Genomic DNA, 56,001 nt, shown 5'->3' on the forward strand with positions numbered 1-56,001 from the left:
CCGGCTATCTGGGCGAGCTTGGCGTAGGATTCCGCCCCCTCCCGCAAACGCCCCCAGGAATGTCGTGAGCGCAACAGGTACATGGTCGCATCCGCATATTCCCGACCTGCCAGGACGCGAACTGTTCCAAGGCACCCAGGTCCATTCCGCGCACTACGCCCGGCCGAGGGACTTTGCCGGGCAGACCGTGCTGGTGGTCGGCGGCGGCAACAGCGGCGCGCAGATCATGGCGGAAGTGGCACCTGTTGCCCGCGCGCTGTGGGTCACCACCCACGACCCGCTGTTCCTGCCAGACGATGTGGATGGCCGGGTGCTGTTCGAGCGCGCGGTTGCACGGATGAAGGCAGGGCCAGGCGAGACGCCTGTCGGCGGCATCGGCGACATCGTGATGGTCCCGCCGGTCAAGGAAGCCCGCGCACGCGGTGATCTGACGACCGTGCGGCCATTCGAACGGATGACCGCGACCGGCGTCGTTTGGCCGGATGGCGCGGAGATGAAGGTCGATGCCGTCGTTTGGTGCACAGGCTTCAGGCCCGCGCTTGAACATCTGCGTTCGATGAACATTGTCGAGGAAGACGGGCGCGTGCTTGTCGAAGCTCACAGATCGGTCAAGGAGCCACGTTTGTGGCTGGCAGGATATGGCGATTGGACCGGGCCAGGATCAGCGACACTTATGGGCGCTGCGCGCACTGCGCGCGATCTGGCTTCGCCACTCGTTGAGGCGCAAGCTTTCGAGTCGCCTGGCTGACCATCCGAGATGGTCGAAACTCTGGCCACTTATTCAGCCCAGTTGGTGAACCGATGTGAGCTGGGGAAAATTGTTGGCCGCCTACCGAGCTACCTAGAGAGCTACCTAGCGACGAGATGGCCAGCCGCGACTAAACCAAATAAACCAGGATATAGTTGATTTCACTGGGGAATTTGGTGGACGCACTAGGGCTCGAACCTAGGACCCGCTGATTAAGAGAAATTGGATTCGGCGTCTCATCGCGGAATTTCGCGAAATCGCGCGTCACCATGTTCCCAAATATTCCCTTATGTTTCATTGCATTAGATGGAATATTGCGCCATCCTTACGAGCATAGTGACAACGGGCGCCATATAAATTTGTTGCCCAGTTTGTTGCCCAGTTGGAGGTCGTATGGCTACAAGAAAATTCTCAGATCCATGGCTGCGAGGCCTGAAGGCCGCTGCCCCCGGAACGCGTGACGAGTGGCTCGATGCCGGGGAATCCGGCTTGACGGTGCGGGTCAGCCCGAAGCGTCGTATCTCTTTCTGGCTCATTGCTCGCTACCCAGAGGGGGACGGAACATTCGGTAATCCGAGCCGCCGCGCGTTGGGCGATTTCCGACCGGCGGATGCGAAGGATCGAATCTACATCGTTAAGAAGGGAGTGACCGCACTCACTCTGGATGAGGCCCGCCAGAAGGCGCGTGAATGGAAGGCGATGATCGCCGAAGGCATAGATCCCGGCAAGCCCGCACAGGAGCCGGAGCCGGAAACTGAACCAGACACGATCGCGTCAGTGTTCGCCGAATACTACAAGCGCCACGTTATGAAAGAGGGGCAGAAAGACGGTCGCGGCAAGCCACTCGCGCCGCTGCGGTCCGCCAGCGAAATCCAACGGATATTCGACCACTACATCTTCGACGATCTCGACGGCAATGAGCGGTGGCGCAATCGCCTGATCGGATCCATTTCGCGGCGCGATGTGACCGAGCTTCTCGACACGATCCAAGATGCGAGCGGGGCGACCCAATCAGACGCAGTGCTCGCCCAGCTAAGCGCGATGTTCAACTGGCATGCCGCGCGAGGAGATGATTTCGTGTCTCCGATCGTGCGAGGGATGAAGCGGACGAAGTCCTCCGAGCGGAAGCGCAAACGTGTTCTCAGCGACGAGGAAATCCGGATATTCTGGCAAGCTTGCGAAGCTCAAGGCACCTTCGGTGCGTTTTGCCAATCATTGCTTTTGACGCTTCAGCGGCGCGAGAAGCTCAGATTGATGCACCGGGATTTCGTCACTTCAGATGGCTTGTGGACGATTCCGACCGAAGATCGTGAAAAAGGCAACGCCGAATATATTCGCTTGTCTCCCTTGGCCATGGATATCGTCAAAAAGCAGCCCACGAGCCAGAGCGCTCCCTATATTTTCCAAGGACGCCTCAAAGGTCCGATCAACGGCTTTACGAAGGATAAGGCGGCTCTTGATGCGAAGATGGAGCAGATCGCTGGCTATCCGATCCCGCACTGGGTCTTGCACGATCTCCGGCGCACAGGGAAAACGCTGATGATTCGAGCCGGCGTTTCGCCGCACATTTCCGAGCGGGTCATGGGGCATGTGATTCCGGGCGTGGAAGGCGTCTATGATCAACATGATTATCTCGCCGAGAAAACGGCGGCACTAAGAAAGTTAGCAGCGCTGGTGGCTCGGATACTCAAGCCCAAAGGCAATGTTGTTCCGATAAAGCAGCGTGATCGCGTCAGTGCCCATGCCGGAGAAAACTTGAAGGCTGTTTCTGGTTGAACCGATGTTTTCTCGCGTAGCTTTCGGATCGAACTTTCGGGCAACGTAATCAGCAATATCGGTGTGCCTCAGGCATTGGCTTCAATACAAACGATCTGTCCGATTTACCGCCACGATCGGCAGGCCCTTTCCCCTCCAAAAGGCAGATTGCCTAAATGTAACAATCCCATATGATTTCGTCATCTTATTTCCGTGTTGCGGACGGAGGGGCAACCAACCGAGCGGAGAGACCGCAAGCTTTATGCGGCGACCCGCGTTAGGGGACGGAGTGCGTTGGCCCATGAATCATCATAGTCGCATTGAACCCATGCTGGATGAGACCGGAGAACCGGCGGTCTTTGCGCCACTGTGCAGGTCGATCATCGCAGCAAGAGCTTTGATGGCGGAGATGTTCGGGCCGCTTTGCGCAGATCCTGGAAGCGAAATGCTGCTGGACCTGTATTGGCGCGACAGCCAGGGATTGAAAACATCGCTGACGAGCCTTTGGCTCGCGTCCAAGGCGTCGGAGATGACTGCGCGCGGTTGCCTTGCCGTTATGGAGACGCAGGCGCTCGTCGAACGAGTGCCTGATCCTGCCGACAGGCGCCGCACCCATGTGCGGCTGACGATCGCCGGTCGAGAGAAGATGGACAATTTGTTCCGCGCTCTTCTCTCCGGATACGCGCAAACTTGCAACGATTGCGTCAAAAGGTGCGGGCGAGACGGCGATGCCGATGGCGCCGGTGCTGGCGTGCCATTTTGCATGCCCGCCCATGTCCGTAACGCACGCCCCTGTAGGTGCCAGAAATAGCCCATCGGCACGGCTTGCTCCAACCTGATTCGGTTCGAAACGGCTGTTGGGCGTATAGGCGAGGATCCCAGATGTTCTCGCTCATTGCATCATTCTCGCAGATATTCTGCCGATCGTGAACGCCGCAGCTGCGGAGGAAAGGGGGAGGTGAGGAGGCAGGTTCCTCAACCGGAGCATTCCTTATGGCCCTCTCCCGGACCAGTTCGGATCCGCGCCTGCACGCCGCCGCTGCCCGGATCGTCAAATCTCTGGGCGCAGCATGGAAACCCAGCGGGGTCATGTGTCGCTGCCCCGCACATGACGATCATGGTCCAAGCCTCTCGGTCCGGGTCGGTGAGCGTAGTATCCTCTTCAAATGCTTCGCGGGCTGCACACCGATCGATGTCATGCGCGCGCTCCGTACCGATCGACTGGCGATCCCGACGGCCGGCGCTGAAGCTGGATTGATGGATGCCGATGGCCGCGAACGTCAGCTCGTTGGCCGGCTCCGCTCGCTCTGGAAGGCGGCGCACCCGATCACCGATACACCGGCCAGCATATATGCGGTGATGCGCGGCTTCACCGGATCGCACGCGGCATTGCGATACCATGATCATGTGCCGCTTGGCCGAGGCGCCGATGCCCGCTTCCGCCCTGCGCTGCTTGCCGCTCTCGAAGCCGACGCCGGCGTCATCGCCCTCGAGCGTCTGTTTCTTGATCCCCGCACCGGGCTTCCAGCCGATGATCTCGATCCGCCCAAGCGTCTGCTCGGTCGGCCACTCGGCGCCGCCGTCCGTTTCGGAGCCGCGTCCAATGTTCTGGGTCTCGCCGAAGGCTGGGAGACGGCCTGGTCGGCGCACATCCTGCTCGGGATTCCGGTCTGGGCAGCGCTCGGCGCGGATCGGCTGTCGCAGGTGACCGTGCCCGAACGGGTCGAGCATTTGATCCTGCTGCCCGACGATGATGCGCCAGGCCGTCATGGTGCGCGGCGAGCGATCGAGACCCATGCACAGCCCGGACGAACGATCGAGACGCTGTTTCCCGGTGGAGGCTTCAACGACTGGAACGACCGCCACCGGTCAGAAGGGGGAGGGGGAAGGAGGTGGTTGCGGCAAGAAGCCTGAAGATCAGGTGTGCTCCGCATATTCGGGCACGGCAGCGGAATGGCCGCCTTGGCGGCCATTCCGCTGCCGTGCCCGAGGAGTCAGTCGTGAACGCACCACCACCCAGCCATCTCACCAACCTTCCGCTCTCCAGGATCACGAAGGGGGATAATCCCCGCCGCTACTTTGACCAGAAAAAGCATGCCGAAATGGTAGCCTCGATGCGGCTGCGCGGGGTCATCCAGCCCATACTGCTTCGCCCAAAGGATGGCATATACGTCATTGTCGCCGGCGAGCGCCGGTACAGGGCGGCCCTGGAAGCCTTTGGCGCCGAATTTGAAATGCCTGTCCTCATCCGGGAGATGACCGACCAGGAAGCGCTCGAAGCCGCGATCGATGAAAACGATACCCGCGACGACGCTTCGGAGACGGAACAGGCGGATGCCGCCGTTCGTGTCCTCGCGGCGTGCCGAAACGATCGCGCCGAGGCCGCCGGCCGGCTCGGATGGTCCCGGACCAAGTTCGATCGCCGTCTCGCGCTTGCCGAACTCTCCGAAACCGTAAAGACCGCGCTCGACGAACGCCGGATCAAGGTCGGGCACGCCGAACTGCTCGCCGTCATTCCCGCCGACAAGCAGGACACGGCCCTCGCCCAGATCCTCGGTCGGAACCTGGACGTGAACGAGACGCGCAAGGAGCTGATGCGGATCACGCACAATCTTGCGAGCGCCTCTTTCGACAGGACCGAATGCGCCACCTGCCCGTTCAACTCGGCTGCCCAGCAAGTCCTCTTCGAGACTCATGTCGACGACGGCCATTGCACCAATCCCACATGTTTCCAGCTCAAGACCGAGGCCGCCGAGGTGATCCGTTTCGAGCAGGAGGAACGTGCCGCGAAGGCTGCAAGGATCGCGGCCGCTCCCGTGGTCGAGGACGACGACAATGATGACGCCAGCGACGAAGCCAAGCCATCGACTGACTCTCAGCCGCGTCTGGAAGATACGGCGTCGTCATCCGAAAGTGTCGGGACGCTTGCCTCGCCGCCTGCAACCCCGATCAAGTCTACGAGCAGGGGTAGCGCCGCGCACGAGCCGACCGTCACTGCGAAATCGATCGCGGCCCGCACCGCCGACCTTCGCGAGGCGACCTGGCGAACGGCGCTCGCCCGAGCCCTCGCGGGCAATGCCGCGCACGCCCAGACCACGATCCTTGTCGCCGCGATGTCTGGCACGCTCTCGCAGATCAAGGCCGATACGCTGACGTCTCGCGCCGGCCTGTTGATCGGTCCCGCGTTCCCGGACCTCGATTACAAGGGCAAGATCGCCGTTATCCGCGCTCTGTCGGACCCGCGGGCGGCCAATGTACTTTCCGTCATCGGCGGCGCCTACGCCAAGGATGTGGCGAGCTTCGAGCATGTGGCCGACCTCGCGAGGGTCTTCGACGTCGACCTGCGCGATACGTGGAAGGTCGATCAGGCGTTCCTCGAACGATTCACCAAGGGCGAGCTCAAATTCATCGCCCAGGAATGCGGCCTGATCGCGCATGTCGGCGAGAAGCGGTTCGCCAAGATGCTCGCATCGAAGAAGCCCGAGCTCATCACCGACATGCTCAATCGCATCGGCTTTGATTGGGCGGGGCGCCTGCCGAGCGCCATGACCCTCGACGGCACCTATGGTCCACCACCGGACCGCACTGTCCCCCAGATGGTCCCCGACCTCGCTGCTTGACCCGCTTTTTCACACTCCCAGACAAAGGAACACAGCCATGCTTGTTACAAGCTTGCTCCCGTTGCTCTCCCGCTACTCGCTCGGCGTCGACCTCATCGCCGGCCCCAACGGAACCGTCACCCTGACCATCATCCCTCGTAAGGCGGACAGCAAATCCCCCACGCTCGAATCCAGCGAGGCCCGGCCGATCTCGATCACGGCAACCGCCGCCGAGATCGATGCGGAGCTTGCCAGAGGGGCCGATGGCGCGCTGGGCCAGCTCATCGCCACGCGCAAGACGCTCGCCGACCAGATCGTCGAGCAACGGCAGGCGGACGAGGATGCGAAGGCCGCTGCCGCCGAGGCTGCGAAAGCAAAATCCGCGAAGACCGCGGCGGCGAAGCCACCGGAGCCGACCAGTCCGCCGAAGATCCAGACGCCGACCAGCCCGCCCGCCGACGCAAAGCCGGATCAGCCCGCCACCCTGTTCTGAGGGTCGCTGCTCGATCCAATCCATCACCGTCTTCCAGGAGGTCTCTCATGCAGATCAATCATCTCACGCGCGCTTATCGTTATGACGGCATCGACCTTCCGGTGCCGGTGCATCTTGCGAACGATCGGGAGGGCCTGCGCGCCTACCATGCAACGCTCTATCCGGCGATCCTCAACGCCGAGATGGTTGATGCCGGTGTTTCGGGCACGGCGCACGTCACCGAATATCGCCGTGCGGTCGGCACCAAGGGCTGACCCATGCCGCCCCGCAAACGCCCGGCCATCCCGCCGGCGCCCCGCAAAACCCTCATGGAATGGATCGAGCACGATGATGGCAACTCGACCGACCTCTCCCAGCCTGTCTGCAGCAGCCAGGCTCGAACGCTCCATGCGCAGATGTTCCTCGATCCCCGAAACGATAAGAGCAAAGCCCCGGAGCGGCTTCAGCCGCCTCCCGGCTTGCGTCTCCCACCGCTCGGCTGACCTTGCGGGACGTACCGTCGCGATCTCGCGCGATATCCCTGCTATTTTCGATGCACCCCTGGCGCCACATCACAAGGTCATCGGCCGTTGGGCTGCGACACGGGAGACGTCAGCGAAGCTATATACGCGCGCGGCTGCCCGCCGACATATCGAACAGGCGTTCAATGCCACGGTGCTCGAGATACTCGCGCCCGTCGAAATGGCCGACCTGCGATGCACCGTCCTGCACAGCGAAGAGGACGGCACGCCGGCGATCGCCGTGACCTGTCAGAGCCTGGGCCAGATCGACCTCGGGTGGATCGAGACCGGCGATGCGCCCATTCCCTGGCGCGCTGCCGCATATCGGGCGCTCGAGCAGTGCCTCGGCCGTGTCCTTCCGATCTTCGGCTACCAGGACCTCTTCAATGAGGTTTCGATGTATTATTGGGATGGCGAGGTCGACGATGAAGCGGCCCGTCAGAGCCTGATTGCCTATCACGGCATGGATGCAGCCGATCTCGACGAAATCACGCTGCCGTCGGACATGGATGCGCGTCGACCCGGTTGGATGATCGAGGCCAAGGCGGCGCCATCAGCGCGGCTCCCCTCCGGTCTGCGGAAGTCGCTGGCCAGGTTTCGTGCCTCGCACAAAGCGCTTGGGGGCCTCCCACCCGAACGCCACGCCTGGCACCTCGATGCTCAGATGATCTACGACTATATTCCTGAATTTCAGGAATGCTCATCATTGCCGCCGCTGACGCTCGTTCCCTTCGAGCAGTTCGCGCGTGAGCTCGATGACATCGCGCGCGGCGGCATGGAAATGGGCTTCATGGACGTCGCCGGGCTCTGCCCTCTGCCCGATGCGGACCGCGTCGACGAGTGGTTCGCGTCCCTGCGGCTCGGCGTGCGGTTCCTGCTCGCCGCGCAAGAGCTGATCCAGCTCGATCCCGCCAAATTGTGAGGTATCTCATGCCCGACCACTCAACCAATTTTGAAGCCAGCGGCGGCGGCCTGGTCCTGAAGGGCGCAATTCTGCTCTATCAGAGCGACGGGGTGCGCAACTTCAGTTCCCATGGCACACACAGCGGAGATACTGCCGCGTTCGCCAGCATGCACGCCATCGAGCACGACGACCAGGGCCAGCCGACGATCGCTGCCGGCGTCCCGCTCTCGCGCGCATATCTGCGGCAATGGACCGAGGCCCTGGGGCGGACTGTCGTTCCCGAACTCCTGCCTGACAATGTGCTGGTCGCGCACCCGGACATGCTCGCCTGGTGGGTGCCGCAGCAGGTGCGCCCGGCCTATTTCGACCTGTCGAGGTGTCCGGCCGACTTGCAAGTCCTGTCCGAACGAACGGTCGTGCCGGTTCCCTATCCCGCACATCTGTTGATCGCCACCCGGTCGGCGCTCGGTGTCTATGCGCTCCCTGTGAACGAGCGTCCCAACGCCGATACCCGCGTGCTGCACTCGCCGATCCTCAACGTCTTCATCAACGGAACACTCTGCTGGGGTAATATCCCGGTGCCGAGATCGCTCAACGCCGCATCCATCCCCGAGTTCGAACAGGCGTTGTTCGATAGCTGGTCGACCCATCCCAATCCGGGACAGGAATTCACCGTCGGCGGCAAGGGCGGCCTTATCAGGCTTTGGGACGATCTGGCCGCCCGCCGGGCGAGGCGTTTCCCGGTCAGTCGCCTCAAGCTCTTCGGCGCCGGCAACCGCAGGCAGGCGCGGCGCACCTCGGTCGAGGCGATGACCGTCGGCAAACTGATCGGAGGCGTCCGGTGATGACCATGCTCGCCAATGATCCCACGGCGGCCGCGCTGCTTGCTGACGTGCCCTGCTACCCGGTCCCGCTCCAGGGGCAATCGCCCGCCATCGACGCGCTTCGCGCTGCCCGCGCCGGTCATGGTCTCGCCATCGGGAAGGACGGCGTCATGCTGATCCTGCGTCGGCCCTGGCTCGCGCTCGATGTCCCTGTCACGCCGCCGATCGCCACGCATCTTCCCTATGGCGACGCCGGCGCCCCCAGGGCCGAATTGCGGTGCGGACTCGTCCCACACGCCCACCTCGAGGCAATTCTGGATTTTCTCCGCGCGGCCCTACCGAATGAAGCCGCAGCATTCGTGCTCTGGAACGAGGCGACACGGGAGTTCGCCGTGGAGTTCCCCGTCATCGACGAGGCCACACCCTCGCGCCTCGTCTACCGCACGCCCGTCTTGCCGCCCGATTGGCATATAGTCTGCGATATTCACAGCCACGGGACCGGACCGGCCTTCTTCAGCACCACCGACGACGCCGACGACGCGCACGCGACGAAGATATCGCTCGTCTTCGGCCGGTTGGACCAGCCTGACGGCCCGACAAGGGCATCGCGTCTCTGCGCCGGCGGCATGTTCCTTCCTCTGCCGCGCAGCCCATTCGCCGGAGATCATCATGAAACCTGAGACCAGCAACCGGCACTATCTTCCCGCCGCCTTCGACGACCGCGCGCTCAAGGTCCTGCTCATAGGCTGCGGCGGCAACGGCGCGCAGATGCTGATGGGGCTCGCCTCGCTCGACACGGCGCTGCGCGCGATCTCCTCGCGATCGCTGCATGTCACCGTGGTCGACGACGACATCGTCACCGAGGCCAATCTCGGCCGACAGCCCTTCTTTCGCTGCGACCTCGGCAACTCGAAGGCGCGCACGCTGACGGAGCGGATCAATCTCGCGCACGGGCTCAGCTGGAAGGCCGTTCACGGCCGGGCGCCCAGCGCGGTCGGTCTCGAAGGTTCCGATATCCTAATAACCTGCGTCGATACGGCCTCGGCGCGCCGCGCGATCGGAGCAGCGCTTGCCGAGGGAAGGAACATCCCCCCATACTGGATGGATCTCGGCAATCGCGCGAACGACGGACAATATCTGATCGGCTGCCCCGGCAGAGAGGCCGTGAAGGATAAGGCGCGCCTTCCGACCGTGCTCGAATATTTCCCCGAACTCGCCGACGACACCGTGCCCGACGACAATGCCCCGTCCTGCTCGGTTGCCGAGGCGCTGGAGCGCCAGTCGCTGTTCGTGAACCGCGTCATGGCGAGCCACGCCCTCGCGCTGCTGTTCGATCTGCTCGGCCGAGGCTCCATTGGCCACGCGGGTGGTTTCATCAATCTTGCGAGCGGGCAGGCGGTCCCGATTCCTCTGCCGCGCAACGACTGAAGCCGTACTGGCTCGGACGGCATGTCTTCGACGGTCTGCCGACGCCTCACCATCCGGAAACGGGCCACCTTTGGATAGCAGCGCATCCGTGCCGCCCCCTTTCACCCCCGAAATCGGCGCACTCAAGGGTCGCGCTGACACCGCTGAGCGAGACTGAAGGAGAACGAATATGCCTCAATTTGAAGTTCAGGTGATCGCGCGGCTCTGGGTCAATCAACGTATCGTGATCGACGCACCAAATGCGGAAATTTCGGCGCAACAGGCAATCGAGATGGCCCGGGAAGGCGCAGATGCTTGGGAGGTTCCCGGCGCGAAAGATTACACCGAGTTACTGATCGACCCGGAAGAACTGACTGATTTCGACACGGACGAGATCACGGTTGAAGGATAGCACCTAGCTCCGCCCAAGCAGTCCCGCCCGTCCCTGCTTTCTCCCTTTTGGAAGGATAGAGCGCATGACACCTATTACCGACAATGATTGGACACTCCACTATACGATTGGCCGCGTTCTCGCCGCCAAGGTCAAACCCGGCGACGTGGTTCACATGCCAGGCGGGGGCGGCGACGTGATCGTGCTCGGCGGACGAGCGCCGCTGCGCGCCAACGACCGCGGCAGCATCACCGTCCGCGATGCCCTCGCCAAGGATAGTGACAGGTTCGAGACGCGTCCCGCCGCGGTTGGGATGGTCTGGATCAGCGCCGCCGGTGGCTGGTCGGAGCTGCCCGCATGAAACCGCATTTCGTCCATGTCTATACGACCATCAGGGTCAAGATAGCGGTGACCGCCGAGGATCACGCCGACGCCATGCGGCAGGCTGAATCCATCGTCGGGCGCGGGATTTTCCCTGTTCGTCTCCTGCCGAATGCCGCCGCGGTGCTGGGGGCGGAGCCCGCCGAAGAAATCACCGCTTTTCTGGTCGACGAAGCGGATGATCCGGAGTTCGAGAATAGCTGCTCGTACGATGCGGAATACCGACCTTACGAGGACGCGCCGCGCTGACCGAAGAAAGGGGAGGGGGAAGGAGATAGGCGCTCCGTTTGGTGGAGCAGTCTGGAGCACCTCCCATGAAAATCGAACTACGGCGCATCTCCTACAATGCCGCGCTATCGCAGGAAACCGCCGCTTTTGCAGCCGAGATCTGGATCGACGGCGAACTGGCCTTCCATGCGCGCAACCAGGGAACGGGCGGGGCCGACTTCTATCGTCAGGTTGGCCGGTGGACCGAGGCCGAAGTCAATGCCTGGCTGGCGGCAAATAGACTCCCGCGCAGCCTTGGCGACGACCTCGCCTGCGATCATGATCTTGAGATCGAGGTGAGCGACCTTCTCACTCGCGCCGTCGAGGGCAAGCGCCTCAAGCGCCTTCTCCGCACCAATCTGATCGCGATCGAACACGATCAGATCCTGCAATATCCGCTGCGCAAGCGGCAGCTCGCGATCATCGCCCGCGCCGTGCGCGCCACCAATCCCGATGCTGTCATTGTCAATGACGCCGGCGACGACGTGATCGCTCGCGCCCTCGACGTGCTGCTCGCCAGTCGCTGACCGCCCGGACGGAGATATTCAATCCCGCCGATGCGGGATGCTGGATGGCGCGCGGCCGTCCGGCCCACCATGCGCACGCGCTCGCCGACGCTTGGCGCCGCTTTCCCGACCTGCCGAACGACGCGCCTCTGGACGCCCGCATGGCGCGCGGCCGCGAGCGTGTCCAGGCGCTTCGCCCACTCCACGAGGCGATCGGACTGGAGACCGAACGGCAGCGCCAGTCCACGAACTTCGCCTGCATCGAACGCCAGATCGCCGAAGGCAGCACCGACAGCCGAAACCCCGCCATCCTCCATGCTCGTGACGTTCATGGCTATGATTGGGACGCCGCGGTCGCTTACGCCAACGGACTCTATGCTGGTCGGGCAGGCTGGGAATCCCGGCCGCCGTCTCCGCCTTGCGCTGGGGAACCGGATGTTCGCCGACCGGCATACCATCAGGGGTTCCTGGATGGTGGTGGCCAACCCGACGACATCTTCGACGTCGCCCGTCGATCCTTCGCGGCTGCGCCGTCTGAATTCAAGTGCCCTGACAACCCGCGCGTCGCACGACCGCTTCCCGGCCAATGGCCAGGCCCGACCGACACTCCGGCGCCCGTCTCATGGCCTCGGCGGCTGCTTATCCTTGGAGCGTCGGAACGCGAGACCGGGGCGATCGGCATTCTCGCGATGCTGCGGGCACGGCCCGGACATGAAGACGCGACGCTCTATGTGATCGGGACGGAGTCTGGACTGCGACCCCATTCGGCGACGATCGGCGTGATTCCAGACGATGGAGCTGCGCTCCGGGAGCGCCTGCGTCAAGGCGACTATACCGACCTTCTGGTAGTGGCCGACGACGCGGAACTCAGGCGGCTCGACGCGGACGCCGATATCCTGCCGCTCGTGCGAACGATGGAGAGAACTCGCAATTCGGTGCTCCAGCAGCGTGCGCAATTCCGCCTGTGGCTCGCCCGTGGCCGCGCGCCCGGCGACCAGTTCGCCGCCGGCCATATTCGTTGGAGCAAAATGGCCGCGGGGCTTTCGGGGCGCCTCGGCGATTTCACCGCCCGCTATGCCGGACCGGCGCAGCATCGCGGTCACCGCATTATCGTCGAGGACGCAAGCGGCGGCCTCGCGCATGGCTACCGCACCCCGCTTGGGCAGGAACTCCATCCCGAGATCGTGATCGGCAACAAGGCCCATGCCCGAGCCGCGATGGCCGACCTGCTGCGCCAATATGCCGCGTCGCTTCGCCTCGGCTGAAGCAGCGCCTCAACCGACGCCCCACGCTCGGCTGCTCACCACGCCCTGACACCCGACCAGCCTGACATCCCGCTGGGCCGCCACGCCGCGCCCGCGAAACCCAAAAAAGGAAGCATCCATGCGAAACAGTGCATCCGCGCTGGCTCTCCAGCTGTGCCTCGACTTCGACCAGCCGATCGCGCCCGCCAAGACGGTCCTACCTCCCATTGAGCAGCCGACGCTCTTTTCGGTGGCCGTCGTCGACACCGCCGGACCATCGCACCCGGCCTCGATCGACTTCTCTTTCGCCGGAGGCCGGACCCTGGCGGCCTCCTGGAAGGGCCGCGCCCAGGATAATATCGAGGCGATCAGGCTCTTGAACATGCTTGACCGCGAGGGGCGGCCGGCGACGGCGGACGAGCAGGAGGCAATCGCCAAATTCATCGGGTTCGGCGCCTCCGACCTTGCCAACAATGTCTTCGCCCGTCGCGGAGACGAGTATCGCGAGGGCTGGGAAGACCTCGGACGGAGGCTTGTCGAGGAAACGACCGACACCGAGCTGAACTCGCTCAAACGCGCAACGCAATATGCCCACTATACGCCCGAATATATTATCCGGGCGATGTGGAACGCCGCCCGGACCCTCGGCTTCACCGGCGGCCAGGTGCTCGAGCCGGGATGCGGCAGCGGCCTTTTTATGGGGCTTCGGCCCGACACGCTATGGAAGGATACGGTGTTCGTCGGCATCGAGAATGACCCCGTCACCGCCCGGGTCGCGAAGGCGCTCTATCCCAACCAGGTGATCCGCTGCATCGATTTCGACAAGGCTTCGCTTTCGGCCGACTTCGACCTTGCCATCGGCAACCCGCCTTTCTCGAATCTCTCCATCCGCAACCGGACCGAGCTTGGGCGGCTCGGCCTGTCACTCCACGACTTCTTCATCGCGCGATCGCTGGAGCAACTTCGGCCGGGCGGCATCGCTCTGTTCGTGACGTCGCGATATTCGCTCGACAAGAGTGATCCCAAGGCGCGCGATCATATTGCGGGCATCGCGGATTTGCTCGGCGCCGTGCGCCTTCCGGCCAAGGCCATGCGGGACGAGGCGGGCACGGACGTCGTTGTCGATATCCTTCTCTTCCAGAAACACGCGCCCGATCTCCCGTGGCGGCCACAGAAATGGATCGAGCTGGGCGAGGTGCCCGACAGCGATGAGGGCGAGGGGCCGCTTAGGATCAATCGCTATTTTCTCGACAATCCCGACCATGTGCTCGGCCGCCATGAATGGCGAAACGGCCAGTTCGGTATGGACTATAATTGCGCGGCAGAGGCCGGTGCCGACGTAGGCGCGACACTCGCGGCCACCTTGTCCGCGATCGCATCGAAGCATGAAGGCGCCTGCAAACCGATCGAGCGCACGGCATCGCTACGCGACACGCTGGACATCACGACGAGCGTGGAAGTCGGGACGGCGGCCGACGAAGCCGAGTTCAAGGAAGGCAGCTATCTCGTCTCGGGCGGCGTGCTGAACCAGATCGTCAATGGCATTCCCTCCGTCGTCGGCGTGAAATCCGGCCGCGGCGGCACCGGCCTCTTTCCCAAGCACGCCGCCATCATCAAGGGCCTCATCCCGATCCGCGATACCGTCCGCGCGATTCTGCGCGCCCAGCTCAATGACCAGCCCTATGCCGCCTCCCAGGAGAAGCTGCTCGCCCAATACCGGCAGTTCACCAGGAAATACGGGCCGATCAACCGCACCATCACCAGCATCCGCACCGATCCGGAAACCGGCGCCGAGAAGGAATATCAGCGCCGCCCCAATCTCCAGCCCTTCCTCGACGACCCCGATGTCTGGCTGGTCGCGTCGATCGAGGCCTATGACGAGATCAGCGACGTCGGCGTGCCGGGTCCGATCTTCAGCGAGCGCGTCGTCAAGCCGCCCGTCGTCCAGGAAATCCACTCGGCGCAGGACGCACTTGCGCTGACGCTCCACGAGCGCGGCCGCGTCGATATCCCCCTGATCGCCCACATGCTCGGCGTCACCGAGGCCGAGGCGCTCGCCGACCTTACCGGCGATGTCTATCTCGACCCCGTTCGCAGCACGCCCCATTTCGACAACTGGGTCACGGCCGATGAAGCGCTTTCCGGGCCGGTCCGCACCAAGCTCGCGCTTTCCCGCGAAATGGCCGAGACCGATCCGCGCTTCCAGGCGACTGTTAGCGCGCTTGAAGCGGTCCAGCCGGTCGATCTCAAGCCCAGCGAGATCACGGCCCGCCTCGGCGCACCCTGGATTCCCGTCGATGTCATCGAGACCTTCATTGCCGAGATCATGGAGGTCGACACGACGATCCGTCATACCGTCGAGCTCGCGAGCTGGACGGTCGACAAGGCCCCGTTCCAGGGCCAGGCCAGTTCGTCCTCGACCTGGGGTACGGCACGGCGCGGGGCGGGAGACCTGCTCGAAGACGCCCTCAATTCCCATATCCCCAAGATCTACGACACCTATCGGGACGAGAACGGTTCGGAGCGCCGCGAACTCAACGTCACGGATACCGAAGCCGCGAAGGAAAAGCTTGCAAGCATCAAGTCGACCTTCGAAACCTGGGTCTGGCAGGATAGCGACCGCGCCGATCGCCTCGTTCGTATCTACAACGATGCCTACAACAATCTCGTGCCCCGGAGCTTCAACGGGCAGCATCTCAAGCTGCCCGGCGCCTCGACGACCATCAGGATGCGCGACCACCAGAAGCGTGTCGTCTGGCGCATCATTTCGTCGGGAGCGACCTATGTCGCCCATTCGGTCGGCGCTGGAAAGACCTTCAGCCTGTGCGCCGCCGTGATGGAGCAGCGTCGTCTCGGTCTTGCCAACAAACCGATGATTACTGTGCCCAACCACTGCCTCGCGCAGATCGCGCGCGAATTCCTGATGCTCTATCCGACGGCACGCATCCTGGTCGCCGACGATACGAACTTCGTGAAGGAAAAGCGGCAGCGATTCCTGGCGCGCGCGACGACCGGCAACTGGGATGCGATCATCATCACCCATGATGCCTTCAAGTTCATCCCGACGCCGACGTCGTTCGAAAAGCGGCTCATCGAAGATCAGCTCGACAGCTACGAGGTCCTGATCACCGGCATCGACAATCAGGACCGCGTGTCCCGCAAGCGTGTTGAGCGTCTGAAGGAGGGCCTGAAAAGCAAGCTCGACAACCTGAAGGCCCGCAAGGACGATCTCGTCCACATAGGTGAGATCGGTATCGATCAGATCCTGGTCGACGAGGCCCAGCAGTTCCGCAAGCTGACCTTCGCGACGAACCTCGGCGATCTCAAAGGCGTCGATCCGGCCGGTTCCCAGCGTGCGTGGGATCTCTTCGTGAAGAGCCGATATCTTGCCGACATCAATCCCGGACGCCAACTGATCCTGTCATCGGGAACCCCGATCACTAACACGCTCGGCGAAATGTATACGCTGCAACGCTTCATGCAGCCCGAGGAGCTCCACGCCAAGGGATTGCACGAGTTCGACGCCTGGGCGGCCGCTTTCGGGGATACACGCACCGAACTCGAACTTCAGCCGAGCGGAAGCTACAAGCCGGTCACGCGCTTCTGCGAATTCGTCAATGTCGCCGACTTGATGGCGATGTATCGCTCGGTCGCCGATGTCGTCCTGAAGGACGATCTGCGGCAGTATGTCAAACTTCCGACCATCAAGGGCGGGAAGCGGCAGATCGTCGTCGCCAAGTCGGGCGCGCCCTTCAAAGCTTATCAGCGCGTGCTGGCTCAGCGCATCAAGGCGATCGAGAACCGCAACGGGCGCCCCCAAAAGGGCGACGACATCCTCCTGTCGGTGATCACCGATGGACGACACTCCGCAATCGACTTGCGGTTTGTCGAGACCGGCGTCGGAAACGAGGAGGGCAACAAGCTCAATCTCCTGATCGAGAACGCCTATCGCATCTGGGAAGAGACGGCCGACTATTGCTATAACGATCCGGAAACCAGCAAGCCCTATCCGCTGCCCGGCGCTGTGCAGATGATCTTCTCCGATCTCGGCACCGAAGCGGCGCTCGAAACAAGAGGCTTCTCCGCCTATGTCTGGATCCGCGATCGGCTTGTCGCGATGGGCGTCCCTGCCGATCAGATCGCCTTCATGCAGCATTATAAGAAAAACAGCGCGAAGCAGCGGCTGTTCAATGACCTCAACCAGGGGCGCAAGCGGTTCGTGCTCGGGTCTACGGCGACCATGGGCACCGGCGTCAACGCGCAGCAGCGGTTGAAAGCCCTGCATCATCTCGACGTTCCCTGGCTGCCATCCGATATCGAGCAGCGGGAAGGGCGCATCGAGCGGCAGGGCAATCAGAACGACGAAATCGAGCTTTACGGCTATGCCACCAGCGGCTCGATGGACGCGACCAACTGGCAGATGCTCGAGCGCAAGGCCCGCTTCATCAACATGGCCATGTCGGGCGACCGCTCGATCCGCCGGATCGAGGACGTCAGTTCCAACGTCAACCAGTTCGCCTTGGCCAAGGCCCTCGCGTCTGGCGACGACCGGCTGATGCGCAAAGCCGGTCTCGACTCCGAGGTCGCGCGGCTCCAGCGCCTGCGCGATGCTCACATTGACGATCAGCACAATATCCGCAGCACCATCAGGCGAACGACCCGGGAGATCGAGGATTGCCACAAGCAGATTGCGCTGCTGGAAGCCGATATTGCCCGGCGCGTTCTCCCAGGCGGCGACGCGCTTCTGCTCGATTGCGACGGCACGAAAATTACCGATCGCACTGCCGTCGGCGAACGCATCCTAGGATATGCCAACCGGATGCGTAAGGACGGCACCGAGGCGCGCTGGACGCTCGGCACCGTCAACGGCATCGACTTGGAAATGTCGGCTTACGAGGCCTTGAACACCGATGGAAAACGCTACCTCTGCACCGTGGTCGCGATGCAGCATCACGGTGAGAACGACAAATTCGAAGTCACCGACAAGACGCGGCCGAGCACGGTAGTCGGCCGGATCGACTCCTCCATTCGCAATCTCGATACCGATCTCGATACCATCAGAGCGACGCTCCAGGCCCACGAACGACGGCTCCCTGCGTTCGAGGCGCGTGTGGGCCAGCTCTTCCCTGACGCCGCACTGCTCGACGAGAAGCTCCAGGAACTCGCCGAACTCAAGGCCGAACTGGCGAACACCAAGGGCGAATTCGAGCCAGGGAACGAGGACGGAGCGCCCTTGGTCGAACAGGGAACCGACGAAGACACGTCTTTGCCCCAAGCGGCTTGACCGGTCGGCGGCGCCTCCTATCGCAATCGGCCTATGACGGTTCCTCCAGGGGCCATACCTCAACGACCCCGTGGGCCACGGCGCAGGGGGGTCTCGACATCATCTCGATGGCCTGGGCCAGGTCGTTGGCTTCGATGAGCGAGCGGGCGATCGTTCGCATTCCTGCTGGTGATTCGCCCAGACTGCTGTCGGTGGTGCTGCGGTCGGTCAAGCCGTGATGTCAGTCCCGCGTTCAGCTAGCCTGGACCGTGCTTCCCCGGTGAAGGAACAAGTATGGCTTCACATAAAGTCCTTGCCGCGAGGACCATCCGGTTGGGGGGGAGGAGACCCTAGTATCTGCAATACCTCACTATAGTGGGTTACGATCTGCTCGGCGCCTGTGATTCCCCTCGGGAGGGGCACCCAATCGTTGTCTTCACGGCTGAATTGCCATAGGGCACACATGCCCGTGGCTTTTTCGTGAAGTTGAACCACCCACACTAAGTATACCTCAAAGGGTGTTGAAGGCTTTGGCGGCCGCTGTTCGCGACAATCGATCCAGGCAATACCGTCGATCGGAGTCATAAGACCCTTTTTGCCTTCCTTGCACATCGCATCCACAAATATGGAATGACATCCTAACGGTCGATACCGAGATCGTCACGAAAAAGCACGCGTTTCTCTGAAAGGGCAGCGACACCCACAACCTGACGCCCTCCGCACTGCGGGCTTCACTGCATGGCTTGAGCGCAGGGATCAGTGGACGCGGCTATTACCCATCACAGGTGATTGCGCCGTGCGAACGCTGCGGGTCAAGCTGGTGGAATTTTGGCTGCCTTCTTGCGCGGACGGCGAGCGATCGGCGTCTTTGCGGGACTCTTGACTAGTTCTGCAGCTTCAGGCGCTTTCGCCGGGGCCTGGGTTCGGGGCTTGCGGCCGAGGCCAATCGACTTCGCCAGCGTACGCCGCCGCTCGGCATAGTTCGGGGCCACCATCGGATAATCGGAAGGAAGACCCCACTTCGCGCGATATTGGTCGGGCGTCATCTGATAGTGTGTCATCAAGTGACGCTTGAGCATCTTGAGTTTCTTTCCGTCTTCGAGACAGACTATGTGTTCTGGCTTCACCGATGATCTGATCGAAACCGCGGGTTCTGGCTTGACCTCAGGTTCCACCTTGGGTTGTCCCAGGGCGCTCAACGCAAAGTGCACATTCTGAATCAATTGGCCCAGGTCACCAACCGCCACGCTGTTGTTGGTCACATGCGCCGCCACGATGTCGGCGGTGAGCGTGATGAGCGTTTCGGTCGGATCGACGCTTTCGGTCATGGAATTGTTCTTTCCGGTGGGACGTGCGGACTGCGGACGACGCTTGCCGATAGCAAGGGATAATTGGTGCTGCCAGAAACTTCCGTGAGCACGACAGCCATCTCTGCCGAATTGCCGATCTACTCCTTGGTGATTGGAGGAGAGGGGGAGGGTTGAGGGCGGCTTGATGGTGCGACTGGGCACGGACTGGCCGATCTTCCATCCATTCCCTGCGGAGAACTCCAATGGCATCACATGCTCCCGCGCCCGCGTATCTGTCGCGCGCCCGTTCCTGGCCTATCGCCTCGACGTTGACCGCGAGACATCCGACCGACGCGTTCGGGTGCGCCCGTGACTAAGGCCGTCCTCACCACGCCGTGCAACGAATGCCCGTGGCGGCGCACCCATCCCGCGGGATGGCTCGGGGGCTACCAACCGGAGGACTTCACCCGGCAGATCCAGTTCGATGGACCGCCGCTGCCCTGCCACAAGACCATTCCTGGTGACGGGACAGTCGCGCGGGCGATGTGCGCAGGGGCGCTCATCTTCATGAAGAACAGCTGCAAAGGCGCACACCATCCCGAGTACGGCGAAGCCCTCAGCATGGTCGAGCCCGATACAGAAACCGTGTTCCAATGGACGCACGAATTCCTTGAACATCACAACAATCCAGGGGCCTGGGTCGAGAGGATCCGGGCTGCCCTACCGGAGGTTAAGGATGGAACGAACCGCACATCCAACGAACAAGACGCTCGATGAGGCCGAACTGGACTTCCGGCATATCCCGGATCGCAATGGCGCCGCAGAATTGCTGACCATCGCCACAGCCTATTGGGACGACGCTATGATCGGCGACGAAACCTATGCCGACAAGGTCCGCCTAGTCCGCGACTGGCTGGCCGAGGAAATGGCCTCCATCGATGCGGATCATGAAGGGCCGATCGCGGACGCCGCGCGCCGGATTGCGAGCTACGCTGACGGGGCCGCCCGCATCAATATCTTCCGCGCGGCAAAGAACGAGCTGAAGCTATGCCGCGACACGGGTCTTGCGCAAGCATCGCAGCGAGCCGGCGCGACCATTCTGTCCGGTCGTATCGCGTCCTTCCACAGCCATCCGGGGACCTGCTTCATCGAACTTCAAATCGACCGTCCCTATGCTCATGAGGCACGCATTGCCGTCGTCGGAGACGCGGGCTGCCTTGATCATGAGGACCTTGCGGATGCGCTCCATGACGCTCTCGGGATGAAGCCAGGGCATGATGACCCAAAGGCGGATTTCACCTTTGCCTGCGACATTGTCGACGGACTGCTGACGAGTACGCCGAGCCAGATCGGCCCAATAGTGTAGGACGCGAAAAGAGGGGTATTTCCATGATAAATCATACGCGATCTGCACACGTCGCCTTGCTGACACGTGCCAGGACGGCCCTTTCAGCCTCTGTTGATCGGGCAGACGCCGACATGGAGGTCGTTGCCGATCTCGATGCCGCGATCGCCTGCATCGAACAGAGGCCGGCACCATGGTCCGTTGCCGTCCATTTGGCCACTATCGGGCATGGCACTGGCACCAGCGTCGCCGTCGCCCTCAGCCACAAGGCGCTACGGAATAAGGTGGCGGTCTTCTGCCGGACGCAATGGGCCGAGATCAACGACCCACGCGATCCAGCTCTTCTCGACTCCCAAACACTGGTGCGCGATTATTTCGATCGCCATCAGGAAGACCAGCTCACCAGCCGCATTGAATTGATCGACCCCGATTTTGACGATGATGCCAACGGTCTCGAAACCGGAAACTATCTGGCGCTCTCCTCAAGCCATATCTCATGGCAAACGACGGTAAAGATCGACAAATGGCTGACCCTCGATCCATCCGATCGCCCCGTCAGCGTCGCCGATACCCACTATGGCTGGTTCATATGTGCGCTGCGGTCCTCATTCGGCGACTATCTGGAGATCCCCGACGATCTCTTCCATGCGCTGACATTCGCACGGGATCAGGGCTGCACCTATCTGCTGCTCGACCGTGACGCTCCCGCCACTGATCGGCTGCCTTGTTTCGAGTGGTGACCCATCCGGTTGAAGGGAAGGGGGAGGTGTTGAGGCGGGCGTGATGATGCGTCCAAGCCTCAGGAGCATCTCTCCATGTCCTACGATATCGCCTTTCGGTTTCAGCAGGCGCTCGATCCTTCCACGCTGATCACGCTGCCCACGGCCTTATATGCGCTCAATGCCGCCATCGAGGATTGCCGCAACGCGGGGCGGCCGCAGGATGGCGATCCAGCCGTCATCCTGCTCGCCCGTCATCTCGGCGCGATCGCCGCGCAAATCGAGGGCTCCAATGTTGAACTGCGTCGCGCTTGCATGGACGCCATCGCCGACCTCCGGCGCAAGCCTGCGCTGATTGCCTTGGCCCGCAAAGGCGTCGCCTATGACGAACGCGCGAAGAAGTTGTTCCATTCCGATGCCCGCAAGGCGCTGCGGGCGCTTGCCGACGCGCTCGGCCTGACCGAAGATAGCTACGGCATCTCGGTAAACCGCGGCGGCGCTGCGGTTTCGGGTGAAGTCACGCTGCACGGAGCGAGCATCTACGTCCAGCTCAGTCTTGGCCTTATGGGGCCGGGCCGCGAAGTCATGTTCCGCAAGGTCACAGGCCGCAACGACCATATCGGCGAGCGCAACAACTTCGCGTCGGTCGAGGAATTGATCCGGCCTGCGCGGTTCGCGGCCCGTATTCGCCGCGACCTCCATCTTCCGCCGTCCGACACCGCTTTCGATCGCCTCGTCGCCTGAAGGAGTCCCCATCATGGAAATCATCGTCACCCGTTCCAGTATCGCGGGGACGCTACCGCACTATGTCTACCGCGCATTGGTACCCGCCGACACGGTTTCATCCGAGCGACGGGCGCTAGGAGGCACGGTTCCTGGTCCGACGATCATCGGTCGCATCCCCTGCGTTCGCCTCGGCCCGATGCTCGCACCCACGCGCTATTTCGAGATGGCCCATCACCAGCGAAGCGGACTTGCCTCTCGCATAGGCGCCCTTGCACGCCGGATCGAGACGCTGATCATCCGCGCCAGCTTCCCCGAGATGACCGCGAACCTCACGCCAATCGTCTTCCAACTCGACACCGATCCTGGCGATGCCTGCACCTGGGCCGACATCGACGACCTGACGGACGCTTTCGATCGTCTCGAGCCTCGGTGCGACCTTCTTACCGTCGCCAATCTCGGGCTTCGCCAGGACGCTGGCCGCCGCGCCGCCTGATCGCCGTCGCTCATCCCGTCATCATTGCATGGAGACTCCGTCATGGACATTTTCGTCGTCACCGGAACACATTTCTCGCAGCCCGGCGAGGTCATGAGCTTTCACGCCGACGAGCGTTTCGCAGACGTCTTCGCCACCGATCTGGTGAACGTGCTGCGCGCCGATCTCGATCCTGAGACCCTGCAGCCAGTCGATGTGAGCAGCTGGCGACTGGGGCTGGTTGCGGCTCAGTGCCGGCGGCTCGCCATGCAGGGCATAGATATCGGAGACATAGACCACACCGCATTTGCCGATACCGCCGGTTTCGACGTGTGGGTCGAAAAGGTCGAAGCCCATGGGCTGTCGGCGCTCGCCGTCGATGATCGCGAACTGGCCACTGTCCTTGCCGCCCTGCGCGGCCACCAGCGACGGACCTGCCCACCCGATCTTCTCGACATCGCCACCAATGGCGGCCGCTATGTGCCGCTGACCAGCGAAGAGATCGATGGCCTCTGCGAGCGGCTCAATTGCGGCATCCTGCCCCCACCGGAAGTCAATATCGTGGTCGAACTCGACGGCGGGCTTGTCGAGGGTGTCGTTGCCGACCGACCGACCAAGGTGCGCGTGGTCGACTACGATGTCGAGGGGGCTGATCCCGACAACCTCGTCATGGTGCCCCGAGACCATGGCGGTCCCATTCCCGCGTCGGTCAGCGATTGGGCCGTCGAGAGCGACTGCATAGATCCGGCCTGGATCGACCGCCTCGACGCGGCCAGCGCCGCCGAAGCTCCGGCCGCCGCGTCGGTAGCAGGAGAATGACCGCCATGGGCATCATCGGACACAACGACATTCGCAGGGTCGAGAGCTTCGACAGCTTTGAAGTTCTCGCCCATCCTCTTCCCAATCGCGACGACCGCGTCTTTCATCGCGGAGATTCCGAAACCTCGCGCGTATCGATCACCTATGGCTCGCATGACGTGCAGATCGCCCGACCGACGGGCATCGGCAGCAAGGGCCGTATCGCCATCCTCATGCGGAATGGACGTGGTCTTCATGTTCTTGAGTTCAATGACGGCGCCTTGCCGATTGCCAATGCGCTCCTCGAGCTTCCGGAGCGCGAGCAATATGCGCTGGCCTATACGATTTTCGAGCAGGCCGACGAATGCTCCGGCGGCGCCCGAGCGGCGGAATCGAAGCGTTGGGCCGATGCATTCGTGGACGGTCGCATTCGCAAACGCCGCAGAGGCGGCAGACACTATGTCGATATCGAAACCCTGGACGAGAAGGCGTTTCGACTTCGGCGGAGATCTCCTGCCTGAAGAGACAGGCTGAAGCCGCTCTTTCCATGGTTTCCGGCACGACTGGTCGGACGTGCCGGATCGTATCGCCCGCGCCGCGGGCCGTTCCCGACCATCCCTCCCCAATCAGGAGCATTTGCATGACCACTTCCGATATCGACACCGCAACACCGAAGCATCTTGCGCCGGTCCTCTATGCGGCCATCCAGCGCCTCGGTCAGCTCGGCCGCACAGGAGCGGTGGCACCCGCGGCATTGGTCGACGAGGACGACGCAGATTTTGAAGAGGCTGCATCATGGCTCAGCGATATCGCTGCTGGAGACCTGCGCGAATAGCCGATCCTCTCCCGACGCTCCCAACCATTCACGAAGCCCGGCCATCGCGCCGGGCTTCGTGATTCTGGGGAAATGCCAATCCGCCGCGCTGCTCTGGCTCGCCCCGACGCGCGCTTGAAAGGACGAGTAATGACCAGCTTCACCGCAACCTACAGCGCCGAAGATAACAAGATCCGCATCTACGCCTCATCGCGCCTCGATGCCGAGACCTATGCACGGGTCAAGGAAGCAGGCTTCAAATGGGCACCGAAACAGGACCTGTTCGTGGCGCCGAAATGGACGCCGCAGCGCGAGGACCTGGCGCTCGAACTGGCCGGCGAGATCGAGCCGGAAGAAATGACGCTGGCCGAGCGCGCCGCCATGAAGGCTGCACGGTTCGAGGAGCTGGCGCACAAGCGGCATGCCCAGGCCAATGCCTTTTCCCGCCGCGCCGACGAACTCTCGCAGGCGTTTTACATGGGGCAACCCATTCTGGTCGGCCATCATAGCGAACGCGGCGCGCGCAAAACCCAGGCGCGCATGCACTCGGCATCGACCGCCGCCGTGAAAGCCGGAAAAGCGGCGACCTATTGGCTGGGCCGCGCCGGCAGTGCCGAGCATTTCGCCAATCGCAAGAACGACCCGCGCACCCGGGCCAACCGGATCAAGACCTTGCTGGCCGACCTGCGCGACTTCCAGCGTGGCATCAACGCGGCTCATGCGGCACTCGCGATCTGGGAGCAGATCACGACCGACGAACAGATCTGCCATGCGCTCGGCAACATGGAATCCCGTAAGATCTGGGCGAACTACGATCTCTATCACAAGGTCGATAGAGGCGAAGTCACGCCCGCCGATGCCAGGCGACTGTGCATCGAGGGTGCGACGCTCGCCGTCAACGGCCCCAATCGCCACCGCTGGATCGAGCATATCCTGCACCGGCTCGCCTTCGAGCGTGCGATGCTGGGCGACGTGCCGCGCTACGAGGGTGCGCTGACCCCGGTCATCATCCAGGCTTTCGCCCGCGAGCATGGCGCCGAAAGTCCCAAATCCACCGCGAGCGGCACGGGACAGTTCCTGCTCGAAAGCCCGGTCCCGCTCCCGGCGCATATCGCGTCGGATGCCTCTCTCGAACTCAGCGAAGATGCTTGGCGCGACTTGATGCAGGCGTGCGGCTACACCGTGCCGGAGAAGAAAGCCCGGCGGGCATCGGACAAGCCAGCCGCCGCGCCACTGATCAATCTGTCGCGCGAACAGGCCGAGCAACTTCAGCGGATATGGAACCTGCGCATGGTCGCGGCCCGCAAGGGCAAGCAGGGGGCGGCCACGCCCAACGAGATCCGTGCCACGACACAGGCTTTCTATTCGGCCAATTCGAAGGGCGATTATGACGTATTCAAAACGGTGGAGATAGCCGCCGACGGTCGCCCCGTGCGAATGGGATGGCAAGGCAATGAGCGCGTGCGGTCGGGGGAGCCTGTCGCTCGCATCCGCATCTCCTCGCTCGGCAACCATTTCTACCAGCCTGATGCGGTGGTCATCATCACCGACAAGCCGGGCAATCCGTTGCCGATCGACCTTGACGCCCTGGAAGCCGACGCCCGCCGAGCCGCGAACGAGGAGGTCGAGGCATGAAGACGGAAACTCTCGAATCTGCCCTTGAGACCGCAGCCTGCCTCTGGGAAGCGGTGCTCACATTGCGCGACCATCCCGCCACCGATCCGGACGCCATCGCCCTGGCACTTGCCATCCGCGAGACGTGCAACGTCATCGGCACGGCCAGCCTGCGGTTGACGGTCGTGGGGTGGACCGATGCCGTCGAAGCAGCCTGGAGTGCGGTCTCCGACCGTTATGATCTGTCCTTCGACTGGGATTTCGTGCCTGACTGGATCGTCCGTCATATCGACTGGTCCGATCCCGCCCATCCCACGATCAGGCCGGAACCCTTGCCACCGGATCCCGATCCGGCCGCGAACTCCGGACCTGTTGCCGCCGCGTCGTCCGGCTTGCGGCCGCCTGTCCCAGAGGGGAACTGACCATGGGACGCTCGGTATCCCATCCCAGCGGAGCGCATGTCGCGTTCGCACAATGGGACGCAGGCTGGATCGAGGACGACGACGATCCCGATACCCGCCACTTCGATGAACTCGCGGCACAGGACGATTGGGATTTCATCGTCGAGAATTTTCGGGAGCAAGTGCTCGCCCACTATCCTTCCGTTTGGACCTCGGACGGTTGGATTGGCCGCGAGGACCGGATTGTCGCCATGAACCGCTATGCCCGCTTCGGCCTCTCCGAATATTGCGGCTGCATCGCCTATTGGGTGGTTCTGCGCGACGATATCGACCCCGATCTGGAAGGGTTGGCACAACGCTGGTTCGACCAGATCGAGGCAAAATTCGAACAGCGGTTTGCCACGCTCGTCCGCCTCGGCACCTTCTCGAACGGCGAGGCCATCTATCGCCGCGTCGCCGCCTGATTGGGACAGCCCGTCGCAGTAAGCCCTGATCTGCGCATCGGCCTTGCCCGCGCGGCGGGGCAACGCTTCCTCACCTCAACCGCATGGAGGATATCATGGTCCAACTCTCTCCCCTTCGCGGGCGTTTGGCGAGCGCGGAGCACGCCTACGCTTGCGCGATCCAGCGTCGAAGCGCCACCGGGCGCAACCAGTACGTCATCCGTACTGGTAGTCCGCTCCAACCATTCCGCGTGACGGAGACACGTCCGGCGAAGGACGATGATCTGGTCCTGCATGTCGCCTGATCAGGATTCCCATCGGCCTGGAGGCACGCCAATGGACGTCGCCAATCAATATTCCATCAAGCCGGGGATGTGGATCAGGACAGAGGAGGGCGAGAAGCTCTTTTTCCTGCGATATTCATCGACCGGCCATTGGGGTTTCTTTTCCGAAAGCCGCCACCACACCGCGCGGGAATACAAGCTCCCGCTTGCGGGCCTGAAACCCTGGCACGAGGAGCGCCGCACATGAAAACCCATGCCATGGCGAGCGGCCTCCGGGTCACGCTGTCAAAGACCGAACTCCAGGCCTTGCTGACCGTTGCGCGATATGGCGCGGAGCAGCTCGCTGCCGTGCGCGACTGTTATATCGTGCCCAAGCGGCAGGAAGCCGTGGCACCCGACATCATCAAGGGCCTCGAAGACGGCCTGGCCTCGCTCCGGTGGAAGCAGGCGGAGGCCAAAGAGAGACGCGAAGCGCCCAAGCGTGAGGCCGAACGCCGGGCAGCGCGCGAGCATCATGCCGTGATCGACGGTCATGCCGTGTGGGGAATGCTCAGCGACTGGACCGACCTCTCCGACGATCCCGACCAGCGCCGATGGGCGGACATGTTCCACCCGGACATCGACCCGCGTCCCCAAGGCGAACTTAGGCGGAATGTCTGGCGGGTATTCATCAGCAAGGGCGGCGCCGCGGCGGACGATCTTGTCGTCTTTCCGGGCGATTGCACCGAAACCGCCGATCGCCGGGAAATCGAACAGCTCGCGCGCCGGATCATCGCCAATTATCAAAAATGACGATCTCGCGCCAGCGGGATGCACACACTTCGGGAAGCGACTCGATGAAGCAAGCGGGGCGCGGCCCCAACTCTTCACAGGAGCTGAACCATGCAGGACATCACGTTCCATCTCGGCTCTGCCGGACATCCGGTAAGCTGGACCCTCCATGCGGTCTACGGTCGCGCCAGCGGAATCGCGCTCGCATCCGCCCGCGCATGGTACGCCCTGCAGGTGTCGGCCCCTAGATTGGCTACGCCGCCGCCAGGCGGCCAATATGTCGTGCAGATCAGAAATGATCAGGTCGTGAATGCCGAACTGCTCTTCGATGCCGAGTATTTCCGGCAGCATCAAGAGCCGGACGATGTATCCTGGCTATGCCAGTTTCACACGTTTCCGCTCGAGATATCCGAGCGCCTCAAGAACATCGTCACCGCGGACCTGCGCAGCCGGCTGATCGCTGTCGGGTTCCTGATCCCCCGCGCCGAGTGGGTTGAGCGATACCCCGATCAGGCCGACTTTTTGCGACAGTTCCGAGAAATCCGGCATCGGGACGGAGCATAATCTGCGTGGCTGGCCTCGGCCGTGTGAAGGAAAGAAGGAGGGATGGTGGTGAGGCTCACTTGGGAGTTCACCAGCCATGCCCGTTGCAAACCATACTTCCTATATTCCATCCCGCACACCGCCGGTCTTTATTTCGGGCTCCCTGTCGATCCGGCAACTTCCGCTGCTCGTGAAGGAACGGCTCTGCGTCATCATCGACCATGAACTGCCGGTCGTGATCGGCGATGCACCCGGTGCGGACGCGGCCGTCCAGCGGTTCCTTGCCGATTGCGGCGTTCGTCACGTCACGGTCTTTTGCGGCGGTCCGAACCCCCGACACAATATCGGCGCATGGCCTGTCCGGCAGGTCCGAACCAACGCGCCTTCCGGCACGCGAGCCTTCCATAGCGCGAAAGATCGCGAAATGTCGGGGCTCGCAGGGGCCGGCTTCGTCATCTGGGATGGCGCCAGTCCAGGCAGCCGCGCCAACATCCTGCACCTTTGCCAGCGCGGACGCTATGTCCTCGTTTTCCTCCGCGCCGAGGACTGTTTCGTCGCCCTGTCCACCGACGCCGAACGCATGGCCTTCCTGGCGTCAGGCGGTCTCATCTGACATTACCGCAGTTGCCCGGAACTTCCCCGAAAGCGAATGGCCACGCCCGGGCTCGCGACTGCCCGTCGGTGAGTCCCAGCAGCTGGGCGACGTTACCGAGTTCCGCCTCAAAGCTATGGATGATGGCTTGAAAGATCGGCTTTACGCTCCTAGATCGTGAATCGAACGATTCGATCGAATTGATCGAATGGAGGTGGATATGCAGACCGTAACAGCCAATGAGGCCAAGACCCGCTTCGGCGAACTGATCGACCGTGTGCAGCGCGAACCCGTGCGCGTCACGCGCCGCAATCGGGTCGTGGGTGTCATGGTGTCCCCGGAGGACTATGCCGCCATGCGCGAGTTCTACGCCGACAGGCTTGCGCGCACGCTGCGCGATACCGCCAGCGAGGCCGCGAAGAAGGGCCTTACCGATAGCGAACTGGAGCGTCTGCTTTCCGATGAAGGGTGATGCCTTCGTTCTCGATACGAATGTCCTCATCAGCGCCGCGCTTTCGGCAGAATCAGCCCCCGCGGGAGTGACGCTCTGGGTCATCGCGAATGCCCGGCTGATCTTTGCCGAGCCCACCTTCGAGGAATTCCGATCCCGGCTTTGGCGCCCGAAATTCGACAAATATCTGACCATCGAGCGTCGGAACCAGATCCTGCACGATTTCAGCGCCATCGCCGACTGGGTGGAACTGGATGACGCGGCCCTGCCAGTCCGCAGCCGGGATCCCGACGATGATATGTTTATCCGCACCGCCATTGCCGGATCGGCTCGCTGGCTGGTGAGTGGCGACAAGGATTTGCTCGAAATTCAGGGATTGCCGTCGATCAATATTCTATCGCCAGCAGACATGCTGAAACGGATTTCCGCATAGGTCGTCGGATAGCAGGCGCTGCCGTCATGCGCCTTCGAGCAGGCGCTCTCGCGCAAGATCGAGCGCATGCGACAGCCGTATCGCCACTACCTGATCCTTGGGATCAGCGAGGCAGCCCAGTGCGGCCTCCATCAACTCTATAGCCTTTTCGAGCCCAGGTATTTCCTTGGTCATGAGCCAGTCTCCGTTAACCCCGCTCAGTCGGCGGGCACCCTCCCGAAGAAGGATGCCGGCCTCTGAGCCGGACGGTCGAAACGCGACGATAGGCGCGCGCCTGCATTTGTGGCTTAGCTGCTGCCCGGCCTTCGACGCGAGGGTATCCTTTGTTGACCAGATGTTGGCAAGAAAGGAGTCGGTCATGTCGAAGAAGATCGTGGTGCCGTCCTATTTGGCGGCGATGGATCGAGCGGAGGCCGATCCTTCGGCGGCGCGCTTTTGGGTTGGCCTGGATGTCGGCTACAAGAATACGGCGGTCTGCGTTCTCGATTGTGACGGCGCGATTGTTCACCAGGTCTCGATGAAGAGCAGCGCCACCGAGATCGGACGTTATCTGCGCAAGAACTTCAAATCGCATGTGACGCTGATCGGCATTGAGAGCGGCGGGCTGACGCCGCATCTGACGACCAAGCTGCGTGCGCAGGGCTTCCAGGTTGTAGTGCTCGATGCGCGCCAGGTGCATCGCGTGTTGTCGGTCAAGCGGAACAAGACCGACACGAACGACGCACGCGGCATCGCCGAGATCACGCGGACGGGCCGGGAATATCTGACCGAGGTCTATGTCAAATCGAACCTGTGCTTCGAGATCAGGGCCTATCTCACCATGCGCGACCGCCTCGTAAAACAGCGACGCGAGACCGAGGCGATGATCCGCGGCCTGGTGCGGGTCTACGGCGGACGGATCGAGGGTGGGACCGAAACCGCGGCGAGCTATCGCAGCCGCGCCATCGACCAGATGTGCCTCATCGCCGACACTGAAGGCGTCGATCTGCGACCACGGGTCCTGCCGCTGCTCGATCTGTGCGAAGGCTTCTACGTCGAGGCCAACCGCATCGAGCGCGAGCTGGAACTGCTGGCCGCGTCGAACCCGGTCTGCAGGCGGTTCATGGAGATCCCCGGCGTCGGCACGATCACCGCCGTATCGTTCTACAGCGCGATCGAGGACCCGACGCGCTTCCGGCATGTCGACGATGTGGCCGCCTATCTGGGCCTGACCCCGCGCGTCTACCAGTCGGGCGAGAGCCTGACGCATGGCGGCATCAGCAAGATGGGCAACCAGCTCACCCGCACGCATCTGGTCGGCGCCGCGACCGTCATGCTGTCGAACACCCGGTCGTTCAGCACGCTCAAGGACTGGGGCCTCAAGCTCAGCAAGCGGATCGGCTTCAACAAGGCGAAGGTCGCGCTGGCACGGAAGCTGGCGATCATCATGTTCAGTCTGTGGCGTGACGGCACCCACTTCATGGCCAAGGCGGCCGACGTGCCGGCGCACCGGGCGCTGATGCAGAGCCGGCTGCCGGCCTGAGCGCGCAGGTTCACACCAGGTTCGCTCGCACAATGGCGGCGAAACAGTCCTCCCGGGAGGCGGAGGGATCGGAGACTTCGGGTCTAAAGGTGAGGTGGTGACAACCTCGTGACGCTTGTTGAAGCTCCACCCTTTGCTAGTGAATGCCCATACTGCGGCAGGCGATCGGCCCAACGGCCACGACAAACGCCCGACCGCGAAGAGACTGTTGCACTCCGGGATGGATGATGTGGACTTGCAATGATCGACGGAGAAGAAGATCATGACGTAGCAATATAAAGTCTGGATACCCTCTACCGTGGGGGCAGCAGCTAGAGACTTTAGCCGAACAGCCTGGACATATAGGGTCGTTGCGGTGGCGGCAACGCTGAGCGAAGATGTTATCGGGGCCGGTCCTGTGGTGGCTGTGATCCCGTAAATATCATCATCAAGGACTTCAGGAGGCGACCATGGCCATCAAGGTCAAGCCGGAAGAAGTGATCCGGCATGAAGCAGTATACAGCGTTGGTCTAGATGTCAGCCAGCGCAGCACGAGCATCTGTGTTCTCGATCCCACCGGCAAGACCGTGATGGAGGGGCAAGCGAAGACCAACCCGTTCGAGATCGGCCGCTATTTGCAAAAGCGCATGGAAGGGCCGCTAAAGCTTGGTATGGAGACCGGCAGTCTCGCATCCTGGCTCTACCACGGCCTGCGCAAAATGGGCCTCGACGTGACTGTGATGGATGCCGTCCATGCTCACCGGGCGCTATCGCTCAAGCGCCAGAAGACCGATCGCAACGACGCGCATGGCCTGGCGGAAATGGTGCGGCTCGGGTCGGACTGGATGAAGGCCGTGCACATCAAGGAGCAGGCGAGCCAGGAACTGCGCGTTCAGCTCGCCGCACGAGCGCGCCTGGTGAAGCAGAAGATCGACCTTGAGAACGAGCTTTGCGGTTTGCTGAAGCCGTTCGGTCTGATTGTGGCGCGGGGCAACGTCAGCGCCGACACCTTCCGCGATCGCGTGGTCGATGCGCTCTGTGAGGCCCAGGACAATGGCTTCCATATCCGGCCATTGCTGATGCCGCTGCTCGACGTGCATCGGCTCATCGCCCAACACATCGCCGAGGCCGACGCGCGGCTTGAGATCGTGGCCAAGTCCGAACCGATCTGCCAGCGCCTGATGACCGTCCCGGGTGTGGGGCCGGTCACTGCATTGGCCTTCCGCGCGACGATCGACGATCCGACCCGCTTCAAGAGCGCATCCGATGTCGCCGTCTATCTCGGCCTCACCCCGCGCCGATATCAATCGGGCGAGCAGGATTATCACGGGCGCATCAGCAAGCGCGGGCACTCGCCGACCCGCCTGCATCTCGTCCAGGCCGCAACTGTGCTGCTCATCAGCGTCAAGCGATGGTCGGCGCTGAAGGCCTGGGGCGTGCGCTTGGTGAACCGCATCGGTTTCAACAAGGCGAAAGTGGCGGTGGCCCGCAAGCTCGCCACTATATTGTACAGGATCTGGCGTGACCAGAGCGAGTTCCGCTGGGGCAAGGCGACCATGGACCCTGCGGCATCTGCCGCGGCTACCAGCTAATCGCCCCAACCACGGAACCTGGACGGGAGAATCCAATCCCGGACGGGCGTAACCTGCAGGAACGGCGGGTAGGTGACCTTGAGCGCGTATTGTCGGGTCTATCCTCATGGAAGGCATACGGCGTTGTTGACATATAAAGGCACCACTCGTGGCAGAACCCTAAATGACGGCATCCGGCCATGCCTCCAGAAGAGGCTTTCACAATAACGCCGGCATGACCTCGCAGAGAATAGTGAATCCTGCCCAGCGCCCCGACGCCCAGCACAGAAGGAAGAAATTATGAAAGACTGATCTTCACTCTTGACCACCGCAACGAGAGAATACATACAGGCGATCCGGCCGCAAAAGCCTTGCAGCCGACTCTATCGTCCGGAGTTTCGACGCTCCGGCCCGCCACCGGCGGACACCCCTCCCTAGACCGATTGGCCGGAGGTTGCCAATCGGTTCCTGCTGCGTAGCAATAATGGTGAGACCCGATACACGCGTCTGGCCGAGGGTGTGGAGGCTTTCCATAAACATGAAAACGCAGCGACGCATGTAGCGACGGTGCGATTGTCCCATGTGCCTTTTACGAAACAGCGCCGCGGCAAATATCTTTGCCACGCATCATCGGAAGAAATGCCCATGCACGTCGAATTTAAGATCGAGGGCCGCTACCACGTGCCCGAAGGCACGTCGCTCATAGAGGGAGTGGCCAATCAATTTCGTTTGCCGACGGGGCAAATCATATCGGTGTACCCCGTGATCGAAATGGCGCGCAGTGCCGATAGCGACGACCATCGCGACCTCAACTGGTCCGAGTGCGTGGCGCTGGGAATATCCCTCGACCTCTACGACCGCCAGTCCGAACTCGAGCCGGACGGCTGACCAACTCGAGCTGCAACCTTTCGGACGACCCTAGCGCGTGGAAACGCGTGCCTGCGCGACTGGACGATACATATCGGCGCGCTCGCGCATCACCCCCGTAAGCCAGACGAGATGGCTCGCCGCATCCGCCAGCGGGAGCGTCGCTACCGCATCGAACAGGCGGCGCTGATAGGGCGAATTGCGTTCAAGGATATCTGCCAGGCGCTCGCGCCCCGGACTGGCGGGATCGGTGATTTCGGCATTGGCTTCGCGGGCCGCCTCCAGGAAGGCTTCGGCCAGCTCCTGCGCCTCGTAATAGCCGCCATCGAGACCTTCCCCGAGCGCCAGGGCCGCAATCTCGCTGCGCACGTCCGCGATGTCGAGGTCGTTGACCGCATCGACGAGCGGCAGATTGAAATCGAAACCGGCGAGATAGTTCGCAATCATGGGAAGCCTCCTTCATTAAGCTTAGAACATAGAAAGAACAGGCTTTCAAGATCGATCATAATCGCGATAGGAGCGGCAACATGCATTTCTCTTCCGCAGGGGCCGCCCGGAACGGCCATCATCCCGCGCCGTGACCGGGGCTACCGCACCCCTTCGCCTTCAGGGAGCTTTGCGCCCAAGCGAACGAGGTTTCCTCCTCGAAATGGACGACGGCCATATCTGGCGTCTCTCTGGGGCGGAGGACTTCGCGCCGCTTGAGCACAGAGAGGTCATCGTCGAGGCACGCAAGGCCAGCAGCAGCCTCCTCGAGGTGTTCTGGATCGGGCCGGCGTAGCGCGGGATCAGCGGCATGCTTCGCTGGTCTCCCAGGCGTTGCGCTGGCGGCACGGTTGCGGCGGGGTTCGGCGAGGACGCCTCACCCCGCAATCACCGTCGGACGAGGTCGTTCATCGCATCCAAAGCCGCCTCCGCAGTGTCTCGGCGTGCCGGGGGTGGTCCGGGGAAGCAAGGGCTGCCTCCGCCCAAGCTCCGGTAGAAGAAAATGGGCCTGCCGACGGGATTATCTGATCCAAAAGGGTCGGCAGGCCATTTTCTTCAACCTCCACTAGGGCGCAGCGCGACGTCCCTTGCTTCCCCGGACCACCCCCGGCCCTTGAGCCCCGGCGAAGGCGGCTCCGGATGCGATGAACGACGACGACCGCCCCGTCCTCCGCTGATCAGGAAGGAATGGCTTCGCCATACTTTTCTTTGTTCAGGGCCGCTGCCGCGTCTGTTTTATTGGCTCAGGCTCACCAGATACGATTAAATTCTGTCAAGAAAACAATGCTATATCCCAAATAAAGGGAAGGGGGTAAGGTAATTGTGCGGATGGGGATTGGCCCCGGAGGCACTTTTACTGGAGTAGAGGCAATGAATATTGGTGAGGTTAAACTGAATAGGGGCCGTCTGATGGGGTGGATTGCTACCCGCACGATCGACCTGCCCAGGCTAGGATTGCGCCCTGTCGAGAGTGATGCCGAGCGCCCCCCTGCCTATGAAATTCTCGCGCTCAATGTCGGCGACAGGTGGGTGCAGGTCGGCGCACTTTGGGAAGAAACATCGCAAAAGGGCGAGGTCTATTATCAAGGCTACATCGACGACCCCAGTATGCCCGAAAAGCTCCCCATTGCCTTGTTCGGCACGGATGCCAAAGGCTATCAGGTCGCATGGCGCAGGGACGAACGGCGCGACGACTTCGGCCCCGCCACCCGCAGCGCGCGCCGTGAAACCCCGTCCGGTAACGGCGAGGATTACGGTTTCGGGGGCAGCACCGCCGACGACAGCGGCAGGCTCGCAACCGAAGGGGCGGGGGCCGATCTGGACGACGAAATCCAGTTCTAGGCGCTAGGCCGAGACGGGCCGGGGGAGCGCTGGAACGCTTCCCTGGACCCTGACCGATCATCGAGCATCAGGAGTCACACCCATGAGCAAGCAATCAGCTAAGAAAGCCGTTAGCACATTCGCGGACCTGCCGGAACTTTACGCCGAAGAAACCGCAACTCCCGCCTTTGAAGCGTCCTTTGGCGATCCGCTTCCCCTGTCCATCATCGAACCGGGCGAGGAACCGGGCGAACACACCATGCCCGAACCCTTCGCGGCGCAGAAGGTATGCGGCGAGCTTATCACGTCGCTTTTCCTGCTACTGGACGATACCCGCCTTAGCCCGCTCGCCCCGGATGCGGCATGGGGCATTGTCAACAGCTTCCACTTCGTCGCGGGAACGCTGGAGCGCCGCGAGGATCGCATAGCCGACAAAATTCGGGAGATGACCCGGCGGATGGAGCCGGGCGAGGTGTTCAACAAGGAACTGGAAGACGCGCAACTTGAGTGCCAATCGCTGGCCGAACAGCGCGCCGCATTCGAGGCAATGCGCGACTATGCCGCCGCCATGTATCGCGCTTGCTGGCGTCGGGCATGGGCACCAACCAAGGGCAGCAAGGCGTCATCCGTCAGCACGGCGAGTTATATCAATGCGCTCGATTTCCTGCGCGAGCGTGCCCTTGCCAAGCGGGAACGGGTTGAGCCGCAAGGCCCGATTGTCGTCTTTTCCGGCCCTGCCATCTGGGAGGAATGGGAACCGCTTTGGGCCAAGCTGGACGAGATCAAGGTCCGCACACCGCACATGACGCTGGTAACGACCGGCCAGCGCAAGGGGGCGGATGCCATCGCGGCGGCATGGGCCGCGCGGGAAGGGGTGCCCGTTGTCGCCTTCGGACTTTATGGCACCGGCCGCAAATCGGCTTTCACCCGCAACCGGAAACTGGCCGAGCTTGGCCCGGTCGAAGCCGTGCTTTGCGAGGGATCGGGATTGCAGGCCAATCTCTACCAGACCTTGCGCAAGGAAGGCGTTCCCATTCACGCTTTCCAGAAGCCCAAGGATGCAGCCGCGCCGCGCAAGGCGAGGGGCAGCGAGCAGACACCGGAAGAGGATACATTCCGGCGAGCGCGGCGCTTCGTCTGAACCATGAGAGCGCGGCGCTTCCCCCAAAAGCGCCGCGCCCCATCATTGCATGACATTCGCCAAGGCTGGCGCGCTTTCGCGCGCTGGCCTTTTTTCGTGCTTCAGGCCGCCGCCGCGCCTGACGGCGCGGCGGCGGGAGGACGGAAAGGGGCAGGGGGCGGACATCTCATGTCCCCGCCGGGGAGGCGGACGCTTCGCCGTCATCCCCCTTGGCGCGCGTTGCGCCAGGCGCAGCTTTCCCCGAAAGGGGGGCATCGGACGGAACCGCCGCCCCCTTGAGCGCACCGAACGCCGCCGCGCCGCCAAGCCGTAGCACAAGACCGAGCACGTCGCGGAACTCGCGTTCCGTTAGTTGCTCGACCGGCAGCGCCGTCACGATCCCCGCATAGCGATCGCGCAGCCGCTGGCGCGCTGTGGCGATTTCAACCGATATTCTCTTTTCGCGCTCGACCAGATCAGCGAGCCTATCGCGTTCCGACATTTTCGGCATGACCACTTCCTTTAGGTGAAGCCGGTCCGCTCGCCACGCCGCCCTTGTCGCATGGGCGCGCCCACACCACAAGCGAGCCTGCCGCATAGCGCGGCCCATCTCCCCACATCGACCCAGCCGCCAAGGGTGCGCCCGGCAGCGGTAGAGCAGACGCAGCGACGCCGTCGCTGCGGGCAGGCGGACGCACGCCCTTCGGGGTTTGTAATGCACCGTACGCACGGGTGCTGGAGCCTGAAACAGACGTGAAATCAACAGGATATGCTGTCGGACACGTCAGACAGATTCCAAGTTTGCTGTCCGACACTAGTGACATCACCCCATAGCCCTTCCAAAAAGTCCAGCATTCCCGCGCTTTTGCGCTGTCAGACGCGTCGGACAGCCTGATTTTCTTGTGATTTGCCTGGACGCCGAGTATAGTTGTCAGCGCTTCATGACCGTCCTGGCGAAGCTCCGTGAGGAGCTCAGCGCCATGGCGCGCATTACCATCCGCATTGATGACGATCTGCTCGACCGGCTGAGCCGCCGCGCCCGCCGCGTCGGTGTCACCGTTTCCGAACTCGTTCGTCCCGCTCTCGAACATGCCGCCGACAGCCGCGCGGGCTATGTCTTCACCTCGCAGGACGAAATCCTCGCCGGCGTCCTGCAGACGCTCTCGATCGTCGCGGCGGCGGTGCGCAAGCGCTCGCCTGAAACCCTCGAACAGGGCATGGCCGACGCCCGCGCCATGCTCCACGAAAAGGGCCTGCTCGCGTCGGGGGAACAGCCGTGATCCAGCCTGCGTGTCTCCCTCCATCGGCGGGCTGCGGCCGCCTCGAATTCCCCGACATGGCGATGATCGTCACCGCGGCTGCCCCCCGACATGGGAGCGCCATCCGATGAGCATCTTCCGCAACGACACCCTTGGGAGCTGGACCCGCGGCGGCCAGGCGATCGTCCACAATGTCCGCATGACCACCCAGGTCTTCTTCCAGACCGTGCTCGCCGGGCTGGTCCTCTGGGTTATGGGCACCTGTTGGTGGGCGCTCGAAAAGTCCACCGACTATCAGCGCTTCGTCCTCGTGAAGCTGGTCGAGGCGACGTTCAAGGTGGACGCCGCGCCGGGGACCAACGACCCGGTGCTCTTTCGCACCCCCGAGGGTCGCGAGTATTGGGCGTCGGCCGATGCGCTGCTGGAATCGGGCATCGCGAGCCAAGCGCTCCACAAACTCGAAACCGACCTCATTCACGGAGCGGCGATCGCGGGTGTGGTCGCCTTCTTCGGGCTGATCAGCGCCTGGTTCTACTTCACCCGGACCGGGCGCGGCCTTGGGTCCAACGAGTATCTGCGCGGCGCCCGCTTCGGGAGCGTATCGCAGGTTCGCCGCGCGCTCTGGCGGCAGAAGAAGGGGAGCCTTTCGATCGGCGGGGTCGGCGTTCCCGATGCCTTCGAACCGGAGCACATCCTGATCTGCGGCGCCCCCGGAACGGGCAAGACCAACCTCATCACCACCATGCTCGAAGGCGTCCGCAAACGGGGAAAGCGGGCGATCGTCTATGACACCGCGGGCTCGTTCGTGGAGAAGTTCTACCGCCCCGGCCGCGATATCCTGCTGAACCCGCTCGATGCGCGCACCGACATCTGGAGCCCCTGGGTCGATGTCCCCAAGGACTATCATTACGACCAGATCGCCGAGTCCACGATTCCCGACAAGCATGGCGATCCTTTCTGGTCGAAATCGGCGAGGGGCACCCTGGTCGCCGTGCTGCGCAAGCTCGCTCGGCAGCAGCACACCCTGATCTCGGTTCTCCTCGACCGGGTGCTGCGCTCCCCGCTCGCCGATCTTGCCGCCTTTGTGAAAGGCACCGACGCGGCAGCTTTCATCTCGACTGAAGGGGAACGCACGTCGGCGGGCATCCAGGCCGAGCTTGCTTCGGTCATGCGCAGCTTCTCCTATCTCGATGACACCACTGACGGCTTCTCGATCCGGCGCTGGGTCGAAAATGAGAAGGATGACAGCTGGCTGTTCGTCACCGTCAAGGCTGACCAGCTTCCCTCGCTCCGCCCCCTGATCACGGTATGGCTCGACATCGCGATCAGCGCGATCATGAGCCTCGCCCCCGACCGCGCTCGCCGGCTTTACTGCGTGATCGACGAGTTGCCGACGCTCCAGAAGCTCCCGAGCCTCTCCGACTTTCTCGCCCGCGCGCGGAAGTATGGGGGCTGCGGCATCCTGGGGTTCCAGTCCTATCCCCAGCTCGAGGCGACCTACGGCATCCAGGATGCGGCCGCCATCACCGGCTATTGCTCGACCTGGGTGGCGCTCCGGGCGAACGATACCGCGACCGCGAAGCATGTCTCCGAGAACCTCGGCCAGGTCGAGCAGGTCGAAGCCAATGAAGGGATGAGCTACGGGGTCAACGACATGCGCGACGGGGTGAACCTGTCACGCATGCAGGTGACCCGGCCACTGGTGATGCACACCGAGGTCACGAACCTGCCCAACCTGTCAGGCTATCTCCGGTTCGGGCGCAATCTCCCCGTGGTGCGCTTTACCGATCGCTTCAATCCCCTGCCTTCGCTCGCCCCCGCGTTCGTCGAGCGCACCGAGCCTCCCACGCGCTTGCCGGCCGGCAAGATCATCATTGCCCAGGCTTGGGCCCGCCGGCGAGCGGCCCAGGCGGCGCAGCAAGCGGGTGCGGGGCAGGGGCCGGGAGAGAGCCATCCTTCCGCAGGTCAGACCGCGCACCAACCATCGCCTCCCGCCCAGGGGGATCTGTTCGGCAAGAATAATGTCGCGCCGATCGGCGAACCCGTCCCGCCCGAGGTTCCGGAAGAGGCCGAAGCGGAAGCCTTTGCGCAGACCGATCATGGCGCGTCCGATGGCGGTGCAGATACGCCGGCAGGCGAAGTCCCCGATGAAGAGGAGGTGACCGCAGCGCCCGTCCCCCTGCTGGGCGCCGCGCGCGGTAGCGTCCGGGTGACGCTCGATAGCCATGGCCGCAGCGACGGTCCGCGCGAAAAGGCGAAGCCGGCATGATCCATCCTCGCCGCCTCAAGGGCACGCCCGCCAATATTGCCCGCTACTATACGATCGGCGACTACTACACCAAGGGCGGCAACGAGCCGTCCGAATGGGGTGGCAAACTCGCAAAGAGCCTCGGCCTGTCGGGCGAGGTCGACCCGAAGCAGTTTGAGGAACTGCTCAGCGGCAAGGTGGGCGACCAGCAGCTAGGCCGCCGCCGCAAGGAAGGCATCCAGCATCATCCCGGCTGGGACTTCACCATCAGCGCCCCCAAGTCGATCTCGATCCTGGCGCTGGTGACGGGCGATGAGCGGATTCTTGCCGCGCATGAACGGGCGGTCGGCGTTGCTCTCGCCTTTGCCGAGGAACATGCCGAACTGCGCCGCCGGGTTGAGCGCGAGATCGTCCACGAGACGACCGGGCGAGTGCTGTTCGCGCGCTTCACCGAGCATTCCAGCCGCGAGGGCGATCCGCACCTGCATACGCATGCCGTCTTGCTCAACATGACCAATCATCTGAACGGCGATCGCATGTCGAGCCTCGAGACGCGCTCGATGTATGCCGTGCAGCTGGTCATGGGCCAGATCTATCGCAACGAGATAGCCCATGACATGCGCGAGATCGGTCATGACCTCGTCTTCGACCCACGCACGGGACTGTTCGAGGTCGAGGGGATGCCCGGCCAGCTTATTCGTGACTATTCGCAGCGCGCCGAACAGATCAACGCTCATGCCGCCGAACATGGCTACGAAGGCCAGGCGATGCGCCGGATTTCCTTCTTTGCGACCCGCAAGGCCAAGGAAAAGGTCGGGCTGGACGATCTTCAGAGCCGATGGCAGGCGCAGGCGCAACCCTATCGTGAGGAACTCGACAAGCTCCAGGCAACCGCTCGCGAGCGTGGTGAACGGACAATCGAGACCGACCCGCGCGTCGCCCGTCGCGCTGCCCTGTTCGGAATCCGGCAGAATGAGACGCGCGAAGCGGTCAACAATATCGAGCGGTTCTATCGCACCGCATTGGCTTCGCATGTCGGCGAAGTGCGGTTCAGCGACGTGCGGCCGTTGTTCGAGACGCAGGAAGCCAAGGGCAAACTCTTCGTCACCGTGCGGCAGACCGGCGATCAGCCGCTCCCGCGCGGACGCACGTCGCGCCGGACCGCCAAACTCGAACTGGCGCTGTCCGAACATCTTTCGCTCGCGATGCGCGATGTCTCTCCGGCCGCTACCGCTGAGCGTCTGGCCGAAGTCGCCGCGGCGCAGGGCCTCAACACCGAACAGACCGCGGCACTGATCGCGATCGGCAGCGGCAACGATCGGGCGGTCGGCGTTCATGGCGCCGGCGGCGTGGGCAAATCGACCCTCGTTCGTGCGCTGGTCGAGGCGACCCGCGACGATCATGTCACCGTCGCGCTTGCGCCCACCTCTTCGGCGGCGGCGGAACTCGGCCACAAGGCAGGCATCGAGTCCCGCACTCTTGCCTCGCTTCTCGCGAGCGGTGGTCATGGTCTCACCGACCAACATATTCTCGTGGTGGACGAGGCGGGCCAGCTCGGCAACCGGCAAGCGCTGCGCGTGCTGGAGATCAGCCGCGCGACCGGCGCGCGCCTCATATTTCTCGGCGACAACAAGCAGACCGGCGCCATCGAGCAGGGCAAGGCCTATTGGCTGCTCCAGCAACTGGGACTGCCGACCAGCCAGCTCAAGGAAGCCATGCGGCAGAAGACCGGCTCCACGCAGGAGGCCGCGGACCTCGCGCGCAAGGGCGACTATGCCGCCTCGCTCGCCGCGCTCGATCGCGTGACGACGGGCGCCAGCGCGGAGGAACTCGCCAAGGGCATGGTCGCCGAATGGACGCGCCTCAAACCGGCGATGCGGACCGAAACCAATATTCTCGTCCTCGACAATGCGACCCGCCTGATCGTCAACAGCCATATTCGCGAGGTGCTGAAGCGTGAGGGCACGGTCGCGGCGGAAGAGCATCGGCTGGAGGTGCTGACGCCGGCCGGGATGACCGACCAGGAAAAGCAGATGGCGCGCTTCTACAGCGCCGGTCAGGTGCTGAAATTCTCGCGCGACAATCCGGGCTTGGGGATTGCCCGCGATGCCGATTATCGCGTCGTGGGGATCGGCCGGAATAATCATGGCCGCCAGGTCGTGCGGCTCGCCGACGTGCATGGTCGCATCATCGAATGGCGTCCGGGGCTCGGCAAGGCGGCCCATGTCAACGTGTTTCTCACCGAGAACCGCCAGCTTGCCGAGGGCGACCGCATCCAGTGGCGGCTCCTCAACAAGGAGATCGACGTCAAGAACGCCGAGCGCGGCACCGTGTTGGGGCTCGACGGCTCGATCGCAACCATCAAGTGGGACCGGGGCGAGCGTGTCCAGCAGGTCGATCTCTCGGAGCACCGGACCTGGGATCATGGCTATGCGGAGACCGTCTATTCCGCGCAGTCGAAGACCTATGCCCGCGTCTATGCGCTGGCCCCGGTGGAATCGGGTCTGGTCAACGGTCAGAATTACTACACCGCCATCACGCGCGCTGCCTATGGCGTGAAGCTCTGGACTGAAGACCAGAAGCGCCTCGCCGAAAAGCTTGCCTCACGCTCGGGCGAGAAGACCTCGTCGCTCGAAGGGCTCGGGCGGATCAAGGCCGACAGCCACAAGATCCGCGGTGCGCGCCATAAGGATCGGCTCGACCGCTCGCGCGAGGCAAATGCCCGGACACGCGAATCCCGCAAGGCCGAACGCGAGCAGCGTGAGCGGGAGCGCGACGAACGTGCTGATCGTGGTCCGCGCGACATAGGCGAGCTTCTTGCCGGACGCGCGCAGGAGACCGCATCGCTGATCGACCGCTTCCTGCGCGGCAGGCTCGAACGCGACCGGGCACGCACACCGACAGAGCCCGAACGCGCCGGCGGTCGCGAGCTTGCCCCTCAATCCCAACCCCAGCCCCAGCCCGAACATGGTCAGTCCGGCCATGGCGGCGGGCATGAGCGATAGGAGAAACCAATGGATGTTATTCTGCTGCTGGCAGTTGTCTGCGCCGCCCTGCTGGTGTTTCTGTATAGACGCTATCGCGTGCCCATTAGTCACCGCTGGCGACGACGGCAGGCTCGGACCATGTGCGAACAGTTGCGGGGGCGCGACCACGATCAGCCCGCCGCGCTCCACTATGCGCGGCTGCGCGCCATGGACCCGCTGGCGTTCGAGGAATTGTTGCTCGAAGCCTTCGAGCGGCGCGGGCACAGGGTCATCCGCAATCGCCGTTACACCGGCGATGGCGGCGTCGATGGCGAAGTGATCATCAGCGGCGAGCGCTGGCTGATTCAGGCCAAGCGCTATCGTGATGCTATCCACCCGGACCATGTGCGCGATTTCGCCATGCTCTGCGCCACCCGTCGACGGCGCGGTATGTTCATCCATACCGGCCGTACCGGAGGAATAAGCCGCACCGTCGTTAGCGCGGACGCCATTGAAATTGTGTCGGGACAGCGATTGCTCGCGCTACTGACCGGAGCACCGTTCCAGCCAGATGGCCGACAGACGCGCGAAGGCGCCGCAACCGGCCCCGCCCGTTTCCACGATCGGAGTCTGCCATGAGCGCGCGTAGATCATGCTCGGCTTGCTGGCCGGTCATCAAGGCTTCACTCGCCACCGTTGCGCTCTTGTCCGCTGGCTTGTCCGCTGGGCTGGCGCCTGACACGGCGCTCGCGAAAAGACCTGGGGCAGCGGAACCCCCTGAAATTGCCCGCTGCATCCGGGTCGCCGCGCGTGGACATCCTTGGCTCGAAAAAACTTTATGGGGCTTGCGCGATCAGGAAGCGGGCTGGCTCGGCGCGGAAGTCGCCAACACCAACGGAACCCATGACCTCGGCCCACTTCAGATCAACAGCTGGTGGGTGCCGCATATCGCCCGCCTGATTGGGAAACCCGACTATCAGGTGCGGCATTGGCTGCGTCACGATGCCTGCTTCAACGCGGATGCCGCGCGCTGGATCTTCCTGTCAGGTCTTCGGACCACGGGCGACTACTGGAAGGCGATCGGTATCTATCATAGTCCCACCGCATGGCGCCAGCGAACCTATGCAGCGAAGGTCGCCAACCATATGCGGGCACGGTTCGGGCCAAGCCTGTTCGGTACGGGCAGCGCGGAAGCGCGGAGGTAGGTTGAGCGCGATGCGGGTCGAGAGGAGCAGCACAACGGCGGCGTAGCCAGCGATCCGGTTTCACCGAAGCGAACCTCGTCACAATATGGCTGCACAGCGGTAGCCACTCTTCGTTGCTCGCTCAGCTATTTGCGTCGGGGACGGGATGTCGCGCGCTGTGGGGGGAGCTTCCTCTTTTCCCGATCCTGGATGGCCTCAGCATCGAGCTTGCTCAAGATCTGGGCATCCATGAGGGCGCGAGCGACGAGTTCGGAACGCTTGTAAACGCCATATCGCTTTTTGGCTTCCGAGACGAAGTATTTGACGGTGGATGCTCCGAGGCCGAGGATTTTGCCGATCTCCCAATCGGTCTTGCCCAGCGCAACCAAGGTCGTGCATTCGGCCTCGCGGCGGGTAAGCCTGTGCTTGCTGCCGCGCGAATCCGGCTGGGACAGACGCAGCGCCACGTTGAATCCGAACGAGGCAATGATCTGCAGCACTACCATGAGATCAGGTGTCGTCCTGACTGCCCGCGAACTGGCGAAAGTGCAAGAAGCGCGCGGTTTGCCCGGAACATGGAGCGGTACTGTGACGCCATGGTTGAGGCCGTGTTCGCGAGCTTTTTCGAAGAGCGCCACCTGCACCGCGTCGAGCGGAACAATGGTCGCGATCTCGTCCCATTCGAAGGGCCGGTCGAGCTGTTCGCTCACCTCATAGACCGGATCGAACACATATTGGTGATTCTCGAGGTAGTATTTCACGAAGTCAGCCGGATAGTTCGTCACGATCAGCGACTGTTCGGGCAGGCGGGGCAAGCCTCCATGCTGGACCAGCGCGACGTGCGAGAAACCCATCCGCGCCGCCCCGGCGACCAATCCATCGCAAAGAGTTGAGAACGAGGTCGCGCTCAGCAGCGCTGCGAGAGTGTCGTGCAGGAGCGGCCCCAGAAACATGCACATGTTCTCCCCAGCTTGACCAGTTCTGTCGTGATCCTCTGACCGAAGGTGACGTCAGACCGCCGCAGAACCCGATGAATGCGATCGGCCAGGATTGTCGCGTCAGGAGCGCCTGCGCGCGACGATCACCACCGATCGCGGTGCGAGCTTCCCACCTGCATGGCATGAAATGTTGATATTTTCTATAAAAAGGAATATCGACATTTCGACTCGTGCGGGATCCGTGGATTTTCGCAACGACGAGCGAGAATCAGGAGAGGAAGAACCCTTATGGACAGCACGTTATCTCTGATCGCGGTTGCGCGGCGCATTGCCAGGCTCGGCTTGATGGCCACGGTGGCGCTTCCCGCTGTGGCCTATGCGCAGTCGACAGGGGGCAGCGCAGAGGGCGCCGATACGGCCGGAAATGACGCTCCCTTTGGCGAGATCGTTGTGACAGCCCAGAAGCGCGATCAGAGGACGCAGGATGTCGGCATTGCCATCGCGGCCTTCGGCGGGGATCAGATGGAGGCCCTCGGCGTCGTCGACGTCAAGGATGTTGCCGTCCTGGTGCCGGGGTTTACCGTCGCGAAGTCGTTCCGTGGTCCTCCGATCTATACGCTTCGCGGCGTCGGCTTCAACACGCCCAACATGTCGACGTCGTCTCCGGTCGGCATCTACCTCGATGAAGTGGCCTATCCCTATCCGATCATGACCGAGGGTCTCTCACTGGACTTGAGCCGCGTCGAGGTCCTCAAGGGACCGCAAGGTACGCTCTACGGGCGCAACACCACCGGCGGCCTCGTCAACAGCATTGCCAACAAGCCGACCGCCGAGCGAAGCGCTGAGGTCAAAGTCTCCTATGGCAGCTATCAGTCATACGGGATCGAGGGCTTCCTCAACGGTGGCATCGCTCCGAACCTCAACGCCCGTCTGGCGTTTGACGTTCAACGCGCAGACAAAGGCTGGCAGGTCAGCGTAACTCATGGTCAGCGTCTCGGTAAGGTCGACAAGGCTGCAGCCAGATTCTCGCTTGGATGGGAGCCGTCGGATCGGACAAGGTTCCTTCTGACGGCGAACTGGTGGAAGGACCGGTCGGACACGCAGGCCGGCCAATCGATCGCGGCGTTTCCGCGTGGCTTGATCGCATTCCTCGGGCTGACGACACCAGAGCAATGGGCGGCGGCGGCCCCCCGGCCTGGGCATCGATCCCCGGATTTTCAGTCAGTCTTACACGCCGACCAGTGGAAAGCAGGCGAACTGGGTCGTGCAGAACCTCCCGTGGGGCGGGACCAACGGCGGTGGGCAGAACTTCACGCCGGCGCCGCTCGACTTCCGCAAGGATAACGAATTGACGTCGCTCGCTCTTCGCGGCGAATTCGGTCTGTCCGACACGATCAAGGTCACGTCGCTGACCAGCTACTCCCATTTCACGCGCCGGGAGGGCTATGATACGGGCGGTTGGGATATCGAGAACCTGATCGGGTTGGGCGAAGGCTCGATCAAGTCCTTCTCCCAGGAGCTCAGGGTCAATGGAGATACAGATCGTCTCCACTGGGTCCTTGGCGGCTTTTATGCCCGCGACAAGATTCGCGAGAACGACAAGAGCTGGGGGGCGACCATCAGCACGGTTGCGCTCGTCAGGACCTTCGGCGTGGCGACTGCGCCGGCGGGTACGACGCCGGCCCAGCTTGAAGACATTCAGTGGGGCTTCCGTGACTGGGAAAATCTGATCAACCAGACGATTACCTCCAAGGCTCTGTTCGGCCAGGTGGAATATAAGCTGACCGATCAGCTCAATCTGACGGCCGGTCTGCGCTATTCCAAGGACAAGGCCAAGTTCTCCGGTTGCTCGAAGGACCAGGGCGACAACAGCATCGCCGCATCGTGGAATGCGTTCTTCAACAACGCGACTCCCTTCGGCGCCAATGTCGCTCCGGGTGGATGTGTGACCTACCTGGCGGCTTTGACGCCCTTCGCCGCCAATCCGCAGGGGATCGTCAACAAGGTTCTCGACGAAGACAATCTCTCGGGGCGTGTCGCGCTCGATTACCGCGTCAATGACGATGTCCTTCTTTATGTCTCCGCCGCGCGAGGCTTCAAGTCGGGAGCGTTCCCGAACATCAACGCGAACGTCGCTCCGCAATACGACCCGGCCAAGCAGGAAGAAGTGCGCGCCTATGAAGCGGGCATCAAGACCAGCCCGGCTCGCGGCATGATCATGAATGCGTCTGTCTTCTATTATGATTATCTCGACAAGCAGCTGTTCGTGAACACCCCGGATCCGGTCTATGTGACGCTGAACAGCATCAAGAACATCCCCAAGTCCCATATCTTCGGCGTTGAGGGCGAAATTTCTGTGCCGCTTGCTCGTGGACTGGATGCTCGCGTGACGGCAACCTATCTGAACGCCAAGATCGATACATATTCGGGCTTTACCGACTTTGGCGAAGCGAAGGATTTCAAGGGCGCGAGCTTTCCGTTCACGCCGAAGTTCCAGTTGAACGGCACTCTGACCTATGGCTTCGATGTCAACGACGATATCGAGGCGCGGCTTACCGTAAACGGTCGCTATACGAGTTCCTCACGCGGCGACCTGGAAGGCAATCCGCTCTTCAAGATCGATGGCTACGCCCTGTTCGACGCCAATCTGGCCGTCATGACAAAGGACGACCAATATCAACTGGACGTCTTCGTTCGGAATATCGGAAACAAATATTACTGGAATAGCGTGCAGCTGCCGCTCGACAGCCTTGTGCGCTACGCAGGCATGCCCCGTACCTGGGGTGTTTCGTTGAAATCGCGGTTCTGACCTGACGCTGCCCTGCCTTCATCCGGTGGAGGAAGGCAGGGCCGAGCGTTGGCCGAGTAGCCAGGAATAAACGGGTGACGATCGCTCTGACCGGCGAACGAACCGTCGCGCCCCGTTTCCACAAGGAATTCTTTAATGCGAGCTGTTCAATACCAGAAGATCGGAGAAGCGTCACAAGTCCTTGAACTTGTCGACGTCGAAGCGCCGTCGGTCGGTCCCGGTGAGGTTCGGATCGCTTTGAAGACTTCCGGCGTCAATCCCTCCGACGTCAAGGTTCGCGGCGGTCATATTCCATCCACCTGGCCTTTTCCACGCACGCCGCACAGCGATGGCGCAGGCCTTGTCGATGCGGTTGGTGAAGGCGTCGATCCAGGCCGGGTGGGAGAACGGGTCTGGGTATTCAACGCAGCCTGGGGACGAACCACTGGCACCGCCGGCGAATACGTGGTCGTGCCTGAAGATTTCATTGCCGCATTGCCCGACGACATCTCCTTCGAAGTGGGCGCCTGTCTCGGAATACCCGCATCGACCGCATTGCATGCGCTCACGCTTGGTGGTGATCCACGTGGAAAGACCGTCCTGATCGCCGGCGGAGCGGGCGCGGTCGGGCATTATGCGATCCAATTTGCGAAGCATCTTGGCGCCGGGCGCATCCTGACGACGGTCAGCAGCCCGGAAAAGGCGGAACTCGTGCTTTCGGCCGGGGCGGACGTCGCGATCAACTACCGGCAAGGCGATACGCTCGGCGCCATTATGGACGCGACCCAGGGCTGGGGGGGTGGACATGATCGTCGAAGTCGACCTTTCGACCAACATCGACCTGGATGTCGCTGCGCTGGCCCGAGGTGGCCGCGTCGTCGCCTACGGAAGTTCCGAACGCGAGTTCAAGATGCCGTTCTCGAAGTCCATCCTCAAGAACCTGGGCTTCGATTTCTTCATTCTCTATCACCTCGACAAGGCGAGGCGGGATGAGATTTCGGGGATGATCAACCGGATCATCACCAGCGGCCATATCACGCACAACATCGCACAGGTTCTGCCTCTGGACGAGATTGTGCACGCCCATCAACTCGTCGAGTCCGGCTGTGTCGTCGGCAACGTCGTTCTCGAAATCTGAGCGGGAGGACGCGATGCCAGACTATGCACTGACATACGATGCCTGGAAGGGCGATCCTGACGGCTTCTGGATGGCGGCCGCAGAGACGGTCGAATGGGGTACGAACCCTACGCGAAACGAGGTCGGCCCGGATGGACTGGCTCGCTGGTTTGCCGACGGAACCGGCAATATCTGCTGGAATGCCCTCGATCGCCACGTAGGCGCCGGTCGGGGCGACGCGCCCGCGATCATCTACGACAGCGCCATTCTCGGCATCAGCCGCACCTACACCTATTCGGAGCTGCTGGATGCGGTCGAGGTGTTCTCCTCGGTCCTGATGAGCTTTGGCGTCGTCAAGGGGCACCGCGTCGTCATCTACATGCCGATGATCCCCGAGGCGGTTATCGCGATGCTGGCCTGTGCGCGACTTGGCGCAGTTCATTCTGTGGTGTTTGGCGGCTTCGCCGCCCATGAAGTGGCCGTCCGCATCGAGGACGTCGAACCCACGGTCGTTGTCGCGGCCTCGTGCGGGCTCGAGCCGAACCGTGTCATCGCGTACAAGCCACTGCTGGACGAGGCGATCGCGGCAAGCCGGTTCAAACCGAAGGCCACCATTATCCTGCAGCGGCCGGAACTGACCTGCGCGCTCGAACCGGAACGCGATCACGACTGGACAGAGGTGTGGGATCAAGCGCTTGAGCGCGGCGATCGTCCCGGGTGCGTCGATGTTGCGAGCACCGATCCGCTCTACGTGCTTTACACCTCGGGAACGACCGGAAAGCCCAAGGGCGTCGTACGGCAGCACGGCGGATACATGGTAGCGCTGGCCTGGTCGATGAAACACGTCTTCGGCATGTCCGCGGGCGATGTCTATTGGGCGGCGTCCGATCTGGGCTGGGTGGTCGGCCATTCGTACATTGTCTACGGCCCGCTGCTGGCAGGCTGCGCGACCGTGGTGTTCGAAGGCAAGCCTGTGGGAACTCCCGACGCAGGGACGTTCTGGCGGGTGATTTCCCGGCACAAGGTCAACCTGCTGTTCACCGCACCCACGGCGCTTCGCGCCATCCGCAAGGAAGATGCCGAAGGCCTGTTCCCGGCGCGGTATGACATGTCCGCGCTGCGCGCCGTGTACATCGGTGGCGAGCGCGGCGATCCGAGCGTGATCCGCTGGGGTGAGCAGGTTCTTGGCGTGCCGATCCTGGACAACTGGTGGCAGACCGAAACGGGATGGCCGATGACCGCCAATCCCATTGGACTGGGGCAGGTGCCCGTCAAATATGGGTCTGCCGCCGTCCCGATGCCTGGTTATGAGATCTGCATTCTCGATGCGGCGGGCGACCGCGTTGAAACCGGGCAAACAGGCTCGATCGCTGTCAGGCTTCCGCTCCCGCCCGGTGCGTTTCAGACGCTGTGGAACGATCACGAGAAATTTGTCGAGAGCTACCTGACGGAGTTCCCGGGCTACTACAAAACCGGAGACGCCGGTTATCTCGACGACGACGGATATGTCTACATTCTGAGCCGAACCGACGATATCATCAACGTCGCGGGACATCGTCTGTCGACCGGTACGATCGAGGAGGCCATATCGACCGTGCCGGACATTGCCGAGTGCGCGGTGGTTGGCGTTACCGATCCGATCAAGGGGGAAGTGCCGTTCGGCCTTTGCGTTCTCTCCGATGGTTCGATTGCCGGAGAGGACCAGGTCTGCGCTGAGGCTATCGCGGCAGTCCGCCACCGGGTTGGTCCTATCGCAACACCAAGAACGGTGTTGGCGGTGCGACGCCTCCCCAAGACCCGATCCGGAAAGATTCTCCGTGGGGTGATCCGCAAGATTGCCAACGGAGAATACTGGACAGTGCCTCCGACCATAGATGACTCGGCAGTTCTTGACGAAATTGCCGCTGCCCTGGCCACAACCGGACTGCCGGTTCAGCCGGTCGAAGCGGCCCAGAATTTTTGACAAAAGGAAAAATATCGACAAAAAACGGAAAAATGATTTATCGGACGAATCCGGTCAATAGAGGAGAGGGTCTTGAATTTGACGATCCGAGCTGAGAGCATTCCACCAGTAGATCAGCCCAAGAGCCTGATCGAGCGTGCCTATCGGGATCTTGGCAGGGATATCGTTCACGGCCTTTTCGAGCCGGGAGCGAAGATCAAGCTGGAGCCGCTGAGCAAGCGCTATGACGTGAGCACCGGAACGATACGCGAGGCACTGTCCCTGCTGGTTTCTGACGGACTGGTCATCGCGAACGCCCAGCGTGGGTTCATCGTAGCACCCATGTCGATCGAGGATTTCCAGGATCTTGCAAACACCCGGATGACTCCAGAAGTTTCGGCGCTGCAGGACAGTCTGACAAACGGCGGGGACGAATGGGAAGGCCGCCTTGTCCAAAGCTTCCACCAGCTCAGTCTGGCAGAAGCGCGTTTCCAGGCTTCGCCCGAGGATTCCTTCGATCTCTGGGAGTTGCGCAATCGCGAATTCCATGAAGCTCTGGTTTCGGCGTGTGAATCCCATTGGACCCTGCGGTTTCGGGAAATCCTGTATCGCCAGTCCGAGCGCTATCGCAGGCTGACATCCTCGACCAGGCAGGATTCTGCGAAGATTGCCCATGAAGAGCACCAGAAAATATTCGAACTGGCGATTGCCAGAAAGATTGATGAGGCGTCGGATGCCTTAGTCGATCACATCGTATCCTCACTGTCATATGTGAAGATAAGTCAAATACTTCCGAGATCTCGGGAATTCGATCCGGAGAAAGTCCGCAAGGCCGGATCCACATGGGTTCGTCGCATATACAAGCTGTAATTTGGGAGATTGTCGCATGTCGTCCGATCGAAAAATCGACTATTTGTCTACATCGTGGACGAACGAAGGGCTTGGTGCCCTGGTGGACAACGAAAATGGTCTGATCGATCCCAGGATCTACACGGATCAGCAGATATACGAGCTCGAACAGGAGCGAATTTTTGCCCGCTCGTGGATCTTGATGGGTCATGAAAGCCACCTTCCCAAGCCGGGTGACTACATGACCGCCTACATCGGCGAGGATCCGGTGGTGGTGGTTCGCCAGAAGGACATGTCGATCAGGGTATTCCTCAACCAGTGCCGCCACCGCGGCATGCGGATCTGCCGCGTCGATGGCGGCAATGCCAAGGCATTCACCTGCACGTACCACGGTTGGGCCTACGACATCGGCGGAAAGCTGGTGAATGTTCCCTATGAGAAGGAAGCCTTCATTGGCGGGGTCGACAAGGATGAATGGAGCCCGCTCCAGGCGCGTGTCGAAACCTACAAGGGGCTGATCTATGCGAATTGGGATCACGACGCCCCCTCGCTGGAGGACTATCTGAGCGACGCCCGATTCTACATGGATATCATGCTGGACCGGACGGAGGCGGGAACCGTTGCGATTGGCGGAATTCAGAAGTGGGTGATTCCCTGCAACTGGAAATTCGCGGCCGAGCAGTTCTGCAGCGACATGTATCATGCGGGCACGACCGCACATCTGTCGGGAATTCTTGCCGGCTTGCCCCCGGAGATGGATCTGGCGGATGCGCAGATCCCGACGAACGGTCTGCAATTCAGGGCAGAATGGGGCGGTCACGGGACGGGTTTCTATATCAGCGAACCGGGCATCCTGCTCGCGATCATGGGACCCAAGGTTACCGATTATTGGACGAACAGCCCCAATGCCGAAAAGGCTGCGGAGCGCCTTGGCAGCAGTGAGCGCGCTCGCAAGCTCATGGGGCAGCATATGACTGTCTTCCCGACATGTTCGTTTCTGCCGGGGATCAACACCATACGCACCTGGCAGCCCCGGGGACCTAACGAAACCGAGGTCTGGGCCTGGACGCTTGTCGATGCCGATGCGCCCGATGACATCAAGGAAGAATATCGGCGCCAAACCCTACGAACCTTCTCCGCCGGCGGCGTTTTCGAGCAGGACGATGGCGAGAACTGGTGCGAGATTCAGACGGTTCTGCGCGGACATAAGGCAAAAAGCCGCCCGCTCAATGCCAGCATGGGCATGGGGGGCGATTTCAGCCCCAACCCGCAATACCCGGGGAAGGTCGGGTACGTCTATAACGAGGAGGCGGCGCGGGGTCTCTATGCCCATTGGCGGCGCATGATGACCGAACCCGATTGGCGGACGCTTGCGCCCAGGCAGGTTCTCGAGCGCATGGCGAAGCAGGCCTGAATGCGCTCCGTTCCAGGCTGCCCTTGCTTTCTCCAATTTTGCGGATTTTTACCATGAGCACGACAATAGATTTGGACGTATCGTCCCTTATTCTTCAACAAGAAGTAGAGCAGTTCTATTATAGAGAGGCTGCGTTACTCGATGATCTGAAGTTTGATTCCTGGTTGGAGCTTCTTCACGAAGACATCCGCTATTTCATGCCGATCCGGACAAACCGCATTCAGCGTGAGCGCAAGCTCGAATACTCGCGCGACGACGAATATGCGCACTTCGACGACACCTATGCCATGCTGCAGGGACGCATTCGCAAGCTGAAATCCGATGTAAGCTGGTCGGAAAACCCGGCTTCACGGACCCGCCATGTGATCGGCAACGTCATGATCCGGTCCACCGGCGACCCCAACGAGTTCGAGGTGACGTCGTCCTTCATCCTCTACCGAAACCGGTTGGAGCGTCAGGTCGATGTTTTCGCAGGACAGCGGCAGGACCAGCTTCTGCGTGTCGGTGGAGAGCTGGGGTTCAAGATCGTGAATAGAACCATACACATCGATCAGAGCACCATCCTTTCGAACAATCTCAGCATATTCTTCTAAGGTATTTAGAATGACATTCGTTAAACTGGCTGATGCGAGCGCAATCGAACCGGGTGAAGCTCTAAAGGTCGGCGAAGATGCGGAGGCCATCGCGATCTTCAACGTGGACGGCGAGTTTTTCGCGACCCAGGATCAATGCACGCATGGCGAATGGTCTCTGTCGGATGGCTATCTCGACGGCGATGTGATCGAATGCACGCTCCACTGGGGGAAGTTCTGCGTCCGAACCGGCAAGGTACGCGCGCTGCCGGCGTGCGAGCCGCTTAGGATCTTCCCCATTGAGCTGCGCGATGGTGAGATTTTCGTCGATGTAGACGCCGGACACGTGTTGCCATGACATTGCCGCTCTGCATCGTCGGCGCGTCCCTCGCCGGAGGCACGGCAGCGCTGACGCTGCGTCGTCTGGGCTATGAGGGCGAAATCATTCTGATCGGCGAGGAAGACAACGCCGACTATGATCGGCCGAGCCTGTCGAAGGCTGTACTCTGTGGGGAGCTTGAAGCACCGCCGCCGCTGTTTGCTCCAGGCTGGCTGATCGACAACAGGATAGAATTCGCCGCAGCCACGAAGGTGACGGGGCTCGATCTGCGCGCCGGTGAAATAGGCCTGTCCAAAGGACACCCAATTCGTGCCGGCAAGGTTCTCCTGTCTACGGGCTCGCGCGCACGGCTGCCCATGATCCAGGGCATCGATCTTGCGGGCGTTTGCTCATTGCGCACGGATCGCGACAGTTTGCACATCCGCTCGATGGTGGGGCACGGGCGTGAGGTCGTCATCATCGGAGGCGGGCTGATCGGATGCGAAGTCGCCACTTCGCTGGCCAAGCTTGGCTGCAAGGTGACGATCGTCGAATCCGCCCAATCGCTACTTCTGCGCGTGCTGGGGCAAATGATCGGGGCCTGGATGCGGGACCGGCTGGAAGCCCTGGGAGTGACCATCCTGACGAACCTGAGTGTCGTCGAAATCGAAGGCGAAAAGAGTGTCGAGGGAGTCAGGCTGGACTCCGGGCAGCGACTGCCGGCCGACATCGTGCTCGTCGCCATCGGCGCTGAGCCGAACAGCGAGGTCGCCGCGCTTGCCGGGCTGGATTGCGCTGGGGGGGTGCATGTCGATGCAAGCGGCAGAACTGCCAGCCCCATGGTCTATGCCGCCGGAGACGTGGCCAACTGGCCTGTTCGCGGGGGATCGCGAAGGAGCCTGGAAACCTACCTCAACAGCCAGGCCCAGGCGGAAATCACGGCAAGCGCCATGCTCGACCTGGGGACGCCCGGCGTGCAGGTGCCCAATTCATGGACCGAGATCGCCGGCCATCGACTGCAAATGGCGGGCGACATTGCGGGGCCCGGCACGCTTCACCTGCGGGGGCAACTTGGCGATGCGTCAAGTCTGCTGTTCCGGATCGATGACGGAAAAGTCGCTGCGGCCATCGCGATCAATTCTCCCGCGGAGTTCGGCATCGCCAAGCGCATGGTCGATGAACAGAGCAAGCTGCAAGTCGCCGAACTGAGCGACCCGACGGTTCGCCTGCGGGATATTCACAAGAAAAGCAGAGAGGTGGTCCCATGAGACTGAAAGATGAAGTCGCGGTTGTCACCGGCGGCGCAGCGGGGCTCGGACGAGCGATCGTCGACCGGTTCGTCAAGGAAGGGGCCAGGGTCGCGGTGCTGGACAAGTCAGCCGATCGCCTGGCCGAACTCGAAGCGCAGCATGGCGACTCCGTTGCTGTATTCGCGGGCGATGCGCGTTCGTTCGCGGACAACAAGGCACTGGCAAAGCTGTGCGTCGAGCGTTTCGGCAGGATCGATTGCCTGATCCCCAACGCCGGGATCTGGGACTATGGTACATCGCTGGTCGATTTGCC

The 56,001-nt window shown here is 62.3% G+C and carries 61 protein-coding genes and 1 pseudogene (1 of these 62 only partly in view); 57 read left to right on the forward strand and 5 right to left on the reverse strand.

Annotated elements, in window-relative coordinates; all coding sequences use genetic code 11:
• Nucleotides 1–64: 64 nt before the first annotated feature.
• The 17 genes from AX703_RS18920 to AX703_RS19000 all read left to right on the forward strand — a co-directional run bounded on the left by AX703_RS18920 (nt 65) and on the right by AX703_RS19000 (nt 18,303).
• Nucleotides 65–748, forward strand: coding sequence for an NAD(P)-binding domain-containing protein (locus AX703_RS18920; RefSeq protein ID WP_231735621.1), 684 nt, complete (start codon nt 65–67; stop codon nt 746–748).
• A 393-nt stretch (nt 749–1,141) separates the two neighbouring features.
• Entirely contained in the window at nt 1,142–2,524 is a 1,383-nt protein-coding gene (locus tag AX703_RS18925; RefSeq protein WP_082734684.1) for an integrase family protein, read from the forward strand.
• A 307-nt stretch (nt 2,525–2,831) separates the two neighbouring features.
• A complete protein-coding gene (locus AX703_RS18930; RefSeq protein WP_062346274.1) occupies nt 2,832–3,314 on the forward strand; it encodes a MarR family transcriptional regulator in 483 nt (160 codons plus the stop codon).
• A gap of 386 nt (nt 3,315–3,700) precedes the next feature.
• Nucleotides 3,701–4,417, forward strand: a complete 717-nt coding sequence (locus tag AX703_RS18935) for a toprim domain-containing protein (protein WP_231735622.1) — start codon at nt 3,701–3,703, stop codon at nt 4,415–4,417.
• Nucleotides 4,418–4,503: 86 nt separating this feature from the next.
• A complete protein-coding gene (locus AX703_RS18940; RefSeq protein ID WP_062346277.1) occupies nt 4,504–6,123 on the forward strand; it encodes a PRTRC system ParB family protein in 1,620 nt (539 codons plus the stop codon).
• A 37-nt stretch (nt 6,124–6,160) separates the two neighbouring features.
• On the forward strand, nt 6,161–6,595 hold the full coding sequence (locus tag AX703_RS18945) for a PRTRC system protein E (RefSeq protein ID WP_062346280.1): 435 nt from the start codon (nt 6,161–6,163) through the stop codon (nt 6,593–6,595).
• Between the two features lie 47 nt (nt 6,596–6,642).
• Complete coding sequence (locus tag AX703_RS18950) at nt 6,643–6,849, forward strand: PRTRC system protein C (protein WP_062346282.1); 207 nt, start codon at nt 6,643–6,645, stop codon at nt 6,847–6,849.
• A 76-nt stretch (nt 6,850–6,925) separates the two neighbouring features.
• Nucleotides 6,926–8,017, forward strand: coding sequence for a hypothetical protein (locus AX703_RS18955; RefSeq protein ID WP_062346450.1), 1,092 nt, complete (start codon nt 6,926–6,928; stop codon nt 8,015–8,017).
• Between the two features lie 8 nt (nt 8,018–8,025).
• Nucleotides 8,026–8,844 carry a PRTRC system protein B gene (locus tag AX703_RS18960; protein WP_062346283.1) on the forward strand — a complete coding sequence of 273 codons (819 nt, stop codon included), beginning with the start codon at nt 8,026–8,028 and terminating at the stop codon, nt 8,842–8,844.
• A complete protein-coding gene (locus tag AX703_RS18965; protein ID WP_062346285.1) occupies nt 8,844–9,503 on the forward strand; it encodes a PRTRC system protein A in 660 nt (219 codons plus the stop codon). The genes AX703_RS18960 and AX703_RS18965 overlap by 1 nt, the downstream gene beginning before the upstream one ends.
• A complete protein-coding gene (locus AX703_RS18970; protein ID WP_062346286.1) occupies nt 9,493–10,251 on the forward strand; it encodes a PRTRC system ThiF family protein in 759 nt (252 codons plus the stop codon). Before AX703_RS18965 ends, AX703_RS18970 begins: the two co-directional genes overlap by 11 nt.
• A 169-nt stretch (nt 10,252–10,420) precedes the next feature.
• Nucleotides 10,421–10,642 (forward strand): hypothetical protein, encoded by a 222-nt coding sequence (locus AX703_RS18975; RefSeq protein WP_156452128.1) that lies wholly within the window; start codon nt 10,421–10,423, stop codon nt 10,640–10,642.
• 64 nt (nt 10,643–10,706) lie between these two features.
• Complete coding sequence (locus tag AX703_RS18980; RefSeq protein ID WP_062346288.1) at nt 10,707–10,982, forward strand: hypothetical protein; 276 nt, start codon at nt 10,707–10,709, stop codon at nt 10,980–10,982.
• Nucleotides 10,979–11,251: a hypothetical protein gene (locus AX703_RS18985; protein WP_062346289.1), complete on the forward strand. Its 273-nt coding sequence runs from the start codon at nt 10,979–10,981 to the stop codon at nt 11,249–11,251. The genes AX703_RS18980 and AX703_RS18985 overlap by 4 nt, the downstream gene beginning before the upstream one ends.
• 65 nt (nt 11,252–11,316) lie before the next feature.
• Complete coding sequence (locus AX703_RS18990; protein ID WP_062346290.1) at nt 11,317–11,796, forward strand: hypothetical protein; 480 nt, start codon at nt 11,317–11,319, stop codon at nt 11,794–11,796.
• A 44-nt stretch (nt 11,797–11,840) separates the two neighbouring features.
• On the forward strand, nt 11,841–13,040 hold the full coding sequence (locus AX703_RS18995; RefSeq protein ID WP_062346294.1) for a hypothetical protein: 1,200 nt from the start codon (nt 11,841–11,843) through the stop codon (nt 13,038–13,040).
• 118 nt (nt 13,041–13,158) lie between these two features.
• Nucleotides 13,159–18,303: a helicase-related protein gene (locus AX703_RS19000; RefSeq protein WP_062346295.1), complete on the forward strand. Its 5,145-nt coding sequence runs from the start codon at nt 13,159–13,161 to the stop codon at nt 18,301–18,303.
• Nucleotides 18,304–19,094: 791 nt separating this feature from the next.
• On the opposite strand, the gene AX703_RS19015 is transcribed toward AX703_RS19000, so the two are convergent.
• A complete protein-coding gene (locus AX703_RS19015) occupies nt 19,095–19,610 on the reverse strand; it encodes a MucR family transcriptional regulator (RefSeq protein WP_062346296.1) in 516 nt (171 codons plus the stop codon).
• 330 nt (nt 19,611–19,940) lie between these two features.
• On the opposite strand from AX703_RS19015, the gene AX703_RS19020 reads away from it, so the two are divergent.
• From AX703_RS19020 to AX703_RS19105, 18 genes are all read left to right on the forward strand, one after another.
• The gene (locus AX703_RS19020; RefSeq protein WP_062346298.1) at nt 19,941–20,348 is read left to right on the forward strand and encodes a hypothetical protein; all 408 of its coding nucleotides are present in this window, start codon (nt 19,941–19,943) and stop codon (nt 20,346–20,348) included.
• Nucleotides 20,308–20,937, forward strand: coding sequence for a hypothetical protein (locus AX703_RS19025; RefSeq protein ID WP_062346300.1), 630 nt, complete (start codon nt 20,308–20,310; stop codon nt 20,935–20,937). Before AX703_RS19020 ends, AX703_RS19025 begins: the two co-directional genes overlap by 41 nt.
• A gap of 113 nt (nt 20,938–21,050) precedes the next feature.
• Nucleotides 21,051–21,656 carry a hypothetical protein gene (locus tag AX703_RS19030; protein WP_231735623.1) on the forward strand — a complete coding sequence of 202 codons (606 nt, stop codon included), beginning with the start codon at nt 21,051–21,053 and terminating at the stop codon, nt 21,654–21,656.
• 75 nt (nt 21,657–21,731) lie between these two features.
• Nucleotides 21,732–22,379 (forward strand): hypothetical protein, encoded by a 648-nt coding sequence (locus tag AX703_RS19035; RefSeq protein WP_062346302.1) that lies wholly within the window; start codon nt 21,732–21,734, stop codon nt 22,377–22,379.
• Nucleotides 22,380–22,392: 13 nt separating this feature from the next.
• Nucleotides 22,393–22,854, forward strand: a complete 462-nt coding sequence (locus AX703_RS19040) for a hypothetical protein (protein WP_062346303.1) — start codon at nt 22,393–22,395, stop codon at nt 22,852–22,854.
• 42 nt (nt 22,855–22,896) lie between these two features.
• Nucleotides 22,897–23,652 (forward strand): hypothetical protein, encoded by a 756-nt coding sequence (locus tag AX703_RS19045; protein WP_062346305.1) that lies wholly within the window; start codon nt 22,897–22,899, stop codon nt 23,650–23,652.
• 5 nt (nt 23,653–23,657) lie between these two features.
• A complete protein-coding gene (locus AX703_RS19050; protein ID WP_062346307.1) occupies nt 23,658–24,152 on the forward strand; it encodes a hypothetical protein in 495 nt (164 codons plus the stop codon).
• Between the two features lie 119 nt (nt 24,153–24,271).
• Nucleotides 24,272–24,466, forward strand: coding sequence for a hypothetical protein (locus tag AX703_RS19055; protein WP_062346309.1), 195 nt, complete (start codon nt 24,272–24,274; stop codon nt 24,464–24,466).
• A gap of 129 nt (nt 24,467–24,595) precedes the next feature.
• The gene (locus AX703_RS19060) at nt 24,596–26,080 is read left to right on the forward strand and encodes a DUF3560 domain-containing protein (RefSeq protein ID WP_062346312.1); all 1,485 of its coding nucleotides are present in this window, start codon (nt 24,596–24,598) and stop codon (nt 26,078–26,080) included.
• Nucleotides 26,077–26,481: a hypothetical protein gene (locus AX703_RS19065; RefSeq protein WP_197423768.1), complete on the forward strand. Its 405-nt coding sequence runs from the start codon at nt 26,077–26,079 to the stop codon at nt 26,479–26,481. The genes AX703_RS19060 and AX703_RS19065 overlap by 4 nt, the downstream gene beginning before the upstream one ends.
• 2 nt (nt 26,482–26,483) lie before the next feature.
• Nucleotides 26,484–26,924: a hypothetical protein gene (locus tag AX703_RS19070; RefSeq protein ID WP_062346314.1), complete on the forward strand. Its 441-nt coding sequence runs from the start codon at nt 26,484–26,486 to the stop codon at nt 26,922–26,924.
• Between the two features lie 95 nt (nt 26,925–27,019).
• A complete protein-coding gene (locus tag AX703_RS19075; protein ID WP_062346454.1) occupies nt 27,020–27,208 on the forward strand; it encodes a hypothetical protein in 189 nt (62 codons plus the stop codon).
• A 31-nt stretch (nt 27,209–27,239) separates the two neighbouring features.
• Nucleotides 27,240–27,434, forward strand: a complete 195-nt coding sequence (locus AX703_RS19080) for a hypothetical protein (protein ID WP_062346316.1) — start codon at nt 27,240–27,242, stop codon at nt 27,432–27,434.
• Nucleotides 27,431–27,979, forward strand: a complete 549-nt coding sequence (locus AX703_RS19085) for a hypothetical protein (RefSeq protein WP_062346318.1) — start codon at nt 27,431–27,433, stop codon at nt 27,977–27,979. Before AX703_RS19080 ends, AX703_RS19085 begins: the two co-directional genes overlap by 4 nt.
• Before the next feature lie 90 nt (nt 27,980–28,069).
• Nucleotides 28,070–28,522, forward strand: coding sequence for a hypothetical protein (locus AX703_RS19090; RefSeq protein WP_062346320.1), 453 nt, complete (start codon nt 28,070–28,072; stop codon nt 28,520–28,522).
• Between the two features lie 76 nt (nt 28,523–28,598).
• Nucleotides 28,599–29,114: a hypothetical protein gene (locus AX703_RS19095; protein ID WP_062346322.1), complete on the forward strand. Its 516-nt coding sequence runs from the start codon at nt 28,599–28,601 to the stop codon at nt 29,112–29,114.
• Nucleotides 29,115–29,313: 199 nt separating this feature from the next.
• Entirely contained in the window at nt 29,314–29,565 is a 252-nt protein-coding gene (locus AX703_RS19100; RefSeq protein WP_062346456.1) for a type II toxin-antitoxin system prevent-host-death family antitoxin, read from the forward strand.
• Nucleotides 29,555–29,977, forward strand: coding sequence for a putative toxin-antitoxin system toxin component, PIN family (locus tag AX703_RS19105; RefSeq protein ID WP_062346324.1), 423 nt, complete (start codon nt 29,555–29,557; stop codon nt 29,975–29,977). The genes AX703_RS19100 and AX703_RS19105 overlap by 11 nt, the downstream gene beginning before the upstream one ends.
• 24 nt (nt 29,978–30,001) lie before the next feature.
• Here AX703_RS19105 and AX703_RS28030 read toward each other — a convergent pair whose 3' ends face one another.
• Complete coding sequence (locus AX703_RS28030; RefSeq protein WP_197423769.1) at nt 30,002–30,151, reverse strand: hypothetical protein; 150 nt, start codon at nt 30,149–30,151, stop codon at nt 30,002–30,004.
• Between AX703_RS28030 and AX703_RS19115 the strand changes: the two genes are divergently transcribed.
• The 3 genes from AX703_RS19115 (at nt 30,150) to AX703_RS19125 (ending at nt 33,937) form a co-directional block, all read left to right on the forward strand.
• Nucleotides 30,150–31,499 (forward strand): IS110 family transposase, encoded by a 1,350-nt coding sequence (locus AX703_RS19115; RefSeq protein WP_231735624.1) that lies wholly within the window; start codon nt 30,150–30,152, stop codon nt 31,497–31,499. The two genes, AX703_RS28030 and AX703_RS19115, sit on opposite strands and share 2 nt — an antisense overlap.
• 449 nt (nt 31,500–31,948) lie before the next feature.
• Nucleotides 31,949–33,070, forward strand: coding sequence for an IS110 family transposase (locus AX703_RS19120; RefSeq protein ID WP_062346328.1), 1,122 nt, complete (start codon nt 31,949–31,951; stop codon nt 33,068–33,070).
• Between the two features lie 624 nt (nt 33,071–33,694).
• On the forward strand, nt 33,695–33,937 hold the full coding sequence (locus AX703_RS19125) for a hypothetical protein (RefSeq protein WP_062346458.1): 243 nt from the start codon (nt 33,695–33,697) through the stop codon (nt 33,935–33,937).
• Between the two features lie 30 nt (nt 33,938–33,967).
• On the opposite strand, the gene AX703_RS19130 is transcribed toward AX703_RS19125, so the two are convergent.
• Nucleotides 33,968–34,363: a hypothetical protein gene (locus AX703_RS19130; protein ID WP_062346330.1), complete on the reverse strand. Its 396-nt coding sequence runs from the start codon at nt 34,361–34,363 to the stop codon at nt 33,968–33,970.
• 130 nt (nt 34,364–34,493) lie between these two features.
• On the opposite strand from AX703_RS19130, the gene AX703_RS28705 reads away from it, so the two are divergent.
• The 3 genes from AX703_RS28705 to AX703_RS19140 all read left to right on the forward strand — a co-directional run bounded on the left by AX703_RS28705 (nt 34,494) and on the right by AX703_RS19140 (nt 36,863).
• Nucleotides 34,494–34,697, forward strand: coding sequence for a DUF5818 domain-containing protein (locus tag AX703_RS28705; RefSeq protein ID WP_255355080.1), 204 nt, complete (start codon nt 34,494–34,496; stop codon nt 34,695–34,697).
• Between the two features lie 575 nt (nt 34,698–35,272).
• On the forward strand, nt 35,273–35,743 hold the full coding sequence (locus tag AX703_RS19135; RefSeq protein WP_062346331.1) for a DUF736 domain-containing protein: 471 nt from the start codon (nt 35,273–35,275) through the stop codon (nt 35,741–35,743).
• An 82-nt stretch (nt 35,744–35,825) separates the two neighbouring features.
• Complete coding sequence (locus AX703_RS19140) at nt 35,826–36,863, forward strand: SLOG family protein (RefSeq protein WP_062346334.1); 1,038 nt, start codon at nt 35,826–35,828, stop codon at nt 36,861–36,863.
• A gap of 166 nt (nt 36,864–37,029) precedes the next feature.
• Here AX703_RS19140 and AX703_RS19145 read toward each other — a convergent pair whose 3' ends face one another.
• Complete coding sequence (locus AX703_RS19145; RefSeq protein ID WP_062346336.1) at nt 37,030–37,353, reverse strand: hypothetical protein; 324 nt, start codon at nt 37,351–37,353, stop codon at nt 37,030–37,032.
• A 430-nt stretch (nt 37,354–37,783) separates the two neighbouring features.
• Here AX703_RS19145 and AX703_RS19150 point away from each other — a divergent pair, with 430 nt between their 5' ends.
• From AX703_RS19150 to AX703_RS28975, 5 genes are all read left to right on the forward strand, one after another.
• Nucleotides 37,784–38,122: a CopG family transcriptional regulator gene (locus tag AX703_RS19150; protein ID WP_231735626.1), complete on the forward strand. Its 339-nt coding sequence runs from the start codon at nt 37,784–37,786 to the stop codon at nt 38,120–38,122.
• Between the two features lie 106 nt (nt 38,123–38,228).
• Nucleotides 38,229–40,370: a type IV secretion system DNA-binding domain-containing protein gene (locus AX703_RS19155; protein WP_062346338.1), complete on the forward strand. Its 2,142-nt coding sequence runs from the start codon at nt 38,229–38,231 to the stop codon at nt 40,368–40,370.
• Complete coding sequence (gene mobF, locus AX703_RS19160) at nt 40,367–43,354, forward strand: MobF family relaxase (protein ID WP_062346339.1); 2,988 nt, start codon at nt 40,367–40,369, stop codon at nt 43,352–43,354. The genes AX703_RS19155 and mobF overlap by 4 nt, the downstream gene beginning before the upstream one ends.
• Nucleotides 43,355–43,363: 9 nt before the next feature.
• Nucleotides 43,364–43,954, forward strand: a complete 591-nt coding sequence (locus AX703_RS19165) for a restriction endonuclease (RefSeq protein ID WP_062346341.1) — start codon at nt 43,364–43,366, stop codon at nt 43,952–43,954.
• Between the two features lie 206 nt (nt 43,955–44,160).
• Nucleotides 44,161–44,520: a lytic transglycosylase domain-containing protein gene (locus AX703_RS28975; RefSeq protein ID WP_369821040.1), complete on the forward strand. Its 360-nt coding sequence runs from the start codon at nt 44,161–44,163 to the stop codon at nt 44,518–44,520.
• Nucleotides 44,521–44,645: 125 nt separating this feature from the next.
• Here AX703_RS28975 and AX703_RS19175 read toward each other — a convergent pair whose 3' ends face one another.
• Complete coding sequence (locus AX703_RS19175) at nt 44,646–45,452, reverse strand: LuxR family transcriptional regulator (RefSeq protein WP_062346343.1); 807 nt, start codon at nt 45,450–45,452, stop codon at nt 44,646–44,648.
• Nucleotides 45,453–45,725: 273 nt separating this feature from the next.
• Between AX703_RS19175 and AX703_RS19180 the strand changes: the two genes are divergently transcribed.
• The 11 genes and pseudogenes from AX703_RS19180 to hcaB all read left to right on the forward strand — a co-directional run.
• Nucleotides 45,726–46,781, forward strand: a complete 1,056-nt coding sequence (locus AX703_RS19180) for a TonB-dependent receptor (RefSeq protein WP_062346345.1) — start codon at nt 45,726–45,728, stop codon at nt 46,779–46,781.
• Nucleotides 46,702–48,246 carry a TonB-dependent receptor gene (locus AX703_RS19185; protein ID WP_062346348.1) on the forward strand — a complete coding sequence of 515 codons (1,545 nt, stop codon included), beginning with the start codon at nt 46,702–46,704 and terminating at the stop codon, nt 48,244–48,246. Before AX703_RS19180 ends, AX703_RS19185 begins: the two co-directional genes overlap by 80 nt.
• Nucleotides 48,247–48,381: 135 nt before the next feature.
• Nucleotides 48,382–48,957: pseudogene (locus AX703_RS28980) on the forward strand (NADPH:quinone reductase); the annotation flags it as partial.
• A gap of 67 nt (nt 48,958–49,024) precedes the next feature.
• Nucleotides 49,025–49,363, forward strand: coding sequence for a zinc-binding dehydrogenase (locus tag AX703_RS28500; protein WP_255355081.1), 339 nt, complete (start codon nt 49,025–49,027; stop codon nt 49,361–49,363).
• 13 nt (nt 49,364–49,376) lie between these two features.
• Nucleotides 49,377–51,305 carry an AMP-binding protein gene (locus AX703_RS19195; RefSeq protein ID WP_062346350.1) on the forward strand — a complete coding sequence of 643 codons (1,929 nt, stop codon included), beginning with the start codon at nt 49,377–49,379 and terminating at the stop codon, nt 51,303–51,305.
• Between the two features lie 72 nt (nt 51,306–51,377).
• Nucleotides 51,378–52,154 carry a GntR family transcriptional regulator gene (locus AX703_RS19200; protein WP_197423771.1) on the forward strand — a complete coding sequence of 259 codons (777 nt, stop codon included), beginning with the start codon at nt 51,378–51,380 and terminating at the stop codon, nt 52,152–52,154.
• Nucleotides 52,155–52,170: 16 nt separating this feature from the next.
• The gene (locus AX703_RS19205) at nt 52,171–53,547 is read left to right on the forward strand and encodes an aromatic ring-hydroxylating dioxygenase subunit alpha (RefSeq protein ID WP_082734687.1); all 1,377 of its coding nucleotides are present in this window, start codon (nt 52,171–52,173) and stop codon (nt 53,545–53,547) included.
• A gap of 53 nt (nt 53,548–53,600) precedes the next feature.
• A complete protein-coding gene (locus AX703_RS19210) occupies nt 53,601–54,140 on the forward strand; it encodes an aromatic-ring-hydroxylating dioxygenase subunit beta (RefSeq protein WP_062346352.1) in 540 nt (179 codons plus the stop codon).
• Between the two features lie 10 nt (nt 54,141–54,150).
• Complete coding sequence (locus AX703_RS19215) at nt 54,151–54,477, forward strand: non-heme iron oxygenase ferredoxin subunit (RefSeq protein ID WP_062346354.1); 327 nt, start codon at nt 54,151–54,153, stop codon at nt 54,475–54,477.
• The gene (locus tag AX703_RS19220; RefSeq protein WP_062346356.1) at nt 54,474–55,706 is read left to right on the forward strand and encodes an NAD(P)/FAD-dependent oxidoreductase; all 1,233 of its coding nucleotides are present in this window, start codon (nt 54,474–54,476) and stop codon (nt 55,704–55,706) included. Before AX703_RS19215 ends, AX703_RS19220 begins: the two co-directional genes overlap by 4 nt.
• On the forward strand, nt 55,703–56,001 hold the start of the coding sequence (gene hcaB, locus AX703_RS19225) for a 3-(cis-5,6-dihydroxycyclohexa-1,3-dien-1-yl)propanoate dehydrogenase (protein WP_062346358.1). 547 nt of this gene lie beyond the right edge of the window; 299 of the gene's 846 nt are visible here — the first part of the coding sequence; its start codon is at nt 55,703–55,705; its stop codon lies beyond the right edge, outside the window. The genes AX703_RS19220 and hcaB overlap by 4 nt, the downstream gene beginning before the upstream one ends.

The organism is Novosphingobium sp. CCH12-A3, from assembly GCF_001556015.1.
GTDB classification, from domain to species: Bacteria; Pseudomonadota; Alphaproteobacteria; order Sphingomonadales; family Sphingomonadaceae; genus Novosphingobium; species Novosphingobium subterraneum.

Bases quoted from the DNA above. Each gene is read 5' to 3' on its own strand.
- AX703_RS18950 (WP_062346282.1), top strand. From the start codon at position 6,643: ATGCAGATCAATCATCTCACGCGCGCTTATCGTTATGACGGCATCGAC.
- AX703_RS19030 (WP_231735623.1), top strand. From the start codon at position 21,051: ATGGAGGTCGTTGCCGATCTCGATGCCGCGATCGCCTGCATCGAACAG.
- AX703_RS19140 (WP_062346334.1), top strand. From the start codon at position 35,826: ATGAGCAAGCAATCAGCTAAGAAAGCCGTTAGCACATTCGCGGACCTG.
- AX703_RS18990 (WP_062346290.1), top strand. From the start codon at position 11,317: ATGAAAATCGAACTACGGCGCATCTCCTACAATGCCGCGCTATCGCAG.
- AX703_RS19155 (WP_062346338.1), top strand. From the start codon at position 38,229: ATGAGCATCTTCCGCAACGACACCCTTGGGAGCTGGACCCGCGGCGGC.
- AX703_RS28030 (WP_197423769.1), bottom strand. From the start codon at position 30,151: ATGACCAAGGAAATACCTGGGCTCGAAAAGGCTATAGAGTTGATGGAG.
- AX703_RS19130 (WP_062346330.1), bottom strand. From the start codon at position 34,363: ATGATTGCGAACTATCTCGCCGGTTTCGATTTCAATCTGCCGCTCGTC.
- AX703_RS18980 (WP_062346288.1), top strand. From the start codon at position 10,707: ATGACACCTATTACCGACAATGATTGGACACTCCACTATACGATTGGC.
- AX703_RS19165 (WP_062346341.1), top strand. From the start codon at position 43,364: ATGGATGTTATTCTGCTGCTGGCAGTTGTCTGCGCCGCCCTGCTGGTG.
- AX703_RS18935 (WP_231735622.1), top strand. From the start codon at position 3,701: ATGCGCGCGCTCCGTACCGATCGACTGGCGATCCCGACGGCCGGCGCT.
- AX703_RS19090 (WP_062346320.1), top strand. From the start codon at position 28,070: ATGCAGGACATCACGTTCCATCTCGGCTCTGCCGGACATCCGGTAAGC.
- AX703_RS19070 (WP_062346314.1), top strand. From the start codon at position 26,484: ATGGGACGCTCGGTATCCCATCCCAGCGGAGCGCATGTCGCGTTCGCA.
- AX703_RS19040 (WP_062346303.1), top strand. From the start codon at position 22,393: ATGGAAATCATCGTCACCCGTTCCAGTATCGCGGGGACGCTACCGCAC.
- AX703_RS19180 (WP_062346345.1), top strand. From the start codon at position 45,726: ATGGACAGCACGTTATCTCTGATCGCGGTTGCGCGGCGCATTGCCAGG.
- AX703_RS19195 (WP_062346350.1), top strand. From the start codon at position 49,377: ATGCCAGACTATGCACTGACATACGATGCCTGGAAGGGCGATCCTGAC.
- AX703_RS18945 (WP_062346280.1), top strand. From the start codon at position 6,161: ATGCTTGTTACAAGCTTGCTCCCGTTGCTCTCCCGCTACTCGCTCGGC.
- AX703_RS19095 (WP_062346322.1), top strand. From the start codon at position 28,599: ATGCCCGTTGCAAACCATACTTCCTATATTCCATCCCGCACACCGCCG.
- AX703_RS19175 (WP_062346343.1), bottom strand. From the start codon at position 45,452: ATGTTTCTGGGGCCGCTCCTGCACGACACTCTCGCAGCGCTGCTGAGC.
- AX703_RS19045 (WP_062346305.1), top strand. From the start codon at position 22,897: ATGGACATTTTCGTCGTCACCGGAACACATTTCTCGCAGCCCGGCGAG.
- AX703_RS19065 (WP_197423768.1), top strand. From the start codon at position 26,077: ATGAAGACGGAAACTCTCGAATCTGCCCTTGAGACCGCAGCCTGCCTC.
- AX703_RS19210 (WP_062346352.1), top strand. From the start codon at position 53,601: ATGAGCACGACAATAGATTTGGACGTATCGTCCCTTATTCTTCAACAA.
- AX703_RS19025 (WP_062346300.1), top strand. From the start codon at position 20,308: ATGGAACGAACCGCACATCCAACGAACAAGACGCTCGATGAGGCCGAA.
- AX703_RS19100 (WP_062346456.1), top strand. From the start codon at position 29,314: ATGCAGACCGTAACAGCCAATGAGGCCAAGACCCGCTTCGGCGAACTG.
- AX703_RS19000 (WP_062346295.1), top strand. From the start codon at position 13,159: ATGCGAAACAGTGCATCCGCGCTGGCTCTCCAGCTGTGCCTCGACTTC.
- AX703_RS19215 (WP_062346354.1), top strand. From the start codon at position 54,151: ATGACATTCGTTAAACTGGCTGATGCGAGCGCAATCGAACCGGGTGAA.
- AX703_RS18955 (WP_062346450.1), top strand. From the start codon at position 6,926: ATGGCAACTCGACCGACCTCTCCCAGCCTGTCTGCAGCAGCCAGGCTC.
- AX703_RS18925 (WP_082734684.1), top strand. From the start codon at position 1,142: ATGGCTACAAGAAAATTCTCAGATCCATGGCTGCGAGGCCTGAAGGCC.
- AX703_RS18960 (WP_062346283.1), top strand. From the start codon at position 8,026: ATGCCCGACCACTCAACCAATTTTGAAGCCAGCGGCGGCGGCCTGGTC.
- AX703_RS19035 (WP_062346302.1), top strand. From the start codon at position 21,732: ATGTCCTACGATATCGCCTTTCGGTTTCAGCAGGCGCTCGATCCTTCC.
- AX703_RS18995 (WP_062346294.1), top strand. From the start codon at position 11,841: ATGGCGCGCGGCCGTCCGGCCCACCATGCGCACGCGCTCGCCGACGCT.
- AX703_RS19150 (WP_231735626.1), top strand. From the start codon at position 37,784: ATGACCGTCCTGGCGAAGCTCCGTGAGGAGCTCAGCGCCATGGCGCGC.
- AX703_RS19205 (WP_082734687.1), top strand. From the start codon at position 52,171: ATGTCGTCCGATCGAAAAATCGACTATTTGTCTACATCGTGGACGAAC.
- AX703_RS19060 (WP_062346312.1), top strand. From the start codon at position 24,596: ATGACCAGCTTCACCGCAACCTACAGCGCCGAAGATAACAAGATCCGC.
- AX703_RS19220 (WP_062346356.1), top strand. From the start codon at position 54,474: ATGACATTGCCGCTCTGCATCGTCGGCGCGTCCCTCGCCGGAGGCACG.
- AX703_RS19135 (WP_062346331.1), top strand. From the start codon at position 35,273: ATGAATATTGGTGAGGTTAAACTGAATAGGGGCCGTCTGATGGGGTGG.
- AX703_RS19145 (WP_062346336.1), bottom strand. From the start codon at position 37,353: ATGCCGAAAATGTCGGAACGCGATAGGCTCGCTGATCTGGTCGAGCGC.
- AX703_RS18965 (WP_062346285.1), top strand. From the start codon at position 8,844: ATGACCATGCTCGCCAATGATCCCACGGCGGCCGCGCTGCTTGCTGAC.
- AX703_RS19050 (WP_062346307.1), top strand. From the start codon at position 23,658: ATGGGCATCATCGGACACAACGACATTCGCAGGGTCGAGAGCTTCGAC.
- AX703_RS19055 (WP_062346309.1), top strand. From the start codon at position 24,272: ATGACCACTTCCGATATCGACACCGCAACACCGAAGCATCTTGCGCCG.
- AX703_RS18985 (WP_062346289.1), top strand. From the start codon at position 10,979: ATGAAACCGCATTTCGTCCATGTCTATACGACCATCAGGGTCAAGATA.
- AX703_RS18970 (WP_062346286.1), top strand. From the start codon at position 9,493: ATGAAACCTGAGACCAGCAACCGGCACTATCTTCCCGCCGCCTTCGAC.
- mobF (WP_062346339.1), top strand. From the start codon at position 40,367: ATGATCCATCCTCGCCGCCTCAAGGGCACGCCCGCCAATATTGCCCGC.
- AX703_RS19085 (WP_062346318.1), top strand. From the start codon at position 27,431: ATGAAAACCCATGCCATGGCGAGCGGCCTCCGGGTCACGCTGTCAAAG.
- AX703_RS19120 (WP_062346328.1), top strand. From the start codon at position 31,949: ATGGCCATCAAGGTCAAGCCGGAAGAAGTGATCCGGCATGAAGCAGTA.
- AX703_RS19075 (WP_062346454.1), top strand. From the start codon at position 27,020: ATGGTCCAACTCTCTCCCCTTCGCGGGCGTTTGGCGAGCGCGGAGCAC.
- AX703_RS18930 (WP_062346274.1), top strand. From the start codon at position 2,832: ATGCTGGATGAGACCGGAGAACCGGCGGTCTTTGCGCCACTGTGCAGG.
- AX703_RS19115 (WP_231735624.1), top strand. From the start codon at position 30,150: ATGAGCCAGTCTCCGTTAACCCCGCTCAGTCGGCGGGCACCCTCCCGA.
- AX703_RS19105 (WP_062346324.1), top strand. From the start codon at position 29,555: ATGAAGGGTGATGCCTTCGTTCTCGATACGAATGTCCTCATCAGCGCC.
- AX703_RS19080 (WP_062346316.1), top strand. From the start codon at position 27,240: ATGGACGTCGCCAATCAATATTCCATCAAGCCGGGGATGTGGATCAGG.
- AX703_RS18975 (WP_156452128.1), top strand. From the start codon at position 10,421: ATGCCTCAATTTGAAGTTCAGGTGATCGCGCGGCTCTGGGTCAATCAA.
- AX703_RS19125 (WP_062346458.1), top strand. From the start codon at position 33,695: ATGCACGTCGAATTTAAGATCGAGGGCCGCTACCACGTGCCCGAAGGC.
- AX703_RS19015 (WP_062346296.1), bottom strand. From the start codon at position 19,610: ATGACCGAAAGCGTCGATCCGACCGAAACGCTCATCACGCTCACCGCC.